Annotated in this window: 41 protein-coding genes and 2 pseudogenes (1 of these 43 running past the window's edge); 19 read left to right on the forward strand and 24 right to left on the reverse strand. The window is 31.0% G+C overall.

Features of this window, described 5'->3' with window-relative positions; genetic code table 11:
- Positions 1–293 precede the first annotated feature (293 nt).
- Both AC2D6T_RS10005 and AC2D6T_RS10010 read left to right on the forward strand, forming a co-directional pair.
- Complete coding sequence (locus AC2D6T_RS10005; RefSeq protein WP_484681395.1) at positions 294–854, forward strand: DNA-3-methyladenine glycosylase I; 561 nt, start codon at positions 294–296, stop codon at positions 852–854.
- A 99-nt stretch (positions 855–953) separates the two neighbouring features.
- The gene (locus AC2D6T_RS10010) at positions 954–1310 is read left to right on the forward strand and encodes a hypothetical protein (RefSeq protein ID WP_484681396.1); all 357 of its coding nucleotides are present in this window, start codon (positions 954–956) and stop codon (positions 1308–1310) included.
- 141 nt (positions 1311–1451) lie between these two features.
- On the opposite strand, the gene AC2D6T_RS10015 is transcribed toward AC2D6T_RS10010, so the two are convergent.
- A complete protein-coding gene (locus AC2D6T_RS10015; RefSeq protein WP_484681397.1) occupies positions 1452–1616 on the reverse strand; it encodes a hypothetical protein in 165 nt (54 codons plus the stop codon).
- A gap of 189 nt (positions 1617–1805) precedes the next feature.
- Between AC2D6T_RS10015 and AC2D6T_RS10020 the strand changes: the two genes are divergently transcribed.
- Entirely contained in the window at positions 1806–2192 is a 387-nt protein-coding gene (locus tag AC2D6T_RS10020) for a pyrophosphohydrolase domain-containing protein (protein ID WP_438989560.1), read from the forward strand.
- 3 nt (positions 2193–2195) lie between these two features.
- On the opposite strand, the gene AC2D6T_RS10025 is transcribed toward AC2D6T_RS10020, so the two are convergent.
- The 3 genes and pseudogenes from AC2D6T_RS10025 to AC2D6T_RS10035 all read right to left on the reverse strand — a co-directional run bounded on the left by AC2D6T_RS10025 (position 2196) and on the right by AC2D6T_RS10035 (position 4986).
- Entirely contained in the window at positions 2196–2657 is a 462-nt protein-coding gene (locus AC2D6T_RS10025; protein WP_484681398.1) for a DMP19 family protein, read from the reverse strand.
- Positions 2654–2800: pseudogene (locus AC2D6T_RS10030) on the reverse strand (DUF4174 domain-containing protein); the annotation flags it as partial. The gene AC2D6T_RS10025 and the pseudogene AC2D6T_RS10030, both read right to left, overlap by 4 nt.
- 269 nt (positions 2801–3069) lie before the next feature.
- The gene (locus AC2D6T_RS10035) at positions 3070–4986 is read right to left on the reverse strand and encodes a CocE/NonD family hydrolase (RefSeq protein WP_484681399.1); all 1917 of its coding nucleotides are present in this window, start codon (positions 4984–4986) and stop codon (positions 3070–3072) included.
- A 160-nt stretch (positions 4987–5146) separates the two neighbouring features.
- Here AC2D6T_RS10035 and AC2D6T_RS10040 point away from each other — a divergent pair, with 160 nt between their 5' ends.
- The gene (locus AC2D6T_RS10040) at positions 5147–7111 is read left to right on the forward strand and encodes a YgiQ family radical SAM protein (RefSeq protein WP_484681400.1); all 1965 of its coding nucleotides are present in this window, start codon (positions 5147–5149) and stop codon (positions 7109–7111) included.
- Positions 7112–7311: 200 nt separating this feature from the next.
- Here the strand turns inward: AC2D6T_RS10040 and AC2D6T_RS10045 are convergent, their stop codons facing one another.
- Positions 7312–10827 carry a methylmalonyl-CoA mutase family protein gene (locus tag AC2D6T_RS10045; RefSeq protein WP_484681401.1) on the reverse strand — a complete coding sequence of 1172 codons (3516 nt, stop codon included), beginning with the start codon at positions 10825–10827 and terminating at the stop codon, positions 7312–7314.
- Positions 10828–10984: 157 nt separating this feature from the next.
- Between AC2D6T_RS10045 and AC2D6T_RS10050 the strand changes: the two genes are divergently transcribed.
- Both AC2D6T_RS10050 and AC2D6T_RS10055 read left to right on the forward strand, forming a co-directional pair.
- Positions 10985–11527: a DUF4136 domain-containing protein gene (locus tag AC2D6T_RS10050; protein WP_484681402.1), complete on the forward strand. Its 543-nt coding sequence runs from the start codon at positions 10985–10987 to the stop codon at positions 11525–11527.
- 61 nt (positions 11528–11588) lie between these two features.
- A complete protein-coding gene (locus AC2D6T_RS10055; protein WP_484681403.1) occupies positions 11589–11753 on the forward strand; it encodes a C1orf53 family protein in 165 nt (54 codons plus the stop codon).
- 81 nt (positions 11754–11834) lie between these two features.
- Here AC2D6T_RS10055 and pyrF read toward each other — a convergent pair whose 3' ends face one another.
- A complete protein-coding gene (gene pyrF / locus AC2D6T_RS10060) occupies positions 11835–12644 on the reverse strand; it encodes an orotidine-5'-phosphate decarboxylase (RefSeq protein WP_484681404.1) in 810 nt (269 codons plus the stop codon).
- A gap of 84 nt (positions 12645–12728) precedes the next feature.
- On the opposite strand from pyrF, the gene AC2D6T_RS10065 reads away from it, so the two are divergent.
- The 13 genes and pseudogenes from AC2D6T_RS10065 to AC2D6T_RS10125 all read left to right on the forward strand — a co-directional run bounded on the left by AC2D6T_RS10065 (position 12729) and on the right by AC2D6T_RS10125 (position 24459).
- Positions 12729–13223 carry a TlpA family protein disulfide reductase gene (locus tag AC2D6T_RS10065; protein ID WP_484681405.1) on the forward strand — a complete coding sequence of 165 codons (495 nt, stop codon included), beginning with the start codon at positions 12729–12731 and terminating at the stop codon, positions 13221–13223.
- Between the two features lie 113 nt (positions 13224–13336).
- Positions 13337–14095 carry a triose-phosphate isomerase gene (tpiA, locus tag AC2D6T_RS10070; RefSeq protein ID WP_438989552.1) on the forward strand — a complete coding sequence of 253 codons (759 nt, stop codon included), beginning with the start codon at positions 13337–13339 and terminating at the stop codon, positions 14093–14095.
- Positions 14096–14170: 75 nt separating this feature from the next.
- Positions 14171–15004 carry a 50S ribosomal protein L11 methyltransferase gene (prmA, locus tag AC2D6T_RS10075; RefSeq protein ID WP_484681406.1) on the forward strand — a complete coding sequence of 278 codons (834 nt, stop codon included), beginning with the start codon at positions 14171–14173 and terminating at the stop codon, positions 15002–15004.
- A gap of 23 nt (positions 15005–15027) precedes the next feature.
- Entirely contained in the window at positions 15028–15306 is a 279-nt protein-coding gene (locus AC2D6T_RS10080) for an ATP-dependent Clp protease adaptor ClpS (RefSeq protein ID WP_298947071.1), read from the forward strand.
- A 3-nt stretch (positions 15307–15309) separates the two neighbouring features.
- The gene (locus AC2D6T_RS10085) at positions 15310–15582 is read left to right on the forward strand and encodes a hypothetical protein (protein WP_298947072.1); all 273 of its coding nucleotides are present in this window, start codon (positions 15310–15312) and stop codon (positions 15580–15582) included.
- Between the two features lie 427 nt (positions 15583–16009).
- A pseudogene (locus AC2D6T_RS10090) lies at positions 16010–17060 on the forward strand (type I restriction-modification system subunit M); the annotation flags it as partial.
- A gap of 477 nt (positions 17061–17537) precedes the next feature.
- Positions 17538–17753 (forward strand): hypothetical protein, encoded by a 216-nt coding sequence (locus AC2D6T_RS10095; protein WP_484681407.1) that lies wholly within the window; start codon positions 17538–17540, stop codon positions 17751–17753.
- Positions 17754–17760: 7 nt separating this feature from the next.
- Positions 17761–18303, forward strand: a complete 543-nt coding sequence (locus AC2D6T_RS10100) for a YceI family protein (RefSeq protein ID WP_484681408.1) — start codon at positions 17761–17763, stop codon at positions 18301–18303.
- On the forward strand, positions 18281–18679 hold the full coding sequence (locus AC2D6T_RS10105) for a hypothetical protein (protein WP_484681409.1): 399 nt from the start codon (positions 18281–18283) through the stop codon (positions 18677–18679). The genes AC2D6T_RS10100 and AC2D6T_RS10105 overlap by 23 nt, the downstream gene beginning before the upstream one ends.
- Positions 18676–19527 carry a DUF5777 family beta-barrel protein gene (locus AC2D6T_RS10110; protein WP_347186588.1) on the forward strand — a complete coding sequence of 284 codons (852 nt, stop codon included), beginning with the start codon at positions 18676–18678 and terminating at the stop codon, positions 19525–19527. Before AC2D6T_RS10105 ends, AC2D6T_RS10110 begins: the two co-directional genes overlap by 4 nt.
- A 158-nt stretch (positions 19528–19685) precedes the next feature.
- Positions 19686–20348 carry an IS6 family transposase gene (locus AC2D6T_RS10115; protein WP_484681410.1) on the forward strand — a complete coding sequence of 221 codons (663 nt, stop codon included), beginning with the start codon at positions 19686–19688 and terminating at the stop codon, positions 20346–20348.
- A gap of 332 nt (positions 20349–20680) precedes the next feature.
- On the forward strand, positions 20681–23755 hold the full coding sequence (locus AC2D6T_RS10120; RefSeq protein ID WP_484681411.1) for a T9SS type A sorting domain-containing protein: 3075 nt from the start codon (positions 20681–20683) through the stop codon (positions 23753–23755).
- 2 nt (positions 23756–23757) lie between these two features.
- Positions 23758–24459, forward strand: coding sequence for a hypothetical protein (locus AC2D6T_RS10125; protein ID WP_484681412.1), 702 nt, complete (start codon positions 23758–23760; stop codon positions 24457–24459).
- Between the two features lie 82 nt (positions 24460–24541).
- Here AC2D6T_RS10125 and AC2D6T_RS10130 read toward each other — a convergent pair whose 3' ends face one another.
- The 18 genes from AC2D6T_RS10130 to AC2D6T_RS10215 all read right to left on the reverse strand — a co-directional run.
- A complete protein-coding gene (locus tag AC2D6T_RS10130) occupies positions 24542–25942 on the reverse strand; it encodes a sulfatase-like hydrolase/transferase (protein WP_347186847.1) in 1401 nt (466 codons plus the stop codon).
- 22 nt (positions 25943–25964) lie between these two features.
- A complete protein-coding gene (gene lacZ / locus AC2D6T_RS10135; RefSeq protein ID WP_484681413.1) occupies positions 25965–29168 on the reverse strand; it encodes a beta-galactosidase, LacZ type in 3204 nt (1067 codons plus the stop codon).
- A gap of 109 nt (positions 29169–29277) precedes the next feature.
- Positions 29278–30126 carry a T9SS type A sorting domain-containing protein gene (locus AC2D6T_RS10140; protein ID WP_484681414.1) on the reverse strand — a complete coding sequence of 283 codons (849 nt, stop codon included), beginning with the start codon at positions 30124–30126 and terminating at the stop codon, positions 29278–29280.
- 104 nt (positions 30127–30230) lie between these two features.
- Positions 30231–31115, reverse strand: a complete 885-nt coding sequence (locus AC2D6T_RS10145) for a glycoside hydrolase family 16 protein (RefSeq protein ID WP_484681415.1) — start codon at positions 31113–31115, stop codon at positions 30231–30233.
- A 26-nt stretch (positions 31116–31141) separates the two neighbouring features.
- Positions 31142–33931 (reverse strand): glycoside hydrolase family 2 protein, encoded by a 2790-nt coding sequence (locus AC2D6T_RS10150; protein ID WP_484681416.1) that lies wholly within the window; start codon positions 33929–33931, stop codon positions 31142–31144.
- 27 nt (positions 33932–33958) lie between these two features.
- Positions 33959–35842: a sulfatase family protein gene (locus AC2D6T_RS10155; RefSeq protein ID WP_347186292.1), complete on the reverse strand. Its 1884-nt coding sequence runs from the start codon at positions 35840–35842 to the stop codon at positions 33959–33961.
- 6 nt (positions 35843–35848) lie between these two features.
- On the reverse strand, positions 35849–37360 hold the full coding sequence (locus AC2D6T_RS10160; protein WP_484681417.1) for a sulfatase family protein: 1512 nt from the start codon (positions 37358–37360) through the stop codon (positions 35849–35851).
- Between the two features lie 14 nt (positions 37361–37374).
- Positions 37375–40674 carry a DUF5107 domain-containing protein gene (locus AC2D6T_RS10165; RefSeq protein WP_484681418.1) on the reverse strand — a complete coding sequence of 1100 codons (3300 nt, stop codon included), beginning with the start codon at positions 40672–40674 and terminating at the stop codon, positions 37375–37377.
- Between the two features lie 34 nt (positions 40675–40708).
- Positions 40709–43549 (reverse strand): sugar-binding domain-containing protein, encoded by a 2841-nt coding sequence (locus AC2D6T_RS10170; protein WP_484681419.1) that lies wholly within the window; start codon positions 43547–43549, stop codon positions 40709–40711.
- A gap of 24 nt (positions 43550–43573) precedes the next feature.
- The gene (locus tag AC2D6T_RS10175) at positions 43574–44314 is read right to left on the reverse strand and encodes an SGNH/GDSL hydrolase family protein (protein WP_484681420.1); all 741 of its coding nucleotides are present in this window, start codon (positions 44312–44314) and stop codon (positions 43574–43576) included.
- Positions 44314–45717: a sugar porter family MFS transporter gene (locus tag AC2D6T_RS10180; RefSeq protein WP_347186297.1), complete on the reverse strand. Its 1404-nt coding sequence runs from the start codon at positions 45715–45717 to the stop codon at positions 44314–44316. Before AC2D6T_RS10180 ends, AC2D6T_RS10175 begins: the two co-directional genes overlap by 1 nt.
- 46 nt (positions 45718–45763) lie before the next feature.
- The gene (locus tag AC2D6T_RS10185; protein ID WP_484681421.1) at positions 45764–47359 is read right to left on the reverse strand and encodes a sulfatase; all 1596 of its coding nucleotides are present in this window, start codon (positions 47357–47359) and stop codon (positions 45764–45766) included.
- Positions 47360–47375: 16 nt separating this feature from the next.
- Positions 47376–48935, reverse strand: a complete 1560-nt coding sequence (locus tag AC2D6T_RS10190; RefSeq protein ID WP_484681422.1) for a glycoside hydrolase — start codon at positions 48933–48935, stop codon at positions 47376–47378.
- Between the two features lie 124 nt (positions 48936–49059).
- Positions 49060–50496: a hypothetical protein gene (locus AC2D6T_RS10195; RefSeq protein WP_484681423.1), complete on the reverse strand. Its 1437-nt coding sequence runs from the start codon at positions 50494–50496 to the stop codon at positions 49060–49062.
- 41 nt (positions 50497–50537) lie between these two features.
- Positions 50538–52163, reverse strand: coding sequence for a glycoside hydrolase (locus AC2D6T_RS10200; protein WP_484681424.1), 1626 nt, complete (start codon positions 52161–52163; stop codon positions 50538–50540).
- A gap of 21 nt (positions 52164–52184) precedes the next feature.
- Positions 52185–53765, reverse strand: a complete 1581-nt coding sequence (locus AC2D6T_RS10205; RefSeq protein WP_484681425.1) for a RagB/SusD family nutrient uptake outer membrane protein — start codon at positions 53763–53765, stop codon at positions 52185–52187.
- 4 nt (positions 53766–53769) lie between these two features.
- Positions 53770–56796 (reverse strand): SusC/RagA family TonB-linked outer membrane protein, encoded by a 3027-nt coding sequence (locus AC2D6T_RS10210; protein ID WP_484681426.1) that lies wholly within the window; start codon positions 56794–56796, stop codon positions 53770–53772.
- A gap of 43 nt (positions 56797–56839) precedes the next feature.
- Positions 56840–57671, reverse strand: the 3' portion of a protein-coding gene (locus tag AC2D6T_RS10215) for a hypothetical protein (RefSeq protein ID WP_484681427.1). It continues 581 nt past the right edge of the window; the window shows 832 of its 1413 coding nt (coding positions 582–1413); its start codon lies beyond the right edge, outside the window; it ends in the stop codon at positions 56840–56842.

A 57671-nucleotide genomic window follows, 5' to 3' on the forward strand; every position in this document is an offset into this window, starting at 1 on the left:
CCAAAATTCTTTCGTAATTTGCATTTAAGTTGTTCATATTTAATGATTTGTGGTTAAATCAATTTACTGATTTTCAGTAATATGAGCAACTTTTTTATCTTAAATCATAATGCACAACGGGTTATTTAACATTATTTTTAAGTCTTTAAAATGAATAATTATGTACAAAAATCTCTTATTTCTATTAATGATAATACTTTGTTTATTGTAATAACAAAGAAGAAAACCATAACAATTCAGTTTTAGAAAATAGACTAATGCATGCCATCAATAAAGCAATAAAACCAAACGAAATGAAAAATAGATGTTTTTGGGTTACAGATAGTCAATTATACAAAGATTATCATGATAACGAATGGGGGCAACCTGTATTTGATGATGCAACTTTGTTTGAATTTATAATTTTAGAGACATTTCAAGCAGGTTTAAGTTGGATTACCATTTTAAACAAAAGAGAAAATTTTAGAAAAGCATTTGATAATTTCGATTATAAAAAAATTGCAAACTATCCAGCAGTTAAACACAACTCTTTATTGCAAGATACTGGTATAATTAGAAATAAACTAAAAATTAAAAGTGCCATTATTAATGCACAATTATTTATCGAAATTCAGAAAGAGTTTGGTTCTTTCTCTAAATTTATTTGGAGCTATGTAGATGGCAAGCCAATTGTAAATAAATTTCATACAAAAGAGGATGTACCTACTACTTCAGCATTGTCAGACAAAATATCTAACGACTTAAAAAAAAGAGGGTTTAAATTTGTAGGATCTACAGTTGTATATGCGTATTTGCAAGCAATTGGTATGGTAAATGATCATACAACAGACTGTTTTAAATATTCTGTTTTATGAAAATAACAAAAGTACCTTTAAAAGATTTAAAAGCTAGTTTTTCTATTTTTAATAGAAGAATTATTTGGATTAATTATCGCTCTTTTTGCAACAAGCTATTTGTTATTATTTAATGATGTTTTTGGTTTTGTAATGACAATTGGAGTGTTTTTATTATTATGGAAAAGACCCAAGGATAGATTGTATTTTTTTTTCTATGACCTGTTAGTGGCTATTTTAGAAATTGGTGGTACTGCTTTTGGATCTTGGAAATGGCCAAAAATAGGGTTTCAAGTATTTGAACTTTTGCCTAGTAATAACCCACCAAGTGGTATTAGCCTTTTTTATTTTTTATTAGATATGGGTTGTTTTTTTATATACATTAATAGACATAAAATAGCATGGTCACGTTTAAAGAATATCAGAAACATTAGAAAAAAACAATATGCCAAAAAAAGTAAAAGACCTAGATTTTGATTACAAGACAAAACAAAATATATAAAATAGTATTAAAGAGAATAATTCTAGCATTGTAATACACAAGGCTTTTTACAATTTTGATGACGAAGGGTTTACAATGTTAAATTGCGTAAAACTAAGAAAGGTAGAAAAGTTAGATTAATGTCCTGAAAAAAAACGGATAGCCATAAATATTATCACAATTAATCCACCATAAATTAATACTTTTTTACCTGCATTTTTATAATATCTTTCGTGGTTTTTTATGTCTTTTCTATAACTATAAACCATTAACGATATAAAAGCGATAATGAAAAAAATCATGAAAACAATTCTTCCTGTTGTAAAAAATGCACTTAAAAACATATGGTTTATTCTTAATAAGTTCTTTATTAAATCTTTGTAAAAGTTATTTTAATTTTACACACTTATACTATATTGTCTTTTAAAATCACATAAATAAAATAACGCAACAAAATTACAAATAAATAACCTTTAATAATTACTTTACAGATGAAAAATAAAATAAAAGCAGTACACGAATTTCATGAAGCTTTTGGAGCAGGCATAAAATACACACCCACTGCAAATATTGGCGAAGAAAGAAACTTGCTTCGTTTTAATTTAATGAAAGAAGAAAATGAAGAGTATTTAGAGGCTGCACAAAATAACGATTTGGTAGAAGTTGCAGATGCTTTGGGAGACATGTTATATATACTTTGTGGCACAATTATAGAACATGGTATGCAAGATAAAATAGAAGAGGTTTTTAACGAGATTCAAAGAAGTAATATGAGTAAATTGGGTGAAGATGGCAAACCGATTTACAGAGAAGATGGTAAAGTTTTAAAAGGACCAAATTACTTTAAACCTAATATTTCTAAAATTTTAGAAGAATAAATATCAATCAAAAAAGGCAATATTATCTCTTACATACTCTAAAGTAAGTGCAATAATATTGTCTTCATATTTATCAAATTCTCTATCTAAATCGTCCCATAAATCAATATTAGATTCTTGTTCCATTAAAATATTTCTACGAAGGTGCGTGTTTTTAGGTACTGGAACTTCTGGAAACAGAAAAATGGCTTTTGTTAATAGGTCTACTGTTTTTGTCGCTTTTATAGCTAAATATGCCTGAAAAACTTCGTGTGTAAATTGCCCAGAAGAATTAAAAAAGAACTGTACAAAACCACCTTCTGTAACATTATTCTCTAAAATATCTATATAAATAAAGTTTTTTTCGAATTCATTTAAATTTTTAAAATTATCTTTTTCAGGAATTTTTTTTCCAATAATTTCTCCAATTCTAGTAATTTTTTCTGCATCATTATTTAAAAGCAGTGCAATTTCTGTAGAAGTCATTGTTTTTGTATTTTAAGTTTTCTTTTTCTTATAGGCACACCCTCTATAATTGTAAATAATCTTTCTGTTGATAAATAGTGAGTTAGCTCTAGTTTTGTACCTCCATCTAAACCTATTAACAATACTTTAAAACTGGCTTTTTCATTTTTAAATTTTGTTGATGGTTTCTAATCAGCTTCAAAGTTATCTTAATAATTACTTTTGGTAAAGCAATACACCATCAATTTTCTTTCTAAAAGTTTTTTTTGGTGTTCTTATAAACGCAATAGTTGATTATTATAAACATCATTTTGTAAATTATTTGTAAAAACAAGAAGCACTCTTTGTTTATATTGATGGTTTTTAATGCTTTGTCCTAAAGAAATCAACCTAAAAAGTAAAATAAGATTACTGTATTTTTCATTATGTAGTATTACTTTAAAACAGAAAATTCAATAAAAGAATCTGTAAATACCGTATGCGTTTGGGTTTTAAAATCTTTTTTGTCTGCTTTGTAAATGTTGTCTACATAGGTTTGCGGATTTAAATCGATTAAAGGAAACCAAGTACTTTGCACCTGAATTTGTAATTTATGTCCTTTTTTAAATGTATGAAAAACATCCTGTAGTTTTATATTTACGTCTGTTTTTTTATTTGGAATAAAAGGCTCAGGTTTCTCAAAGCTATTTCTAAATCGTCCACGTAAAACTTCGCTTCTAACCATTAAATGGTAGTTACTCATTTTTAAATGATCTTGTAATTTATCATTTTCATTGTCATCACTTAGTTCAGCTGGATGCACATCGATTACTTTTACAATCCAATCTGCAGCAGTACCTGTAGTTGCTACTTTTAATTTTGCTAAAATATCTCCAGCCAATGTAAAGTTTTCTGTTAAAATCCCTGTTTCAAAAACTAAAACATCAGGTCTTCTTGCAGCAAAACGTTGGTCGTCTGTCATATATTTACGTGGTGTAAAAACCGTTTTTATGTCTTCTGAATAAGGTACAGGTCGTTTTACATCACTTATAAAATTAATTCCTTTTGTTGATTTTTGATTGGTAGTTAAATTTTGATCTTCAGATAAATACCAATTTTGAGTTTCTGTATTTTCTGGTGGCCATGTATTGTAAGATTTCCATTCTTTTTTACCCGAATCAAAAACATACGCTTCAGGCAAACCAGAGTTTTTATCAGCTTCTCCTTTTAAGAAATGATTAAAGAATTTTGTTTCAATTTCTGATTGAAATTTTAAGGAAATAGAATCTCCAAAATAATAGTTACCTACATAATTTTTTACAGTATTTCTAGACCATTTTCCATGATCCCAAGGACCAAAAACCATTGTGTTATAATTATTCTTACCCTGTTTTTCTATCGCTTTATAAGTTTCTAAAGGACCATATAAATCTTCTGCATCAAACCAGCCACCAACAATCATAGTTGCTACAGAAGAGGGAACTTTATCTAAATGTTGTATAATTCCTTTGCTTTGCCAAACAGAATCGTAATTTGGATGTTCTACAATTTCTTTCCAGAAAAAATCGTCTATTTTGTCTTTTTTAGCAGAATTGGTAACATCTAATTTATCATACTGAAAATATTCGTTCAAATTTTTTAAAGGACCTTTGTCTAAGAAAAATTGATATTGATCTTGAGATTTCATTTTAGGAAAAGAATACCAAGCAGAGTCTGTTGGTGTGTCTTTGTAAGTTCCAAATAAAGAAATAGCTCTAAAATAGCTTAATAAAAAAGCGCCATTATGATGAAAATCATCAAAGAAAAAATCGCCAATACAAGCTTGTGGAGAAGCAGCTTTTAAAGCAGGGTGCGCTTCTATAGTAGAAACTGTGGCATAATGGCCAGGGTAAGAAATTCCCCAAGTACCAACATTACCATTATTATTTGCTACGTTTTTTACGAGCCAATCAATAGTGTCATAGGTATCTGAAACTTCATCCGATTCGTTTTCTTTTTTATTGGGAATGTAAGCACGCATATTGTCATAAACACCTTCGCTCATCCAACGTCCTCTAACATCTTGATAAACCACAATGTTTCCCTCTTTCATTAAATGTATGTTAGGCCCAATTTTGGTTTTCATTTTTCCTTCTCCATAAGGTGCAGAACTGTAAGGAGTTCTTTGAATTAAAATAGGATATTTTTTAGAAGTATCTTTAGGAGAATAGATAGTCGTGTGCAGTTTTACACCATCTCTCATAATTATATCTACCTCTTTTTTGGTGTAATTATCTGCAACATAAGTGTTTTTTTTAGGTTCACTTTCTTTATTTTTACAAGCAGTAAAAGCTAAAAAACTAATAAGTGTAAAAAGGATTATTTTTTTCATAATGAAAATTGATTTGTAGCGTTAAATCTACGAAACTAAAAACAGTTGTTAAAAATTCTTTTGTTAAAATGATTTTTGTTTTAAAAAAGCTGGAAATAGCTTTTAAAAAATCACTCAAACTGGCAAAACTTCAAAAATTTTCTCCTTATTTTTGCAAACTATGCAAGAAACTAAAAAACATCAATTAACAGATTGGTTACCAACCACAAACAGAGAAGTTAAAATTCGTGGATGGGAAGAGTTGGATGTAATTTTATTTAGCGGAGACGCATATGTAGATCATCCTTCTTTTGGGCCTGCAGTAATTGGTAGAATTCTAGAGAGTTATGGTTTACGTGTGGCAATTGTGCCACAACCCAATGTAAATGATAATTTACAAGATTTTGAAAAATTAGGGAAACCACGTTTGTTTTTTGCAGCTACTGGGGGTTGTATGGACCCAATGGTCTCTAACTACACGGCTAGTAAAAAGAGAAGAGATAAAGATGCTTATACACCAAATGGTGATAAGGGTTTTAGACCCGATTATGCAACCTCTGTGTACAGTAAAATTTTAAAAGAAAAATTTCCTGATGTACCTGTTTTAATTGGTGGAATTGAAGCTTCATTAAGACGTGTAACACACTATGATTATTGGTCTGATAAATTAATGCCAACTATTTTAGAAACTTCTAAGGCAGATATGTTGGTGTATGGAATGGGAGAACAACCTTTGCGCGAAATTGTAGAATTATTGCAAAAAGGTGTGCCTTTTTCTAGCTTAAAAAATATAAAACAAACGGCTGTTTTAATTGATGAAAAACAGGAGAAAATACCAGTTATAAACGATTGGGAAGATGTAACAATTAATTCTCATGAAGCTTGTTTGGCAGATAAAAAAACGTTTGCTTCTAACTTTAAAACCATAGAACAAGAGTCTAATAAATTAAAAGCAAGAAGAATTTTTCAGAAAGTAGGAGAGCAATTATTAATGATTAACCCACCTTTTCCTACGATGACAGAAGCAGAGATTGATGGCTCTTTTGATTTGCCTTATACTCGTTTACCCCATCCAAAATACGACAAGCGTGGGCCAATTCCTGCGTTTGAAATGATTAAATTCTCGATAAACATTCACAGAGGGTGTTTTGGTGGCTGTAGTTTTTGTACTATTTCTGCACATCAAGGAAAATTTATAGCAAGTAGGAGTCAGGAATCTATTTTAAAAGAGGTAGATAAAGTGGCAAGTATGCCAGATTTTAAAGGTTATTTGTCTGATATTGGTGGTCCTTCTGCAAACATGTATCAAATGAAAGGTAAGGTGCAATCTATTTGCGACAAATGTGTAGCGCCTAGTTGTATTTCGCCAGTAGTATGTAGTAATTTAGATACATCTCATAAACCGTTAACAGAACTGTATCAAGCAGTTGATAAACATCCAAAAGTAAAAAAATCGTTTATTGGAAGTGGAATTAGACACGATATGTTGGTGCCAGAATTCAATAAAAATGCAGATGCTAAAGAGCTGGATGCGTATACAGAAGAGGTCATGACCAAACACGTATCAGGGCGTTTAAAAGTGGCTCCAGAACATACTTCTGATCCTGTTTTAAAATTGATGCGTAAACCGTCTTTTACTTATTTTCATAAATTTAAAGAGCGTTTTGATAGAATTAATATCAAGAAAAAGCTCAACTTACAATTGATACCATATTTCATTTCTAGTCACCCAGCAAGTGAGGTAGAAGATATGGCAAATTTAGCTGCAGAAACCAAAAACATGGGCTTTCAGCTAGAGCAAGTGCAAGGTTTTACACCTACGCCAATGACAGTTGCAACCGTTATTTATTATTCAGGATATCATCCTTATACCTTAAAACCTACTAAAACACCAAAAACAAAAAAGGAGAAAGAAGACCAGCACAAATTTTTCTTTTGGTACAAAAAAGAAAATAAAGCGTGGATTAGAAATACCTTAAATAAAGTTGGAAGACCTGATTTGTTAAAGGTATTATTGCCAGAAAATAATTCTTGGAAAAAGAACAAAAAAGCAAAAGAGGTAAAAAATACTTTTGACGATGCTGTTCCTTTTAACAGAAGAAAAAAGAAAGTGAGAAGAGCTACCTCTAAAAAAAGAAGGAGATAATTAGCTTTTTTTACCCTATAAACTTTTAGATTGTACAGTTGGATTTTAAGTCTATACTTTAATGAATTTTTATAAGTTTTTACAAGAGTAGACGAAGCGATTTATAAAGAACATCCATAGAAATTTTTGACATTAAAGGTATTTAGCCGTTAAGGCATAAGCGATTTGCAAAATAAAGCTTTTAACTTTTGTTACTCTGCTTACATATTTCTTCTATATTGGCCACCAACTTTAAATAATGCTTTTGTAATTTGCCCTAAAGAACATACTTTGGTAGCTTCCATTAATTTGTCAAATAAATTTTCATTCTGTATGGCAGCTTTTTGTAATATTCCAAGTTGTTCTTGTACTTTATGTGGGTTTGCCTTATTTAACAATTCTTTGGTTTCAATTTGAAATTGTTTCTCTTGTTCTGTGGCACGTATTACTTCTGCAGGTTGTACAGTTGGCGATCCTTTAGAACTTAAAAATGTATTTACCCCAATAATAGGGAAATCTCCATTGTGTTTTAAAGTTTCATAATACAAACTTTCTTCTTGTATTTTAGAACGCTGATACATGGTTTCCATAGCACCTAAAACACCACCTCTTTCTGTAATTCTGTCAAATTCTTCTAAAACAGCAGCTTCTACTAAATCTGTTAATTCTTCTATAATAAACGCCCCCTGAATTGGGTTTTCATTTTTAGTCAAGCCTAATTCTTTGTTGATAATTAACTGAATAGCCATGGCTCTTCTAACTGATTCTTCTGTAGGTGTAGTAATGGCCTCATCATAAGCATTTGTATGTAGAGAGTTACAGTTGTCGTAAATTGCGTATAAAGCTTGTAACGTGGTTCTTATATCGTTAAAGTCAATTTCTTGAGCGTGCAAAGAACGTCCAGAAGTTTGTATATGATACTTTAACATTTGCGCTCTTGGGTTGGCACCATATTTATTTTTCATGGCTTTTGCCCATATTTTTCTTGCAACTCTACCAATTACAGCATATTCTGGATCAATGCCGTTAGAAAAGAAAAAAGATAAGTTAGGGCCAAATTTATTAATGTCCATTCCACGACTTAAATAATACTCCACATACGTAAATCCGTTACTTAAAGTTAAAGCCAATTGTGTAATTGGATTGGCACCCGCTTCTGCAATATGATACCCAGAAATAGAAACCGAATAGAAATTACGAACCTGCTTTTCAATAAAATATTCTTGTACATCGCCCATTAAACGCAAAGCGAATTCCGTAGAAAAAATACAGGTATTTTGTGCTTGATCTTCCTTTAAAATATCTGCTTGTACAGTACCTCTAACTTGTGCTAAAGTGTCTTTTTTTATTTGTTGATAAACTTCTGATGGTAAAACTAAGTCTCCAGTTAAACCCAATAACATTAGACCTAAACCATTGTTTCCTTCAGGTAACTTTCCATGATATTTTGGTCTTTCTAAACCTTTAGAATCATATATTTCTTTGAATTTAGCTTCAACATTATCTTCTAAATTATTTTCTTTGATGTATTTCTCACAATTCTGATCTATAGCAGCATTCATAAAAAAGCCAAGTAACATAGGTGCTGGCCCATTAATAGTCATAGAAACAGAGGTCATGTGATGACTTAAATCGAAACCAGAATATAGTTTTTTAGCATCGTCTAAACAGCAAATAGAAACACCTGCATTTCCAATTTTCCCATAAATATCAGGTCTTTCTCCAGGATCATTGCCATATAAGGTAACAGAGTCAAAAGCTGTAGAAAGTCTCTTGGCATCCATACCCAAACTTACATAATGGAAACGTCTGTTTGTTCTTTCTGGGCCACCTTCTCCAGCAAACATTCTTGTTGGGTCTTCTCCTGTTCTTTTAAACGGATATAATCCTGCTGTGTAAGGAAATTCTCCAGGTACATTTTCTTGTAAATTCCAGCGTAATAAATCTCCCCAAGCTTTGTACTTAGGTAAGCTTATCTTAGGTATTTTTGTTTGTGATAAGGATTTGCTATGTGTTGCTATTTTTATTTCTTTGTCACGAACTTTAAAGGTGTAAATTGGGTCTTTGTATTTTTTTACTTTGCTTTCCCAATTCAAAATGATTTCCCAATTTAAAGGATTTAGGTTTAATTTTACTTTTTCGAATTGTGAGATTAGCAATTTAAAAAATTGCAAATCGTCATCCTGAATTTTTTTCAGAATTTCTTCATTATCGAGGCCTGTTTTTATCAAAAAAGAACTCTTTATTTCAGTAGAAATGATATCCGTTAAAGATAATATGGTTTGATAAATTCCATATAATTTTTGGGCAACTACAACTTGTTCATCAACATCTTTGTCATAAGCCCTATTGTTTTCTGCAATTTCAGATAAATAACGTACTCTTGCAGGAGGAATTACAAATATTTTTTTAGACATTTCTTTTGTGATTTTGATAGAGGAAGCTAAACCTAGATTGGTTTTTTCTACCAATTTATCCATAATACTTTTATACAAAGTATTCATTCCAGGATCGTTAAATTGCGATGCTATAGTTCCAAAAATTGGTAAATCTTCTTGAGGAATATCCCATAAATTATTATTGCGCATGTATTGTTTTTTTACATCGCGCAAAGCATCTAAAGCGCCTCTTTTATCAAATTTATTAATGGCCACAATATCTGCAAAATCGAGCATATCTATTTTTTCTAACTGAGTGGCTGCGCCAAATTCTGGCGTCATTACATATAAAGAAATATCAGAATGTTCTATAATTTCTGTATCAGATTGTCCAATTCCAGAAGTTTCTAATATTATGAAGTCGTACTCAGCAGCTTTTAAAACTTCTACAGCTTCATTAACGTGTTTAGAAAGGGCTAGGTTAGATTGACGTGTTGCTAAAGAACGCATATAAACACGAGAATTATTAATGGCATTCATACGAATTCTATCGCCTAAAAGTGCACCACCTGTTTTTCTTTTAGAAGGATCTACAGAAATTAATCCTACATTTTTTTCTGGAAAATCAATCAAAAATCTACGAACTAACTCATCTACTAAAGATGATTTTCCTGCACCACCAGTTCCAGTAATCCCAAGAACGGGTGCCCCTCCCAACCTCCCCAAAGGGGAGGAGCTCCAATCTTTGTTGAAAATTTTAGCGAAAGCTTCCTGATTATTTTCTGCTAATGAAATTAATCTTGCAATTGTATTTACGTCTTTATTTTTAAGTTTTTCTAAAACTTTCTCATCACCCAATTCCAACAACCAATCTCCATCTTCATTACAAACTTTCCCATTTGAGTGTTTCCCTCCTTTGGAGGGATTAAGGGAGGCTTTCACCAAATCATTAATCATCCCCTGTAAACCTAACTCACGACCATCATCTGGAGAATAAATTCTTGTAATTCCATACTCCATCAATGCTGTAATTTCTTCAGGAAGAATAACACCACCTCCACCACCAAATATTTTGATGTGTGTAGCACCATTTTCTTTTAGTAAATCGAACATGTATTTAAAATACTCATTATGTCCCCCTTGATAAGAAGTTATTGCAATTGCATTTGCATCTTCTTGAATGGCACAATTAACCACTTCTTCCACAGACCTATCATGTCCCAAATGAATTACTTCTACCCCTGTAGCTTGTATAATTCGTCTCATAATATTTATAGCTGCATCATGTCCATCAAAAAGAGATGCTGCAGTTACAATACGTACTTTGTGCTTGGGTTGATAAGGTTGTATTTGTTTCATTCGTAATAAATGTTGTTTTTTTGGCATGCAATTTAAGGAAATCTTAAAAATTAATATAAATCTTTAACTTTTTATTAATATTTATTTAATGATTTTTATTTCTTTATTGGCACAATTATTGTTATTTTATTAAAGTAATCACTAAAAAATAAGTACCATGAAATATATAAAAACCTTATTATTGGTTAGTATTGTAATACTGTCTTCTTGTAGTAGTGTAAAAGTTGCTACAGATTATGATGCCAAAGTAGATTTTAATAAGTATAAAACTTTTGCTTTCTATAAAAAAGGAATAGATCAAGCAGAAATTTCTGATTTAGATAAAAAAAGAATTTTAAGAGCTATAGAAGCAGAATTGGTAGCTAAAGGATTTTCTAAATCTGAAAATCCAGATATGTTAGTAAGTATTTTTACCAAGTCTAGAGAACGAGTAAATGTAAATCAAAGTAATTTTGGCTATGGTTTTGGTTGGGGTTGGAATCCTTGGATGTGGGGAGGAATGAACAATAATGTAAATGTTTCTCAATACACAGAAGGTACTTTATTTGTAGACTTTATTGATAAAGAAAAGAAAGAACTGGTTTGGCAAGGATTAGGCACAGGTGCTTTAAGAATTCAAAACAGAGAAAAAAAGGAAATTAGAATAAAACAATTTGTAAAAGAAATTGTTTCTAGATTTCCACCAGGAGAAGAAAAATAAATATTTAAAAAAGCGTTCTTTAGAACGCTTTTTTTGTGCATAAAAATAATATTTTTGCAGTATGTATCATAAAAGAATACTTTTAGAGGAAGGAGATTATTACCTAAACGAACAGGGTTATAAAGTTTTTACAGAAAAATATCATTTAAAAAGAGGTTATTGCTGTAAAAGTGGTTGTAAACATTGCCCTTATGGGTATGATAAAAAAACAGATAGTTTTGTTTAAAATTTACTTTTAGTAAAAATAGATTCTTTATATTTTATAGGTCATGTAAATATTTAAAATTAACATTTTTTAATTTGTAATTTATAGAAAAGTTGCCATTTCTTTTTGCAAAACTTCAGCTTCTAAGGCTGCTTTTGCTGCAAAATCTTTTTCATTCGAGGCATATATTATACCTCGAGAAGAGTTTACTAATAAACCAATAGTTGAAGATAAGCCATATTTACAAACATCTTGTAAACTCCCCCCCTGTGCACCTACACCTGGCACTAAAAGAAAAGAGTTGGGTACAATTTTTCGAATTTCTTTAAAATACTCAGCCTTTGTAGCGCCTACAACATACATTAAGTTTTCAGAGTTTTCCCAGGTTTTAGAAGTTTCTAAAACATGTTTATACAATTCTTTATCATCAATTTTTTTTGTTTGAAAATCAAAAGCGCCTTTGTTAGAAGTTAAAGCTAACATTATGGTATTTTTATTTTTAAAGGCTAAAAAGGGTTCTACAGAATCTTTACCCATATAAGGTGCTATGGTAACAGAATCAAATTTTAAATCTTCAAAAAACGCTTTTGCATACATCGTAGAGGTATTACCAATATCACCACGTTTTGCGTCTGCAATAGTAAAAATTTCAAGATAGTTTTTGTTTAAATAATTAATTGTTTTCTCTAAAGATAGCCAACCTTTTAAACCATAAGCCTCGTAAAAAGCAATATTGGGTTTGTAGGCTACACAAAGTTGATGTGTAGCGTCTATAATCGCTTTATTAAAAGCAAAAATAGGATCTTCTTCATCTAATAAATGTGGTGGAATTTTAGTTAAATCAACATCTAAACCAATACATAAAAAAGATTTTTTCTTTTTAATTTGCGCAACTAATTCTTGTGTAGTCATAATCATTTATAAAGTATAGCAAAAATACTTTATTTTGTAAGTTATGAAAACCAAAGAAGACAAAATTTTTAAATACTTTATTATATGAGATTAGCCATTTTATTTTTTGTTGTATTATTTTTAAGTTGTTCGATAGAAAAACCTACAAAATTTTCTGACTTAGCATTACAAGACACTGCATTTACGATACAAGATTCTGAAATTTCTATAGATAGTATATTAAAAATCTATAAAGGCAAAAAAGTGTTCATAGATGTTTGGGCTTCTTGGTGTGGAGATTGTATAAAAGGTTTACCAAGTGTAAAAAACTTACAAAAAAAGTACCCAGAGGTAGTTTTTTTATTTCTCTCTGTTGATACAAATAAAGCTGCTTGGAAAAATGGCATTCGCCGATTTAAAATACAAGGAGAACACTATATTTTACCCAAAGGGATGAAATCTGGTGATTTTGTAGATTTTTTAAATTTAGGATGGATACCTAGATATGTTGTAGTTGATGAAAATGGAAAAATTATACTTTTTAAAGCTACAAGAGTATCAGATTCTGCTATTAAAGATGTTTTAAATAAAAGCTTATAAATCGTTTTAGTAACTATTTCTAATTAGTCTATTAAAATAGTTTTCCATTTCTTAATTTTACGACATTAAAAAATGTTTAAAAATTAGCTTTAAAAAGCTTAAAATATATAATTATGAGAACCAAGATTGTAGCTGGAAACTGGAAATTAAATTACGATAAAAAAACAACCAATAAGTTTATTGAAAGCTTAAAGAAATCGGTTGATAAGTTGCCTTTAAAGAATACTAGAGTAATTATTGCACCTACATTTGTAAACTTATCTTCTGCTGTTGAAAAAGTAGAAAAATCGAATATAGAAGTAGTTGCACAAAATATGCATCAAGCAACTTCTGGTGCCTTTACTGGAGAAATTTCTGCAGATATGCTAAAAGCAGTTGGTGTAAATACAGTTATTTTAGGACACTCAGAAAGAAGAACTTATTTTAATGAAACAGACCAAGCTTTAGCTGAAAAAGTAAATACGATTTTAGAAAAAGGGATGGAAACTATTTTCTGTTTTGGTGAGTTGTTAGAAGATAGAAAATCTGATAACCATTTTGAGGTGGTAGAAAGCCAATTAAAAAATGCATTGTTTCACTTAGAAGCAAAAGACTGGAAAAGCATCATTTTAGCCTATGAACCAGTTTGGGCAATTGGTACAGGAGAAACTGCAAGCCCAGAACAAGCGCAAGAAATGCATGCTTTTATTAGAAGTATTATAGAAAAAAAATACAATAAAGAAGTAGCAGAAAAAGTATCTATTTTATATGGTGGTAGTGTAAAACCAGCAAATGCAGAGGAAATTTTTTCTAAACCAGATGTAGATGGTGGCTTAATTGGTGGTGCAGCTTTAAAAGTAGACGACTTTACAGCAATTATTGCAGCGATTTAAGTTAGCTAGAGTAGTAGAAAATTAAAAGAAAACCAATAAATTTGCATCAAGATTTATAATCTTGATGCATTTTTTATGGACAATATTTATATAGAGTACAATTTTACAGTTTCGCCCAAAGAACCAGCTTCAGAGATATTAATTGCAGAACTGGGTAATGTTGGGTTTGAAAGTTTTGTAGAAAACGAAATCGGCGTAACGGCTTACATTCAAAAAGAAGCTTATAAAGAGAATATTTTAGAGGATATTTATATTTTAAATTCAGAAGAATTTTCTATAAAATACACTAAAAATGAAGTGGCACAAACCAATTGGAATGCAGAATGGGAAAAAAACTTTACTCCTATTAAAGTTGATGATTTAGTTAGTATACGTGCTCCTTTTCATGAAAATCCCAATTTAAAATACGAGATTGTAATAGAACCAAAAATGAGTTTTGGTACAGGACACCATGAAACCACACACATGATGGTGCAGCATTTATTGCAATTAGATTTAGAAAACAAAAAAGTGCTAGATATGGGTTGTGGTACTGGTATTTTAGCCATTTTTGCTGAAATGAAAGGCGCAAAGCCAATAGATGCCATAGATATCGATAATTGGTGTTATGAAAACTCTATAGAAAATGTATCACGCAATAATTGTAAAAATATATCCGTTTATGAAGGAGACTCCTCTCTGTTAATCAACAAAAAATACGATGTAATTATTGCAAACATCAATAGAAATATCTTATTAATGGATATGAAGGTGTATATAAACTGTTTAAAAGAAAACGGAATCTTACTTTTAAGTGGGTTCTACCAAGAAGATATTCCAATTATAGATGCAGAAGTATCAAAATACAATTTAAATTTAGATACTTACATAGAAAGAAACAATTGGGTGGCATTAAAATACAATAACTAAAAATTATTTTTTATTTTTATAAAATGAGGTGTACAAAAGAAAAAATACAAGAAGAAGTAGATGTACTAGAGCAAGAAACGCATCAGCACGAAATTGTTTTGCATAACGATGAGGTAAATACATTCGATTTTGTAATAGATTCTTTAATGAATGTTTGCGATCATACTTTAGAGCAAGCAGAACAATGTACAGTTTTAGTGCATTACAAAGGGAAATGTACTGTAAAATCTGGCGAATATAAAGATTTAGAACCAAGATGTTCTAAACTATTACAGTTGGGGTTATCTGCAGAATTGGTTTAAAAGATGGAAAATATTTTAAAATATTATGAATTTTCAGATTTTTTTAAAGATAATTCTAACACTTTTTCTGGAAATACAATTTCTTATACCACTTTAAATGCAACTCATTTTTTAATTTTCGAAAAAGAAAATAATACGTATAATTTATATGTTTCTAAATACCAGTCAAAAAAAGACATTGGCTTAAAACCTCCTGAAATATTAGAAACAGTAGTTGTAGACTATAATAAAAGCATTCCAGAACATAGAATTGCACTAAGAAAATATTTAGACTAAACTTACAAAAAATGGTAAGTTTTTTTTGAAAATATTCTAAAAAATTATAGGACTTTTTTTAATATAATTCTAATAGGGTAGTGAAGAATAAATGAGCTTTTTTTGTAACTACTTCATTATCAATGAAAATAGAAGGCATAAAAAAAGGAGAATCGATTTCCGTGAATCAATTCTCCTATTTAGTGACCTCCACTGTTGACTCTTCTAACTTTATTGAAGATTTAAATTATATTTTATCCTTTGATTTTTGACTATTTAAAATCTAGCATAAAAAATTATTCCCAAGAATAAAAAAATATTCTTGGGAATAAAAAGTGACCTCCACTGTTGACTCTTCTAACTTTATTGAAGATTTAAATTATATTCTATCCTTAGATTTTTGACTATCTAAAATATAGTACAAAAAAATATTCCCAAAGAAACCAATGATAATGATGAAGCAAAACAATTCTTTATTATTGAAGATTTAGAGCGTATTCTTACCAATATAGAGCAAAGTACAATGGGAACAGAATCAGAAGACGATTTTGTAAAACTATTCGAAGATTTAGATTTAACTTCTGGTAAGTTAGGAAGAACTGTAAAAGCACAAAATGAAACCATTGCAAAAATCATAACCCATTTAGATGAAATTGATTTTAGATTAGAAGATAATGAAAGCGATTTATTGGGCGATGCGTATGAGTTTCTAATAGGGCAGTTTGCGGCAAGTGCAGGAAAAAAAGCAGGGGAATTTTACACGCCTCAAGAAGTATCTACCATATTAGCAAAAATTGTAACCACTCGTAAAAAGCGTTTAAAATCAGTATATGACCCTACTTGTGGTTCTGGCTCATTATTATTACGTGTAGCGAAAGAAGTAGACGATGTTGGTATGTTTTACGGTCAAGAATTAAATCGTACAACGTACAACTTAGCACGTATGAATATGATATTGCACGATGTAAATTATCGTGAGTTCGATATTAAACAAGAAGATACTTTAGAAGAACCACAACATATGACTATCGACTTAAAAGCCGAAGCTATTGTAGCAAATCCACCATTTTCTGCAAAGTGGAGTGCAAAATACAGATGATAGATTTAGTCAGTATGGCAAATTAGCACCTAAAACAAAAGCAGATTTTGCATTTGTACAACACATGATTCATCATTTAGATGAAAACGGAATAATGGCAACTGTGTTACCTCATGGAGTTTTATTTAGAGGGAGTTCAGAGGCTCATATTAGACGTTATTTAATAGAAGATAGAAACTATATAGATGCTGTAATTGGTTTACCTGCAAATATCTTTTTTGGTACAGGTATTCCAACCTATATTTTAGTCATAAAAAAATGTAGAGAAGTTAACGAAGATGTATTATTTATTGATGCTTCTAATCATTTTGAAAAACAAGGGAAAGACAATAAACTATTACCAGAGCATATAGAAGAAATTGTAAACACCTATGAAAACCGAGAGGTAAAAGATAAATACTTTGTTTGTATCATAAAAATCAAAAGCTTCTTTTGGACTTGTAAACTTTTGCTGCATTAAATGTTCAATTTGTGTAATAATTTGTGTTTTAGTAAAAGCCATAGACTATGTTTTAAATAACTTTTTAAAATTGCTTAAAATTAAAATAATTTAAAAGAGTGCTTTAATAGATTGTAAAAAATCCCATTGCTAATAAAACTTTCATTTTATTCATTATTTGTAAATTATCTACAATGTACCTTTGATATAAATTCATCAAAAAGAAAAGCAATAAAAAAGTAGAAAAAACTCGGATATAATCCGTATCTTAGGATGTAAAATTCACAGTCATACAAAATGAAAATTTCTACCTATAAAATCATTCTGCTTTGTACCTTAGTACTTTCACTATCCGATTGCACAACAACGGTTATTCCTTTAGAAGAAGTCACTCCTATTTTAGAATTGGTGACCTATGAGAAGGATGTTAAAACAATAATGGAATCTCATTGTACTAATTGTCATATTAACGGTGGACAAGCAAGTTTTTTACCTTTGGTAAACTATACTCAAGTTCGGAATTCTGCAGAATTTGGGAACCTTATTCAAAGAATGAACAGTACTACTAACCCTATGCCATCTTCTGGAAGATTATCTGCAGCTATTTTAGCACTTATTGATAAATGGGAGGCCGATGGTTTTCTAGAAAATTAAACTACTTATGAAAAAAATACTATTTTTATTACTTTTAATATATGGTACCTCTTGTTTTTCACAAAAATATTTTACGCGAACAGGTGCCACCGACTTTAAAGCCTCTGTAGATGTTTTTGAGCCTATCGAAGCAAAAAACAAGAGTACTTCAGTGCTCCTAAAAACAAGTACAGGTGAGATTGTTGCCCAACTTTTCATGACTGCTTTCCAATTTAAAATAGGACTTATGCAAGAGCATTTTAATGAAAATTATATGGAGTCTTATACCTATCCGAAAGCAACTTTTAAAGGAAAATTAGTAGATTTTAATTTATCTACAATTGAAGAAAAATCTAACTACACATTAAAAGGCATCCTTACAATAAAAGGTATTTCTAAAGAAATAACAACTACTGCCTCTTTAAAGAAAGAGAAGAAACAGTTAACTTTTAAAGCAAATTTTTCTGTTACTCCCCAAGATTTTGAAATTCAAATCCCTGCTATTGTAAGAAAAAAAATTGCTAAAAAAGTTGATATCTCTTTAGACTATGTCCTTGAAAAAAAAGCATAAAATTATAATTTTACTTCTTTTAATAAGTAGTATTACTTGCTATGTAGGTTTTACTTTTTTAACGAAAGCTCCAGAAAAAATTGAAACTAAAGCCGTTTTTTTTAGCTCTTCTGCCAAAGACCTATTGTTCAATGTTCAAAAAAATGATACTGTTTGGTCTTCTAAAATTGTACAATTAAAAGGGGTAATAACTGCAATTGGCTCCAAAGGGATTACTTTAGAAAACCAAATATATTGTCAGCTTAAAGAAGAACAAGACGTTGCCAATTTTAAATTAAATACATTAATTAGCTTAAAAGGTCGCATCATTGGTTATGATGATGTACTAGAGGAGTTAAAATTAGACCAATGCATAAAAATTATTCCAACATTATGAAACGTATCCTAGTATTTTTGAACCTTTTATTTGTGTGTTCATATCCGCTTTTAGCCCAAAATGATTTAATGGAAGAATTAAATGAAGAGACAAAAACGAATTTGACATTTGATCCTCCAGCATTCAAAGCAATGAAAATTGGCAATTTACAATCTACAAAAATTGGAGATAAAGGAGATTTATATCTTTATGTATCGCATCGTTTTGGTCCTCTAAAAAATGGATTCGACACTTTTTTTGGTTTAGACAATGCAATTACAAAAATACAACTTGCCTATAGTTTTTGGAATGGTGTTCAATTGAGTGTTAGTAGAGAATCTTACAATAGAACATTGGCAAGTGCCTTAAAATTTATGCTTGTAAAGCAATCAAATCGTTTTCCTTTAACAATAGTCGGATATAGCACCATAAATATAAATACATTATTGGACAAAAATAATTTTCCTGAGCTACAACCCTCTGATAGGTATAGTTATGCAAATCAACTATTAATTTCCAGACGCTTTTCTAACAACTTTTCTCTTGAATTGGCCCCTAGTTATGTAAGACAAAACCTCCAAGATTTAAATATAGTTGCTAAGGCGCAGCACAATCAATTTGCTATGGGGTTTGGTGGGCGATTAAAGATGAGTAAAAGAATGAGTTTAAATGCCGAATATATTCACAACTTTAGTAGACCAAGTAACTCTCCTTTTTCTGATGCTTTTGCTTTTGGAGTAGACATAGAAACTGGTGGTCATGTTTTTCAGTTATTATTTACCAATGCTCAATCTACGAACGAGCCTGCTTTTATATCTTATGCTGAAGGTGATTTAGTCTTCGGATTTAATATTGTAAGGGTTTTTTAGTAGATGGACCGAAAGCTAAAACCTATACAACAAAAAATTCATTTAATTATATCTATTTGTATTGTAATCCCTGTTTCTTTTGTTTATGGTTTTAATCCTGGGTTCTGTCGCATCTAATGTAAGGAAAAATCAAATTTTTTATATTTACAACAAAAAAGATGTTCAAAGGTCACTGTTTTCCTAAAACAATCATATTACAAGCTGTTTACTTCAAATTAAGGTTTAGTCTTAGCTATAGAGATGTAGAAGAACTTTTATCTATCCGAGGAGTCAAAGTGGATCATGCTACGATTCAACGCTGGGTATTCAAATTCACATCTCTTGTAGAACAACAATTCAGAAAGAGAAAAAAATTAGTTGGGAAAAGGTGGAGACTAGATGAAACCTATATTAAGGTAAAGGGTGATTGGAAATATTTATACAGAGCAGTTGATAAAGAAGGGAATACTGTAGACTTTTTGTTAACTAAAAGAAGACAACGTATATCTGCACAGAAATTTTTAATCAAAGCCATAGAGAATAATGTTAATCCAGAACTTATAAATATCGATAAGAGTGGGGCCAATAAAGCTGCGATAAAACTATACAATCGAAGAAACTATTCAAACATAAAAATAAGGCAATGCAAATACCTCAATAATATTGTAGAACAAGACCATCGAATGATAAAGTGGCGTATTATGCTAGGTCTAGGTTTTAAAGAATTTGAATCAGCAAAGAGAACCATATCAGGAATAGAAGTAGTTAGAATGATAAAGAAAAATCAACTGAAGAACCCTGAAAGTTCAACCTACAAATCATTTATATCATTAGCTTCTTAAAAAATTAAATTAGTTTAAAACTTGATGCTTAATTTTAGCAGATGCGACAGAACCGACAGAACCAACTTTAATGTTCTCATAAAACCTTATTAAGGCTCTAAGTCTTTACATTATAAAGATGATTTAGATTTTAAGAAGTACAAGGTAAAAGCTTAAGACGAATTCAAAAAAAATAAATTCACCTTATTAACAACAGCTATATCTTTTGGTTTGGTAATTAGTAAAAGGAATATAAGTTTTACTCTGCACTAATATCCATAAAAAAAGTAATTTTCTTAATATTTACAGATATATTTTATGATAAGTTTACTTTTTGAAATAAATTCTAATGTATGAAAAAAAATACTTTTAAGATTCTAAGCTTTATTTCTATTTCAACTTTCTTAATACTAATTCTTATAAACAAGAACATATTAGGTTTAAATAAAACCCATAAGGCTGATGAATATTATGAAGAATATGGTGAAGACTACGAAGAAACTGAGGAAGAAATTGCTTTTGAAATGGCAATGGAAAAAGATGGTCACCCAGAAGTTTTTGATCCTTCTAAACTTCAAGGTAAAGAATTAGAAGACTATAATAAACGGTTTACGAAACTAAATGCTTCAGGTTTTAAGTTTAATAGTGAACAGGATTTTGCCGCTTATAGAAAAAAAGCTGCAAAAAATATGCAAACATCTTCTTTAGCTACAGAAGATTCTTATGCTAACAATACCTTATCTGGTTTTTGGGATCAAAAAGAATTTACCTTATTTGATAAGAGTGGTTTTAGAGCAGATGGTTCTGTTTATGACCCCGTAAATAAAGATTTTTATATTGTTTCATTTGCTGGTCATCTCTATAAAATAGATGAAGACGCCGAAAATCAGTGGCTTTTAAGAAATGATCAAAAAAGTTTTTCAAATAATAATTTTAGACTTTCAGGTTTACATTTTAATGGCGTTAATTTACCAGATGGTTCGTTTAGATTACTACATCAACAGAAAAACGGTGGTATGGAGTTTTCTGATGATGAGGGAAGAACATGGATAACTGCAAATGGAGCATTTTTCACAAATGGTAATAACTACAAAACTCTAGTAACAGAAACAGCAACTGGCAAAAAAATTGTTGCTTTTGGAAATCAAAAAAACACAACAGGTTGGAAAGATGTAGTATATATATCTAATGATTATGGGTTAAATTATCGTGAATCTAATGTTGTTGTATACTCTCCTGCTTACGATACTAACATACTTAAACCTTATGGTAGTAACACCATATATTATTTCGCCCTAAGGACTAGTGATAAAAGGTTATCAATTTATAAAATGGAAGAAAATGATTCAGATTTTACTTTATTAAGCGAAACATACCCTAATATAGACGGTGTAACCTCTTTAAAAGGTACTACTGTTAATGGTACAACAACTATTTATGTTAGTTATAATAATAACACAATTTACTATTCTAAAGATGAAGGTAGTTCTTGGGCAAAAACCGGAAGTACCCCACAAGATAGAGACATTACAGATATACACCCCACTAAGCCAAACATTTGTTTTTCTGGTTTTACTAGGTTAAATATTTCATTTGACTATGGTAATACTTGGGTTAATAACGGAAATAAACTCCCACCAATAGATCATGTTTGGGATCTACAACACATGAGGTCTTACCAAAAAGAAGATGGAACTTTCCTTACATTTGGTGGATTTGATTTTGGTTCTTTTTACTCTTCGACTCCAGAACAATGGGATTCATGGATTCCAATTAACAAAGGGACACCTGCAATGATGAGTTATGATTCAGCAACTAGTGAAAAACACAATAGAATATATAGTGGAAATCAAGATAGAGGCTCTCAAAGTATATTAGGAGATGACAAAGGAGAAGAAGGTTTTGTTTCACCAGCATTAAGAGAAGCAAATACTGATGTTTTAAGAGTAGCTACAGCAAAGGGTGGAGAATCTGCATGGTATTGGTATTATTATGGTTCAATTGGAAGAAGTCCTGTAGTTGGTGGTGGTAACTTTGGCGCTGTAACAAAAAAAGATTTTTATGGAAATTGGCAAGCAACCATGATGGTTGCCTCTCCAAACATTTCGGAGGATGCTGTCTATATTCCCTGGAGCAATGAATTACAAAAAATATCTTATAACGGGAGTGAAATTAGTAGAACTATACATTCCTATACTTTTCCAGAAACAGTACTCAGCTTTTCATATTCTAAAATAAACACAAATAGATGGTATGTAGGATTAGCGTCTGGTAAAGTTATGTATTCAATCGATGGTGGAAACTCATTCTCACCATCCAATTACCCTGGTACTTGGCCAAAAGGTAGTGTCAGCACTTCTAGAAAAAGATCACCTGCAATTGCAACAAGCCCTATAGATGAAGCAACAGTATACTATGCAGGAGCAGGTAATAATTTTTTAATTTCTACTGATGGTGGAAAAACATTTACAAATCACAATAATGGATTAGACGTAGATAGAATAGTTGGTTTAGCTGCCTCACCAAATGGCCAATTTATTTTTGCAGCCTGTGTTTTTGATGGTGCTTGGGTCTTTTCTGTACAACAAGACAAATGGTTTAAAATGGAAAGCAACAAACTTCCAAAAGAAATTAGATACTCTGCAGTACAGTTTATAGAGGATGAAAATTTAGTAAGGTATGGAACCTATGGAAGTGGTATTTTAGATTTTAGAATTAATGAAGATTTTTCTACTATTTATTTAGCTCCAGATAATTTTAAAATTGAAGTTGTAGATGAAACCTGTGCAGGTAAAAACGGGAAATTAAAAATTGAAACAAAATTTAGACATAATTATAATGTAACCATTTCTGGTGTAAAATATGATTTTGACAACACTTTAAATGTACCAAACTTAGAACCTGGATCTTACAACATTTGCATTGGTATAGATAATACAACATATAATTATTGTGCTACTTTAGAAATTAAAGAATCTGAACTTTTATCAGGTAAAACCTCTGTGAAATCTAATAAAATTAATATTGATCTAAAATCTGGAACTGCACCATATACAGTGTATATAAACACAATTAAAGTATTAGAAACGCATAGTACATCTTTTAGTTTACCTGTAAAAGAAGGCGATTTTGTTCAAGTAGCATCAAAAGCATCTTGCGAAGGAAAAATCACAAAAACAATAGGAGAAACGATTAAACTAAAGGCATTTCCAAACCCTACTGACAACTTTTTTGAAGTTCGAATTCCTGCAAATGATAAGCAAATAACTATAGAGTTATATTCTCTAGAATCTGGTCTAATATCCAAAAAACAATATCCAGTAATTAATAATAAAGTAAGGGTTGACGTTAAAAACATAGCTTCTGGAGTTTATTTTGCAAGATTAAATTTAGAAAAGCCGAAAACAATTAAAATTATAAAAAAATAAATATGAGAAAACTATTATATATTTTTATTTGTAGCATTATATATTCATCATGTTCTAAAAGTGACGACGGTGGTTTAAGTCAAAGTACAGATAGTATTCCTTCTGCTCCTTCTTTAGTATATCCTGCTCAAAATCAATTGTGTATAGATAATACTCTTGAGTTTAAATGGAATACATCAACAAATGATGATGGAAGTTCTGTAGTGTATATCTTTGAAATCGCAACAGACAATCAATTCTCTACTATAATTACATCTGAAATACAAACTTCTTTGTCAAAAATTGTAACACTCGAGAAAGGAGTTGCTTATTACTGGAGAGTAAAAGCAAAAAGTAGTAAAGGTATAGAAAGTGATTATTCTCCTACTTCTCAATTCTACACAGAAGAAATCCCCAACAGTAACAACTTACCTTTTTCTCCTGATAATGCTACTCCTTTTGTTGGACAAAATTTTGACGGAGTAAATACTATAGATCTGCAATGGACAGCTTCTGATGTAGATAAAGATCCTTTAAAATATGATATGTATTTTGGTAAAGATAAAAATGCTCTTACCTTAATGCTAGAGGATACAGAACAAACAACTTTACAAGTAACTGCTGATACTCCTCAAACCACTTATTACTGGCAAGTAACCGTTAAAGATGATAAAGGTGCGGAGACCAATGGACCTATATGGAATTTTAAAGTAAATAGTTTTTAGATTTTTATTATTTGGATTTTTTGTTAACTAAACATCCTTACTTGTCATTTCAGACTGAAGTAAGGGTGTTTTTCATGTTGAATTATTTATATTTTTTTTTCTTAAAAGCAGGACTCCAAATATCTTTGTATTCTGGAATCTTATTTTGCATAAGCTTTTGATGAATATGATAAGTAACATTCATCCAATCTTTTCCTTCTATCCAAAGTGGAGTTTTCATTTCTTGTTGCCAAATATGATAAGAAAGAAACATACTATCTAACTGAGATTTATTTTGTTTAGAAATATCATTTATTTCACCTAAATCTTTGTTTAAATTATACATTACAACTCCATAGTTCTGTAAATTAATCATTTTAAAATTACCCTTTCTAACAGCAGATTCTTCCAATTTTCTCCAAAACAATGTTTCATGTGGATTGCCTTTTTTTTCGCCTTTTACATAAGGCAACAAATTTTTGCCATCTAATTGTAATATTTTGGGTTTATTAATTTTAGTAGCACTTAAAGAGGTAGTAAAAATATCTAATGAAGATGATAATCCTTCAAATTTTTGATTTCCATTAACCATTTTTGGCCAACTGATTACAAATGGAACTCTATGACCACCTTCAAATTTATTTCCTTTCCACCCTTTTAGAACTCCTGTAGAAGATTGATTATTATGAGCCCCTCCATTATCACTTAAAAAATAAATTAATGTGTTTTCTCTTTTACCTAGTTCTTCAAGTTTTTCTAAAAGTTTACCTATGTTCTTATCTAAATTCCAAGTCATGGCTGCTAACTTTTGTCTTGGATGATTTATAAATTTTTCTAAATCTTCTTTTTTAGCATGCATTGGAGTGTGAACCGCATTGTAAGACAAGTACATGAAAAATGGTTTCTCTTTTGAATCTGCAACAAATTGAACAGACTGGTCTCCTAAAACATCAGTCATATAGCCATCAAAAACTACACGTTTTCCATTGTGTTGTAGCATTTTTTCTTTTGATGGATTTTCTAATGAGAAATAAGAACGACTTCCCGCTAGAAATCCATAAAACTCATCGAACCCTCTTTGGTTTGGATGATCGGAAGTTTCTTCTCCTAAATGCCATTTTCCTAAAGCATAGGTATTGTAACCATTGTTTTGGAATACATCTGCAATGGTGGTTACGTCATCACTTAAACCAATTCCTCCTGTTCCATTGGCTTCAAAACCAAAACGCTGTTGATATTTTCCTGTGATTAAACCTGCTCTTGAAGGTGCACAAACAGTAGCACTAACATGCGCATCAGTAAAAATTACACCACTTTTAGCTAAGTCATCAATATGAGGCGTTTGTAAATCTTTACTTCCCATAAAACCAAAATCTACATAACCAGCATCATCAACTAAAATAATGATTACGTTAGGTAACTTGTCTTTTGGAGTCTCTAATTTTGATTTACATCCAAAGCTAACAATGAGTGAGAAAAGAAATAATGAGAAAAAACGATTCATTTATAAAAATAATTAGCCATAACTATTGAATGGGAATGATACTGTAAGAAAACGATTGATTTTTTGCTTTAATTTGGTATTGCTCTAAAGGCCTTGTCCACCAACTTGTGTCTCCTCCAACACCCATTTGTTCATTATCTATATTAATATTTACAAAGTCTCTTTTTTTAATATCTATAGTATGGCGTTGTTGTTTGGTTTCGCCAGCATCAAAATCTGAATTGTATTGATGATGCGCACTAAAACCAATATTTTCTGGACCTAACACTTTAATACCTTGTCCTAATCTATTTGTAAATGTTACCCAACGCACATCAGTTCTATAGCCATTTTCTTGAGGCCTGATATATGGAAAATACAATTCTGAAACAGAAGCTTTATAATTACCAACAAATTGCGATGTTTTTCTATCTTGATAATTTTCTAAAGGTCCTCTACCATACCAATTTACTTGATTTAAGTCTTTATTTACAATAAAGTTAGTTCCAAAACGAGGTAAATTAGGCAACGCTTTTTTTAGGTTTTGTAAAGCGCTTTTAATTGTTATTTGCCCAGATGCATCAATTACATACTCCATCTTTATTGCTGCAATGTCTTCAGGCAGTTTATAAGTCATTTCTAGATGTACAGTATTTCCATTAAAACTAATTTTATCTGCGAATAATAAATCAAGTGTCGATTTCTCATCATTTAAAAGCATAGAGGTTAACTCTTGCTTTTCAGTAGCTTTTTTCCAAACACAAAAATGTTTAAGCATGTTGAATCCGTAATCGTTATCTGTGGTTGCTCTCCAAAAATTAGTAGATATTCCTTTTTGGATAATATTTCCGTTTCCGTAATCTAACTTTGATAGTGCTCCTGTTTTCTTATTAAAACTAGCTGTAAAATTTTCTGATTTTAAAACAACTTCGTTTTCAGTGGAAGAAAGCATTAAATGCTCTGTAGAATTTTCTTTGAAATTAGGTATAAAAGTACCTGTTACAAATTGCGCTTTTGCTAGATGAAATCCCTTAGAAAGTAATGGTAAATTTTTATGGGTAGTTGCTAAAAAATTAAGTTGGTATTCATGCTTTTTATCTTCTAATTCAGGTAAATTTAATTGTACTATTTTTGATTTTTGAGGAGCTATATCTAAAACTCCTAAACTTCCAGAGGTTACTTTTTCGCCTTCTTTAAAAAGCTCCCAATCTATTTTAAAGTTAATTAAATTGGTAAAGAAATATTCATTAAAAATTTTTACCTGACCCGTCTTAAAGTTAACATCCGAAAATTGAATGTTTTGATATACTTTTTTCAATTCTTCTAAACCAGGGTGTGGTGTTCTGTCTGGATTTACAATTCCGTTTAAACAAAAATTAGCATCATGTTGCAAGTGAGCAGCTTTAAAATCACCTCCATAACCCCAATATTTTTGTCCGTCTTCTGTTTCAGTTAAAAGACCTTGGTCTACCCAATCCCAAATAAAACCTCCTTGTAACACATCATATTTTCGAATAACGTCCCAATAATCTTTAAAATTCCCCAAACTATTTCCCATAGCATGAGAATATTCACATAAAATTAGAGGTCGTTTTGGGTTGTTTTCTGCGTATTTAATCAATTGAGGAATACGATCGTACATTGGTGCTTGAATGTCTGTATTCTCATATTTAGTTGCGCCTTCGTATTGAGTAGGACGTGTTGCATCATTTTCTTTCAACCAATGATAAGTTGCAAAAAAGTTATCTCCATTTCCTGCCTCATTACCTAAAGACCAAGTAACAATTGAAGGATGATTTTTATCACGCTCAAACATACGAATTGTTCTATCTAAATGAGCGGCTTTCCAATCTTCTCTATAAGCTGGATGTATTTTTTTTATCTCAGGTTTTTTGTCTAAACCTTGGTTAGTTGTCCCCATTCCATGGGTTTCTATATTGGCTTCATCAATTATATAAAAACCATATATATCACACAAGTCGTAAAAAAATGCGTTTTTAGGATAGTGGCTACAGCGAATGGCATTTACATTATTCTGTTTCATTAACCTAAGATCCTTAATGGTTAATGCTTCATCTACCACATGCCCTGTAGTTTCGTCATGATCGTGAAGGTTAACTCCCTTGATTAAAACAGGTTTTCCGTTTACTAAAAATTGGCTATTCTTAATTTTTATATTTCTAAAACCTACTTTTACTGAAGTAGTTTGTAAAAGCACCCCATCAAGATTACTTAATGACAAAACTGCTGTATATAAGTTGGGAGTCTCTCCTGTCCAAGGTTTTACATTTTTGATATTTTCTTTAAAGGTTATGTTTGATTTAGTTTTTGAAATATTAACTGTTTTAGTTTTAGAAAAAATCTGGTTTTTATCATCGTCTAGAAGTGTAACCTCTAATTTTCTTTTTTCAATAGACTGTTTTGTGTTTTTAAGTTCTATATCTATACTAAATACACCATCTTTATAATTGTTTACCAAATCACTACCTACTTTAAAATCATTAATTGCTATTGGGTGGTCTGCTCTTAAATACACATCTCTTTCTATACCACTTAATCTCCAAAAATCTTGATCTTCTATATAACTCGCGTCAGACCAACGTAAAACCTGTACTGCAATCTGATTTTTTCCTGACTTAATATATTTACTAATATTAAACTCAGCTGGGGTTTTACTGCCTTCTGAGTAACCTACTTTTTTTCCATTTATATATACGTACATGGCTCCACTTACACCAGCAAAATGCAAATAAATATCTTTATTTTTCCACTTCGTGGGGATTTCAAAATCACGTTTATAACTTCCTACATTATTTATATTATGAGGAATAAATGGTGGGTTTTTGGGAAAAACATAAACAACATTTGTATAAATAGGCAATCCAAACCCTTTCATCTCCCAGTTAGAAGGTACTGAAATGGTATCCCAACCATCTAAATTGAAATCTTCTTTGTAAAAATTTTCTGGTCTGCCTTGAACACTATCTGAGTAATAAAAATTCCAAGTGCCGTTTAATAACTTATAATTTGAAGATGATTTCCAGTCTTTACCAAGAATTGCATTATCTAAATTGTCGTAATTATGAAAAGTAGCTTTTGGAGATTCTCTATTTATTTGAAATATTTCTGGATTTTCCCATTCTGGATTCTCCCACAATTTCGCGGTATATTTAGGCCTTAATTTTATTTGTTGTTTACAAGAGATCATTAAAAAGGCGAACAAGAATATTCTTAAGAAAAACTTCATGACATGAACATTATAATCGTGAATTAAAAAATAAAAAAACAGACATATAAATACGTCTGTTTTTCTAGTTAAACTTTATCTAATAAAATAGATAGTTAGTAAACAATATTTATTTTACAAATAGTTTTTTAGAAGCTATACTCCCTTTACTATCTTTAATTTTTACCATATACATTCCTGTAGATAAAGAAGAAATATCAAACTGATTTACACCAATGTTAAGAGCATTTACTTTTTTACCTAAAATATTATAAATAGAAATCTCTTTTATAATAGTATTGTTAAAAGTATTTATTTTAAAAATGTTGCTTGCAGGATTAGGAGATAAAGAGATATTATTATTCAACTCAAAGTTTGATATACTTAATGGATTACTATCTAAAATTTGCATTTGATCTATATACAAAAAAGAGTCTGAATCATTTAGTATCTGACCTCCTTCAACGATAGTTCCATCAGCTATATCTGGGTGAAATACTAATTTAAAAAGTGTACTACCTGTAAAACTTGTAGCTGTTTGACTATCGACAATTGGAATTACAATTTGTTCCCATTGAGCTTCTCCAGAATGTAAAGTTGCAGGTCTTATAATACCTCCATTAGTTCCGTTATTATCATCAGCTGTGGCATTAAATCGCATTGCTAAATCAGTTTTTGGTCCATAAACCATAAAACTCAAAAACTTTGTTTCTGCATCTGAAATAGCAATATCTCCAACATCGATACCTGCAAAAATCCACCACTGTGTATCGTTTCTACCAATTTTTAAAACTTTTGCTGTGGTATTATCTCCACTAGCATTGGGGTTATCTACAATTTCGGCGGTAATACCACCACCAACATTTGTTAGTGCATCCTCTGTTGTTCCACTTTCAAAGTCATTAATCATAGTCTGCCCAAACATTAAGTTTGTTGAACCAATTAATAAAATGAATAAATAAGTAATTTTTAGTTTCATAATAAAGTATTTAGTTAAAATTATTTGTATAAAACTAGTCGATTTTATTAAAACTTAAATGGATTAATATCTTCAAAACATAGACAAAAACACTTTCATTGCTTTTAATTCATTTTCCAAACTCTAATATAATCTACTTTAGCTTCTGTAAACTCTCCTATATTTCTTTCTGAAAAATTAGTATTTGCAGCGCCTCCAAAACTTGCACCTGTAGATAACCATAAGAATTCTTCAACTTGCGGAACCCATATACCTTGATAGCGTGTTTTAAATTGCCCATCATAATAAACCTCTAACTTATCTTCGTTCCAAAGTAACCCAAAAGTATGGTAACCAGAGTGAAGACCAGGAGTTTCATAACGTCTTGTATTTGCTTTATGGCTTTGTCCATAGCCATCTATATGCACTACACTTTTTGTGTAATCACCAATCCAAGCAGATTCAAAAACATCTATTTCTGCGCCGTCATTACCTGTACCATCTATATTCCCCATATTATCTCCTTGCAACCAAAGAGCGGTATGAGTGCCAAAAAAAGTTTCTGCAATTTTTATTTTAGCTTCTATATAACCGTATTTAAATTCGAATAAATTATTTGTAAAAACACCTCCACAATGCAGTACATCATTAGCTACTTTTTCGCTTTTAAGAACTAAGTTTCCCTCTTTATAACTTACATTTTCTGGTTTCCAAAACCATTGATTGATACCAACTCCTGGACGAGCTGCTCTACTTTTTGCAGAGTTATTTTTGGTCCATTTAGTAGGTTCGAATTTATCAAAATTATCTTCGAACATTAAAATCCAATTGCTTGTATTTTCTGAATTAAGCAATGGTTTTGCGGCTGCAACTGTATCATCATCTAAATCATTAAATTGTTCGTCATCAGGTGATGTAGAATTACCCTCTGAACAGGAAACAAACACAAATGCGAATAAAATAAGACTAAATAAAAACTGACTGCTTTGAATATTAAATTTGATGTACATTTTTAATTTTTTTAGGTGATATATTATTATTGATAAATATCTTTTGCAGAGAAATTAGATTGTTTCCCCCTTAATTTTAAAGACTTTATATCTTCTATATTTATTGAGTTTGAAGGATTAAAAGAGCTGCTTTTCATGTAATTGACAACACTATGTTTTAACTGTCTAGCAACAGGTCTTTTATTTAAATTTGAAGTTAAGTCTATAGATGAAAACACCAATTGACCTTTACCAACTTTAGCTTCGAATAAATTGGTTAAGTGGTGATTGGTTACAAAATTATCGATTACTCTAACCAATGGTTTTGTGTTAATTGAATCTACTATTAAAGATTTTGAGTTGATACATAAATCCCACCATTGCCAGTTACTATAAGAATCTGTTGGGAATTTATTAAATGCTGGATGTTTTTCATCTAACAATACTCCCATTGTTGCTGGTTGATTTGGAAAGTGAACAGGACTCCAAAATACAGGAACAAAACGACCTGTAATTCCTTTTAATGATTTTGGGTTTGGGTTTAAAAATACCTTTTTCCCTTTTTGCAATGCTTTTTCGGCTACTGCTATAGATGCTGTAAAAACTATATCATCATCTGTAGTAGAAATATTTTTAGGATACACCCAAATATTCCAACTATTCTTATATTTCGTATTGTTTACACTAAGTGTTATGGTTAATTTTTTAGCCTGATTAATTTTAATAGTATGGACAATTTTACCTAAATCGGTATTGTTGCCTATCATTAAGTTTACATCTGTTAAAGATCCTTTTTTTACTACATTTTTTGCTTCATCAGTAATAACCCAATCTATAGTTTTATTTTTTAACTCTTTATAAAAATTAGCAATTTCTATAGAAGCTTCAAATGTTTCTCCATTTTCATAAACTGCTTTTTCAAATCGAATTAGCGGAACTAACTCACTATTAAATTGACTAAATTCTTCTGCAGAAATTACACCTTTAGATTCCCAAAATGCATTTAACAAACCAACTAAAGCTGTACCTTGACCTGGAAAATCTTGCAATTGTAATAATTGAAAACCATCAAAACTTGGTGTTTTTAATGCGCGTTCTATTTCTTCTTTGTATAATAATGCTGCTAATTTTCCTGAAGCATACGTAAAATCAGGAGCTAAATCGATAAGTCCTTTTTTCTCTAAATCATTTTTTACAGCAATAAAATTTAACGGTTTTAATACCCCTGTATATTTTTCGATTTCACTCATATCAGGGTATACAGAATATTGTCCTATTTCATGGGATACTAAAGGTACATTTATATGACCTGCTCCTGATGTGTAATCTGCATTAAAGTGAGGTGCTTTTGCATTAAAAATACCTTGACCTCTAATCCATCCTTTATCTGTCCATTGTGCAATAAAAAACTCATCTTCTTTTTCTGGTCTTGTACCAGTTGGTTGTTGAAATGAAAATGCAGTAGTTGCATACAAATGTCTATTATCTTTAGGTTTTAAATCCGCAACCATATCATTTAAAACACTGATGTCTCCTTGTAACTCATTACCTAAAGCCATAAAAATAAACGATGGATGATTTCCGTAATCTTTAATTATTTTATCTGCTTCTTGTTTTAAAAACTTGGTTGTTTTTTTGTCTTCACCAACTTTTAAACTCCAATGAGGCAATTCTACTTGCACATAAAACCCTGCTTCATCTGCAGCTTCAAATGCAGTTTTTGGTGGACACCATGAATGAAAACGTAAGTGATTTAATCCATAATCTTTAGCTTGCTTTATCAATGTAGCCCATTCTTCTTTTTTTGTTGGGGGATGTCCTGTTAATGGAAAAATTACACATTCTAAATTTCCTCTTAAGAAAATTCGCTTATCATTTAATAACAAATCTCCACCCTTACTGCTCACATACTTATAACCAAATCTAGCACTAGTTGTACCTGTATTGGTAACTACCTCAACATCATATAATTTAGGATTAAATTCGTCCCATAACTCTAAATCGTTAGGTTTATTTATTTCTAATACAAACTCATTTCCTTCAGTTTTAGAGGTCTTCACTTTATTGTTATACACCTCAACACCATCAGTAGATTTTATTATTAGGCTTACAGACTCTCCAACTTGACTAGGTTGCGTAAATGTTAATTTCAATTTATTAAGCGCTGCATTTGGGTAGATTTGAATGTTTTCTGGTTCGTCTTTATCGTGAGCAACTAACTCCATATCGCCTAAAATACCATTCCATTTTATTTGCGTATGATTAGTGTAAGCATGAGCCATATCTTGATTAACCTTAACTGGATACATTGTTCCTGCAACATTAATCAGTGGAAACTTATTAGAATTGTCTATACAAATTGTAAGCAAATGTTTTCCTGGAGTTAGGTTATTGGTTAGGTTATAATTGTGACTACTAACAAGACTATTTGCGCTTCCTATCAATTTACCATCTATATAAACTGATGATTCCCAAATGATACGTTCTAAACCTAATTGAATATTTTTATCTTTCCAAGAAGTTGGAATTTCTATTTCTTTTTGATACCATGCTTTACCAATATATTGATACTTTCTGGTTAAATTAGACATTACATAATTGTTAATAGCAGGCTTTAGCGTATCTGGTGTTCCAATTTCTGCACCATCTAAAGTGTTTGGTAAGTTTATAGAAGTTCCTTTAAATTTATTGTTGGCCCAACCTTGTGAATTACCAATATTTGTTGAATCTAGCTTTACTTGCCATTGACCAGAAATATCTATCTTATGAATCTTGGAAGTACAAGAACTTAAAATTAAAAGCGCTATTATAATTGTAATGTGGAGTATTTTTCTCATATGTTTTTCAGTTTTTTTATGTACTGCTTAAATCGTGTTTTTTATTTTTTGACTATTGATAAAATCATGGCACGAACTCTTAACATGCCCTTTAAGATTAGGTCTTTCTAATAGCTCTAAAACTGCTATTTCAAATGGTTTTCTATCTTTAAAATAAAGCATATAATTTATACTCATTAAGGATAACTGCCAATCTTGATTGCTACTCTTACAATATTTGTTTAAAACTTGTATTGCTTTATTATTTTTATCAAATTTTTGATATAATAAAGCAGAAATCGTTATAGAAACTGGAGGGTAATTATCTAAAAGCGATTTATTTAATTGCTTTTGATAAGATTGTAAAGAAGCTTTGTCTTGAGACATTAATCCAATGCTTGCCCAATAACGTACCATAGCATTTTTATGTTTTAAGTAGGCTATTTGAGCTTTAGTAATATCTTTTCCTTTTTTACCAGACAAAGATGCTACTTTGTAAATCTCATCAAAATTATATTCGGATGTTTTTAAACGGTATTCGTAAGGTGTTTGTTTTTCTGAAATTTTAGCCATTTCATATTCTGGCATAAACATGATGTCTTTCGCCTTTAAAAGCTCAGCATCCATAAATTGCCTCATATTATCAACAATAGACTTATACTTTGGATTACCAGCTAAATTATTGGTTTCCCAAATATCATTTTCAATATCATATAATACTTCGTATGGCCGTTCATTAAAAATACCAGACTGTAATGCATTAAGTTTACCGTCTTTTAAGTCTTTTCGCATGTGTTTGGTTATATCTGCTATTTCTAAATAATTGATATAACGCACTTCTGGTATAAATGGCATATAGTTTCTTGAATAAATATACTTGCCATCTGTTACACTTCTTACTAAATCTAAGCCATTATCTACTCGATCTGTAGAAAGCAATAACAACTCATTCTTTAATTTTGAATTAACTTTAAAAAAAGATTTACCCTTCATATATTCTGGAGGTTCTCCTCCTAATAAATCTATCATACTTGGTCCTAAATCTTCAAAACTAAAAAGTTCTTCAGAAATTCCTCCTGTTTTCCAAGGTGATAAATGCTTGTATTTTTCTGGAAACCAAACTATAAATGGTACTCTATATCCTAAATTTATTCCATTAGTTTTTCCTCTTGGAATTCCTTCTCCATGATCTCCATAAAAGAAAATAATAGTATCATCTTTTAAGCCATCATCCTTTAGCTTTTGTAGTAATTCACCAATTCTATTATCAGTTAATTTAATAGAATTATAAACTCTTGCAAATTGCTTACGCATTTCTGGAGTGTCATTATAAAAAGGAGGCATTTCAAAAGCATTATCGGCTATTCTATCTTCTTCTGGTAGATAATTCCAAACATGCTTTACATATTGCTTAAAAGACCAAGACATGGTTCTTGATTGATGTGACTCAGCAAAATTAAATACTGAAAAAAAAGGTTGCCCTTCTTGTCTATCTTTCCAAGTTGCCTTATTAGAACTTTCGTCCCAAGCTTCTTTTATGAATTCTCTTTCGTTAGCAATATTATAATCTGTTTTTGAATTATTAGTAGTATAATATCCTAGTTGTTTTAAATAATAAGAAAATCCTTTTATATAATTTGGAATTGGATATTGACTTCTTTGGTGCCCTGTACCTGTTCTAAAAGTTCTAGCTCCTGTAATTATGGTAGATCTACTTGCTGAACATACTGTACCTGTTGAAAATGCATTGGTGAAACGAACACCTTCTTTTGCCAATTTATCGATTACAGGTGTACTAGCATTTTCATTGCCATAACAACCCATAAATTGTGGAGAGGTGTCCTCAATGGTTATCCATAGAACATTTGGTTTATCTTTAGATTTACAAGATAAAATTGTTAAACAGCATAATATGTAGAATAAGTATTTCATAACAGTTTATTCTCCTAAAATTTCACTTAATTTTGCCTTCATTTTAGCAACAACTTCTGGATAATTTAAAGCTATATTATTTTTTTCTGATGGATCTTCATGCAAATTAAATAATTGCACTTCATCTCTAAATCCAGGATCTACAAATTTTTGTACAATCCAATTAGGTACAGGTTTCTTTTTAGGTTGTATGTATTTCCACTTTCCCTTTCTTAAACCGTAAGTATATGCTTCTTCTAATAAAAATTTACGCCCTTTATTCGATTTTCCTAACCACGATTTTAAAAAATCTTGACTATCTGGTGCAGCACCTTTTTCAACATCTTGCTTTACTAAACAAGCCAGAGATTTATACAAATCTACTTGAGATAGCAACGCAGAACTTGTGCCTGGTTTTACTTCTTTTGGCCAATGCACTATTGTTGGCATTCTTGTTCCTGCCTCATAAACAGAATATTTACTACCTCTATAAACGCCTCCTGGTTTATGATTACCAACTAATTCTCTAGCGTAATCTACATATCCGTCATCTAAAATTGGTCCGTTATCACTTGTAAAAATGATTAACGTATTTTCTAAAAGGTTTTGTTTTTTTAGACTTTCTGTAATTTGACCTACACACCAATCCATTTGCGCAATAACGTCTCCACGAGGTCCCATAGTACTGCTTTCTACAAACTTAATATTAGCTATTCTTGGTTGATGAATATCGTGTAAAGAAAAATACAAAAAGAACGGATTTTCTTTATTATCTTCTATAAAACTATTAGCAGTTTCAGAAAGCACAAAAGGGATATCTTCATCAACCCAAAGCGCATCTTTTCCGCCTTTCATATAACCAATTCTACTAATTCCATTAATTACAGCTCCTTGATGATAAGGATCTGTATGTTGTTTTAATAATTCTGGATGTTTAAACCCCCAAGGGTAGCCTTCAATTCTTGTACCATAACTTACAGTTATTGGATCATTAATATCTAAACCAACAACTTCTTGATTTTCCAAAAATACAGTAGGAACTCTATCTCCAGTTGCAGGAATTAAAAAACTATAATCAAAACCAACTTCTTTTGGACCTAAAGGAATACGCTTGTTCCAGTCTATTTTTCCTTTACCCAAACCTAAGTGCCATTTACCAACTACGCCTGTTGTATATCCTGCTTTTTGTAACATTTTTGGTAACGTCTCCTTTTTAGTGTCAATTATTAAAGGAGCATCACCCTCTAAAATAGCCGCATTATTTCTAAATGCATAACTACCCGTTAATAATGAGTAACGAGATGGTGTACAAGTTGCAGCAGAACAGTGTGCGTCAGTATGGTTTAGTCCATTTTTTGCTAAAGTATCTATATAAGGTGTTTTTACCCCAATTGCACCATTTACTCCAATATCACCAAAACCTAAATCATCTACATAAATGATGACAATATTGGGTTTATCCTCTTGAGAAAAAACAGTACTATTTACTCCCGTAAGGAAGAAAATAATACTGTAATACATTACATATTTAAAGTTCATGAAGTTTAGTAATATTATGAAACACCAACCAATTGTGCATGAATATTTGCTGGTATATGAGATAAGTTCGTATGTTTTACTTTATCAAAAGCTTCAATAGCTTCAGCATCATTACCTTTTCCTAACTGACCAAGACCAATTAAGTAGTTACAATGAATTTTATTGATAATATTTAAATCTTCTTCCCATATTAATAAATCTGGTAGTGAAATAGCAAAGTAATCTAACTTTACATCATCATTCATGTGATTTATACCATAATTTAAAAGATTTTCAAATCTCTTTTTTGCTTTTTTAGATTTTCCTAATTTTTGTAATGCCAACCCTTGATAGAAAATCTTATCTGGTTGTTGATCATTATAAAATATTGCAGGACTTGGATCACTTAAGCCTTCTGATGCTAATTCAAAAAATTCCTTAGCTTTCTCAACATTCCCTAAACCTTCATATGCACAACCTAACCAATAGTCAATATCATTTTCAACTGTACCATGTAATTTACCTTCTCCTAAATTATGAGGATATGTTTTTGCTGCAGTTAACAACTCTATTGCATAATCAAAATTCTTAAGGTTGATGTTTTTCTTAGCTAGTTCTGTATAACAAGTTAAATATTGAAATGGCACTTTACCTTCTCCTCCTTCCCAAGGATGAAACTGGCGGTTTTCTATCAATTCTTTAGCTTTTTCGAAGTCACCTTTTAGGTTGTATAATGAAATTCGCTCTAAATATAAATCGTCTCTAGAATTGGTTAAATCTATATATTGTTCTAAAAGAGATAAACGCTTGTCTATAGAAATATTTATTTTCTTATACAGTTGATCCAACTCCATTAACAATCTAGCATCTGTATTATCTAGCTCAAAAGCGGTTTCTAAATGTTTTACTGCCAATTCTTTTTGATTGGTTTTATTGTAATACAATAATGCCAGATTACGATGAATAATAGCAAAGCGGTCATCTAACTTCACGGATGTTTCCCAACATTCTTGTGCTTCCTTATATTGTCTATTTGCATACCAAAAGTTACCTACATAATAAAATGCTTTGGCATCAGATGGGTTCGCTTTACAAGCAGCTTGTAACGCTAAAACTTCTTCTATTTTATTTGGGAAACAATATTTATCTGACATTTGAGGTGCTTTTTTGTAAGCTTCTAATGCATTTGTATGATCTCCTTTTTGATCGTAAAACCATCCCATAAAGTAGTATACCATAGGATAAACATTGAAATTTTCTCCTGTATGCACTTTTAATAAAGTAATAGCTTCATCAAACTGACCTGCCGAAGCATAATCTAGAGAAAACTCAATATAATTATGAGCATTATTTCTTAAAATATGTTTAAGAACTTCTAAATCTTCTTGTTTGTTTGATAAAATATAACGTTCGTATAAAACCCCAAAATTAAATTTATCTATAGCTAAAGATTCTTCTATTAATTTACTAGCAGCTTCTAGTTTACCTTGTTTTCTTAAAATAACAACTTTTAAATGTCTTGCTTTATGATTGTGCCAGTTTTTAATTAATGCTCTACCTACAAGGTCTAACGCTTTTTCTAAATCACCTTTAGAACAATCTATTTGAGCCAAATTAAAATAACCTGCATCTTGCCATTGTGCATTCCAACACGCTTTAAAGAAACTTGCGTAAGCTTCTTCTTTTTTTCCTAAGAAATTTAAAGCCAACCCTTTATTAAAGTAAGGCTCTCCATCATAAGGGTTTGGATTATGACTTGTTAACGTTTCAATAGCCGTATTAAAATATTTGATAGATTTTTCTAACTGCCCTTTGCGCATATACCAAAGCCCCATTGCATTATTACAACGCACATCTTTTGGTGCTCTTCTTAGTGCTTCTTCATAGTAATTTGTAGCATTAAATGTAGCGTGCCTGTACTGCTCTAAATGTAAACCTCTTAAATATAAACCTTCTACAGTATCTATATCTTTAGGGTCTTTTGCTGCTTTTGCAGGTTCAGGAATTTCTTCTGATAAATCTTTATCTGGTTCCCATGAAACCAATACTTTTCCAGCAGCATCATTTACTGAAATTTGTAAATCATCAAAAGTATGACTTCCAATTTCTATATATTGCTCAAAACCTAGCTCTGGAGAAAGGTTTAAAACTTCTTCATGTAATACTTTTTCATTAGCTTTTAAAGTAATGACACTATTACTATAGGTAGACGTAACATGAACTTTTACTAAAGCTTTACCATCAACCATTTCTAGGTTTACTAAAGCCTCTTTGGTTGCATTTTTTACTACACCAACATTATAATAAGGCATAAAATACTGCTTAAAGCTTTTCTCTTCGTAAGGATGCATCCAAGAGAAATCTGGCTGATTGTCTGTGTACACACCACACATTAATTCAATATATGGTCCATCTGCATCTGTTAAATTTCGATCCCATGCTTTTCCAAATTCTCCATTACCCCAAGTCCACTGTTTTTTACCTGGTGAAACATTATTGTCTGCTACGTGTAATAATCCTCCTTTTGAATCATTTTCGTAACCACCTACAAAATCATATTTTGAGGTAATTGCCATATAACTTGTTGGCACAGGAATATTCTTATATCTAGAAATATCTGTTCCTGGTGCGTAATCTACTTTGTAGTATTCTCCTTTTGCAATTGGGAATTCAGAAACATCACGTTTTCCATGATCAAAAACGGCATTTACATCTGGTGGAAATACAGATTGATAGTGATCGTTAACTGCTACAGCAGGATTTGCCCACCATAAAAAAGTTTGCGGATGTGGCGTTCTATTATACAAATGTGCTTTAATTTCTATGAAAGCTTTGTCTGGGTGCAATGTAAAACCTGCCATACCTTTAGTACGAAACATACGTTCTAATTCACTTACCCAAATAGTTTTACTTCCATCCTCATTTTCTTCTATATAAAAATCTGTTGGGTCGTAAGTACTTGGTCTATGATGTTGTGGCCAGTTAAATTCTATTCCTCCAGAAATCCAAGGACCAGTTAAACCCACAAGTGCTGGTTTTATAACATGATTGTAATACACAAAATCACGTTTACGAACCTTATCATAAGCCCTTTGAATTCTTCCTCCTAAAGCAGGTAAAATCATTAATTTTATATAATCATTTTCTATAAAAATAGCATCCCATTCTTTATCTACTTTAGTGTCACTAATTTTTTCGATTACAGGATGTGGATAAACTGCTCCACTACTCGCTTGATATACACGTTTTTCTAAAAAAACAGGATATTTTTCTGGTGTTCCAACTTCATAAGTAGGAATGATAACTTTTTCTTCCCAGGCTTTTACAGTTTTCATATTTCGATGTTTTTAAATACTAATAAAATGAGTATTAATTTTTTAATATTCTTTTTAGTTGGTTGTTTGTAATATTTACTTTTGGGTTAAAAGCATCACTAACCATATAGTTTTCTAAACTATACAATAATTGTTGTGCTTCTAATCGTTCTTTTAAATTTGTATGTAAATCTATACCAGAAAACAATAGCCTACCTTTACCCACTTTTGCTTCTAAAAGAAGTGCTGTTTTTCTGTTTTTAAACCAATCGTCTATAACTCTAACAATTGGATTTAATTCTGGAATTTCGTTAAAAATAATTACGTTTGAATGGCTCACAGCATCCCACCATTGCCAGTTTGAATGGTATTCTGTTGGGAAATGTGCTAACGCTGGATGCTCAGGATTACATAAAATACCTAGTGTATGTGGTTTTTGGTCGTTAGTCCATGAAGTATTCCAAAAAATACTTGAAAACCCGATTCCTATATCTCCTCCATATTCTGGAGTAATGTCTCCTTTGGTTATGTTCAATAAAACATTTCCACCGTTATTTAAATAAGCTAATGTTTTGTTATCTAACTTACTGGTTACTATATAATTTTTTGTAGTTTTTATTGATGGTTTTTCATTAGGATACACCCAAACATCCCAACTATTTTTAAACTCATTAACAGAGATACTTAACGTTAATTTTTGAGCTTTATTAATTTTTTTAAAAGATTGATTTACTAGACCTAATTGAATTCCATTTCCTAACGGAATGTTAGTTGTTTTTAATTCTCCCTCAGAAAAAATACTCCCATCAGTATTTGTGAATGTCCATTTTGGAGTTACATTCTGCAATGTTTTTTCTCCGAAATGAGCAATTTCGATTGTTGCAGATAGCGTTTCTGTATTTTTAAAAGTTCTTTTTTCTAAACGCGCTAACGGAACTGTAGTACCACTAAATTGTTTAAATTCTTCTGGCGTTACATATCCTTTTTCATCCCAAAAAGCATCTAAAACCCCTACCAAAGCTGTTCCTTGACCAGGAAAATCGTGTAAATCTAGTAATTGAAAACCAGCCATTCCTTTAGTTCTTAAAGCTGCTTCTATATCTGCTTTATAACACAGCGTTTGTAATTTACCTGATGCTTTTAAATATTCATCTGCCAAATGCAGCATACCATTTTCTTCTAAAGTTTCTTTAAAAATTTCAAAGTTTTTAGGTTTTAATACACCTGTATACTTATCCATTTCTTTAAAATTTGGATATACACACCATTGACCCATTTCATGACTTACATAAGGCATTGGTGTTTTATCTATAAACTTGCTCCAATCAAACTCTGTTTGAGGGAGTTTGGCGTTAATTATACTTTTTAAGTTTTCGTTCCAACCTTGAATTCTAGGGCCTCTATGATTATAATAATCCATATTATCTAGATACGGATAACCAGTACCACTTGTGTATAAACGTCTGTTATCAAAATTCTTAAAGTGATTTACGTATTTTGTTAAATATTCTTTGTGATGCTTGCCACTTGGTTCGTTCCCATAGGTCATCATAACAAACGACGGATGATTACCGTAAGCATTTATGATAGCTTCTCCTTCTTTATACAACCATGTATCAACCGGGTTTCCATCTCCTAAATTTGCTAACCATGCAGAGGCTTCTGCTTGAATATAAACGCCCATTTCATCTGCTGCATCAAAAGCAGCTTCTGGAGGACACCAAGAATGAAAACGCATGTGGTTTAAACCGTGTGCTTGTATAATCTTAAAAATACGTTTCCAAGATTCTATATCTGTAGGTGGATATCCTGTTTTAGGAAAAATAGCACATTCTAAAGTTCCTCTTAAATAAATTGGACGTTCATTAATTTTGAAAATGGTTCCATCTGCTTTAAACTCTCGCATTCCAAAATTAATACGCTTTTTATCAATACCTTCTTTAAATTTTAAAGTGAGTTGCATTTCATAAAGATTCGGATTAAATTCATCCCATAGCTTAGGATTCATACCCATGCTAAAATTTACAACAACCTCATTATTTGAACCTAACTGAATATCACTTACAACCTCTTCTAAAATATTTTCTTTATTTCCTTTTTCTTGTACTTTAATACTTAATTCTGGTTTAACATCACCAACATAATTTTCTATTTTAGCAACAATCTTTACAGTTTTATTAGAAATATTTGGATATAATTTAACCAGACCTAGTGCTACTTTTGTAGAAGCTTTTAGCTGGATATTTCCAACAATACCATTCCAATTTGTTTGGGTGTTATCAGAAATACTATGCGCATCTTTACCAACATCAATATCTTTTATCCTGTTATCAACACGAATAGAGATAGTATGTTCTCCAGGGCTTAAAGTATCTCCTAAATTATAATCATGTGAAGTAGCCAAGGTATTCTGCATACCTACTTTTTTGTTATCTACCCAAACTGTAGACTCCCAATGTACACGTTCTAAATGAAGGTTAATTTTTTTATTTTTCCAATTCTCTGGAATAGTTATTGTTTTTTGATACCAAGCAGCCCCTTTATAATCTTTAACTGGCGTTAACCAAAAAGGCACTTTTACATTCCCTTCTTTTCGGTATTTTGCCATTTTAGGATCTTTATACCACAAACTGTCATTCCACATATTACCTGTCCAATTTGTGTTAACAGTAATATCATTTCCTTTACCGTTTTCTGCCATTGAACCTGGCAATTGAATAACTTCATCCAATTGTTTTGTAAACCAATATTCAGTTTCACCCACATCTGTAGAATCTATCTTAAAACTCCATTTACCTGATAAATCTATTTCTTTTTGCTGATGGTCTACACAAGCTGTTAATGCTAATATTGACAAGCAAATAGTTAAAATATATTTATGTTTAGGAAACTTCATTTATTTAGATTTCTTGATTTACTTTTATAATTTAAAATATTCAAAAATAGCATCAGCCACAAACTGATGACCCTTTTGATTGATATGGTTGTTTTGAGACATATACCCTTTTAAAGGCTGAATTTCTGATAAAGCTTTAAATAGTGCATAGCTATCTACTAAACCAACATTGTACTTTTTAGCTAATGCTCTAATTTGTTGGCTATGTTTTGCCAAAGGCGTGTCTTCTTTAGCAATGTCTTCTTTTAAATCTGGTGTTGGAGTTATTAAAATAACTTTTGTACCATAAGCTAATGCCTCTTTTATCATTTGCTCCCAAGCTTTTTTTGCTCTTTCTAAACCAATACTTCTATCGTTTAATCCATAATCGATAAAGAGTACATCTGGTCTATGATTTAAAACCTCATCTTTAAAACGTTTTGCACCTTGTTCTGCATGCTCTCCACCTATTGAAGTTGTAATGGTATTTACAACAGAGTACGGATAAAAATCATTTACTTTTTTTAAAGTTCTATATGGATAAGAATTTGAGCGATCTAAAACACCTCTAGTAGTGTATCCAGTAGGAACAGAATGCCCATGAAAGACTAAATTAATAGTTCTATTTTTTGGCCATTTTACTTTTAATTCTTGTTTAAGTGAAGCTAAGTAAGAAGTTGTAATACCTTTTTTTGAAGTAAAATGATGTTGTTGAGCACAAGCAATATTGAAACTTATTAAAAAGATACAACTCAGAATTATGTGTTTTTTTAATATTTCACTCATTATTCTTTGTCTTTAGTAAGTTCTAATTCAATTTCTTCTAAACTTTTTCCTTTTGTTTCTGGTAATTTATTTTTTATGAATAAAAACCCTGCAATACAGATAAATCCATAAACCCAAAACGTTCCTGAGGCTCCTAAAGCATCATTTAAAATTGGAAAAGTAAAGGTTAATATAAATGACGCTACCCAAAGAGAGAATGTTGCGATAGACATTGCTACACCTCGTATTTTATTTGGGAAAATTTCTGATAATACTACCCAGGTAATTGGTGCTAGAGACATCGAATAAATAGCGATAGCAGTAATCACTAAAAGTAATACAGGCAATCCTGTAAACTCCATATAGTAAGCCCCCCCTAAAATAATATAAACAACACCTAATCCAATAGAGCCTAATAACATTAACTTTCTTCGCCCCCAACTATCTACAGTTCGCATTGCAACTAACGTAAATATTAAGTTTACACTACCCGTAATTACAATATTAAAAAGCATATCTCCTACGCTGTAACCTGCTGCTGTAAAGATTTCTTCTGCATAATTAAATATGATATTGATACCACACCATTGTTGGAATATTGCCAAAACAACACCTATAACTAGAATCGGTTTAATCTTTGGACTTTTAAAATCAGAAAAACTAATTTTTGAAGTACTTCCTTCTTGAAGTGTTTGCTTAATATTAGCTAACTCTTCTTCTGCATAACTAGTTCCACCTATTTTAGATAAAACCAATTTGGCAGTATCATTATTGTTTATTTTTACTAAAAATCTTGGGCTTTTAGGTACAATAAACAACAAACCAAAAAATAAAACTGCAGGAATCAATTCTGCCCAAAACATCCAACGCCATCCGGTTTGACCGTTCCACGAACCTAAAATCATTTCAGGCGAAAAACCATCTGGTATAGCTTCTGCAATAAAAAGGTTAGCAACCTGAGCAGCTAAAATTCCTATTACTAGTGTTAATTGATTAATTGCTACAAATTGCCCTCTATATTTTGCTGGTGCTATTTCTGCAATATACATTGGCGATAAAGTAGACGCTAAGCCAATACCTAAACCGCCTATAAGACGATAAATTATAAAGGGAGTAAATTCATTTACATAACCTGTACCAAATGCAGATAAAGTAAACAAAGCTGCAGCTAAAATTAAAGGTTGTTTTCTACCAAATTTATCTGCTACAAAACCAGAGATTACAGCTCCGAAAATACAGCCTATTAAAGCACTACTCATTGCCCAACCCTGTAATGTTGGTTGAGAACCGATGTTAAAAAAGAGTTCATAAAATGGTTTTGCACCACCTATAACTACCCAATCGTATCCGAAGAGAAAACCACCCATAGCAGATACTAGTGCTAAAAAAAGTAGGTAGGTAAAATTAAATTTTGTGTTAGACATAATTTTAGTTTGATTGTTTATTGTTTTTTATCCTTTATCAAAAAAGTTAATCTTTTGTATTTAAGCTACTGTCATACCAGTTATTCTTAGGATCAAAATCTTTACTCAAAAAGTTCTTACGCTGTTTTTCTAAGCGTTGTAACATTTTCGTTCTTCTTTCCTCTTGTTTTTTAGCTGCTTTAGTTGCATCATAATCGGCATAAACTTCAGGTATTTTAGCATTCATATTTTTTAAATATGTATCTAATTCTACTCTTAAACTTTTAGCAATTACTTCTTCTTTTTTAGAAATATCATTTTTCTCTCCTGAATCATTTGATAAATTATATAACTCATCATGCCCATCTTCCCAATAATGAATCAATTTATACTCTTTTTTTCTAATGATACTTACAGGGTCTCCTCCTTGGTTACCATAGTGAGGATAATGCCAAAATAGAGGTCTTGTATCTAAAGGTTTCCCTTTTAATAATGGCACTAAACTTACTCCATCTATAATCTGATTAGGATCTTTCTTTGCACCAACTAAGTCTAAAAGTGTTGGATAAAAATCGATACCTGAAACAGGATAATCTACAGACTTAGGTGTATTTTTTAACATTGGTGCTTTAATCAAATAAGGCTCTCTAATACCACCCTCCCATTGATATCCTTTCCCTCCTCTTAATGGGAAATTAGTCGTAGAAAATGCATCTCCACTAGCAACTCCTCCATTATCAGAAGTAAAGACTATTATTGTATTATCATCAATTCCTAATTCTTTTAATCTTTTTAAAACAACACCTACAGCATCATCCATAGATTCTACTAAACCTGCGTAAATAGGATTATCTTGTACATTTCTGATAGGTAATCTTGCCTCCATTTCAAAACCAGACTCAGGTATACCTTGAGCTTCTGCTTTATTTCTATATTTACTCCATTTTTCTTGGGTCGTTTGAATAGGACCATGAACAGCGTAAAAGGACAAGAAAGCAAAAAATGGTTCATCTTTATTAGTTGAAATAAAATCTGCAGTTTCTAAAGCCAATCGCTTAGTTAAATTCTCTCCTTCGTATTTATAATCTAATTTTGGGTTTCTCCAAGGAGCATAATATCCTCCTTTTGGCCCACCAACTTCCCATCCACCAATATTAATATCAAATCCATTATTCTCTGGTGAATAAGGTTCATCACCTATATGCCATTTTCCTGCAAAAAAAGTTTTATATCCGTTTTGTTTTAAAGCTTCCGCAATTGTAATACTCTCTTCTGGTAATGCATGAGCGTATTCAGGTGGCATTACTTTAGTATTGTAATAATCTCCCCATTTTTTTCCAGTTGCTGCACCAATCCAGTCTGTTACTCCATGACGAGCCGTATATTGTCCTAACAAAAGACTAGCTCTAGAAGGACTACAAACTTGACAAGCGGCATAACCTTGAGTAAACTGTACACCATCATTTGCAATAGCATCAATATTTGGAGTTTCATAATAATTACTACCTGAATAACTTAAATCATGAGCTCCTAAATCATCAGCAAGAATAAAGACAATATTTGGTTTTTTCTTTACAACATCTTTGTCTTTGCAGCTACTTATACATATGACTGCAAAACAAAGACTAAAAACTAATTCAAAATAATTACTATTACGTTTCATATATTACTTTGTTTATTTAGTTAGATATACTGCCAATAAGAGTATTAACTGTACGTCCTTTTAATGTTATTATTTGGTTTGTTACTTTATGGTATTCTAAATTTTTATCTTTAGACGTTTGATACTTAGCATTTATTTTATAGTCTGAAAAATCAATAGTTTTATTTGTTTTACCATAATTAATGGCTACAATTACCAACTTTGAAGTTTCTTGATCTATATAAGCAGAAATCATAAAATCTTTATATTTTTCTTTGAGTGTTTTATGTTCATTTAAATCAATTTTTACTCTTTTCATTTTTGGCCTTACAAACCTAGAAAAGTTACCAAAAGCCCATAATAGTTTTGAGTCATGAAAATCTCCATCAGATTTCATTTTATTTAAATTGAATAAATCTTTATTATCTCCAGTATCTAAATAAATTAAACCATCTTTATAATCTGCATTGGTTAAAGCTGTCCACCATTGCCAAGAACTTGCATTTGCAATTGTTAAATCTGCATGTATTACACGAGCAACATATAGTGCCGTATTAATTCCTAAATCTCGCTTTGAACCTCCTCCAATATCATCTGTATTTTCTAATATACAAAATTCGCTTTGCCAATAACCTAAATTATGTTTTTGTAATTTATTATTTAGCTTTTTTCTTATTGAGAGTAAACTATCTACAGGCCATGTTGTAAAGTAACTGTGCCCTGAAATTGTTTTTTTTAAACTTTCAATTTTATTTTTGGTATTGAAAAAATATTTTATTTGGTTACCTCTTTCTGGCTTTCCAAAATCTGAATACAACCATCGCAAATCTGCTGATTCACCAATTACAATTTTGGTTTGTAAGCTATTTTCTTTAAACTTATCATTCAACAATTTTGAGATTTTTAAAATATTAGCGTTTGTTGCTGGTGTACCTTCTTGTGATTTTTTTTCCCAATCCCACTGAGGTTCATTAATTGGACTTAAATAATCAAAAGCAATTCCTTTAGATTTAAAGTGTTTTAAAAACTCAACCATAAACTGAGCGTAATCATCAAAATTCTCTGGTTTTAAATTTATCTCTCCATCTTTATTATCGCCATTAAAACCTTTTCCGTTTTTTGTCCATTGAACAAGAGCTGAAATAGAAAATGCTAAAAATTGATCTACTCCATATTTTTTAGCCGAATTTAAAAACCATTGTTGCCCTTTCTGTTTTGTCCAATCATAATTTCCTTTAGGATTTAAAAAAGATTCACTTCTTCTCCATTCATTTTCTATATGAGAACTATCTTTTTGTTCGGTTGTTCCTGCACCTATATAAAATCTCCAAATTGATAATCCAATTCCTTCTGGGTTTCCTTGTTTGTCAACTTCTTGACTAAAAAGTAACTTGGCTATTTTTTTTCTTTTTTGTTCAGGCCAATTTTTACCAACAAATTGACATCTCCATGCATCAGACGCACCAAAACCTTCAATTGTTTGATATATTTCTTTCGAATTAATATTTATTTTTGAAACTTGTTGTTGAGCTTTAGACTCACAATTTATTAGAAATATAAAAATTATAAAAACATATAAAATACTACTCTTATTCATTTATTGTAAAAAATTAACAAAAACCTAATTTACCACCCTATTTCATAAATAAAATTAACAAAAAATCAATTAAAAAAATAGACAGCTAGAGTATAAATATGGACAAAAACACTTGAATCAGGAATTAATTACCCTTTAAAATAATCTTATATATTTGATGTAACCCTTCTTTATTAATATCAAAAACTACTTCATTATTTGAAGATAATTTTGCAGAAGCTACTTCTGTTATATATGGCTCTGCTTTGGCTGTATCATTATAATCAAAAGGAACAAAACGATGAACACTTTCTATAGAAGTTATGGTAAATCCATCTACTTTGACTCCAACTTTTTTACTACTTTCTCTAGCTCCTGTAACATATAAAACCATAGTGCTTGCATCTTGTAAAGCTGCTGCAATATGAAATGTATTAGATGTTGTTTTTAATGCCTTACCTTTATATTCACTTGCCATTTCACCTAAAATTTGACCTGTTGGGAAAATTTTAGAAAAATTCCAATTAGTTAAACCTAAACCTGGAACAGGAGTATTTACTGGAGGCCAATAAGCTGCTGCTTCTGAACCTGACCTTGCGTAAATATGAATTATATCTGGAATAATATTAGCTACCTCCATATAAAGCGATCTTTCATTATAGTCTCTAGAAGGCATCCACTCTGACAAATACTTGAAATTTTTGTTAGAGTTGAAGTTATTAGCACAATCTATTATTCTTTTTTCTAAGTCTTTTATATTGTGTGTATTTGTTGTATAACCTGTATAAGTATGTAAAGCCACACCATCAATAACATCGTATGCTTTTGTAAATTTCTGCTTCATCGTTGTAAACTCATCAGGAAAAGTATAATCACCATTCACTAAAAGTTTAAAGGTGTGATTTGGGAATTTTTCATCTAAATTCTCTGCTATTTCCATAGCAATTTTTACATATTTATCTAACTTCTGAGCTCTAGAAACACCTCCTGCCCATTGTAACCACCACTCATTACCAATCTCTACAATACCATTATCAATACCTGATGCTACAATTGCATTTTCTGCAACTTGTTCTAACTTTTGTATTGCATTGTTCCATTGAGAAGAACCAGGATTTGTATTCATAGCATCTACAGTAGGTATTACTATACTGTAGTTATTAAAGTTCTCTTTTAATGCAGATACAGATGCCCCAGGTTCTGCTGGAGCGTCTTTCCAATTTGGAGTTGTATTACTTGTCCAAGCATAAAATTCTGACTCCCAACCACCAGGAAATCTAAAAACTTTAGAATTTAACCCCATATCTTCAAGCGTATTTGTAAAAGTAGAAAAACCCGTATTCGGCACTCTTCTCCAATCATTATTTACTCCAAATATATCTGGATTTATATTTACACCATCAGTTGCATCAACTTTAAGTGTTATATCAAAAGCTATATCACCTGAAACACCACCTTCATCACCAATATCATCAAAAATAGGATCGTTGGGATCTGTACCTCCCTCACTTGAACAAGCGAAAACAAAAAGACCAAATATTATAACTAAAAAAAAAGATCTCAATTCGATATGCTTTTTCATGTTGTACTAATTTTATTTTAATTAATTTTTTTCAGCTAGACTTACTTTAAGACCGCTTTTAATGTTACTATAGATTTCTTTGGAATACTAACAGACTCTACAGAGGATGTAGATTTTCTAAGATTACTTGAATTTGAAGTTGTATATACCTCAAAAGCCTCTCCCTTAACTTCAAAATCTGTACTATAATTTTCTAATTTTAAATCTCTGTTTGTATCGGTGTTATTAACACATACCAAGACAATTTCTTTTGTGTTTTGATTTTTGTAACCTGAAATCATAAAGTTTTCAACCGATGTTTCATCATTATAATCTGCATCAATAACTTCAAACCTTTCCATTCCTGGTTTAACAAACCTGCTATAATTACCTAACGCCCAAAGAAGTTTGTTAGAAGTAAAAGTACCATCGGTATGTGTAGGGCTATTTGAATTTGGTTCATATAAAATTAAATTAAACCGAAAAGGATGATCTCCAAAAGTCGATTGATTTAAAGCCGTCCAAAAACTCCAACCTGTAGCATTTCCAAAAGCTAAATCAGTATGAATGATTCTAGCCATCCATAATGCATAATCAATTTCTGAAAAAGTTGAAACATCTAAACCTTGTTGATAACCAGTACCTAATAGACTATATTCTGTCTGCCAATAATCTAAGTTGTAATTTGCTAAAGTTGTTTTTAACGTTTTTCTTTGTCTTAAAGACTCTTGAGTATTACCGTTACTAAAATAACTGTGACCTGCAATGTATTTAGATAAGTTTTTTAAATTTCCAATATAATTTGAACTAGACTCACTAAAAAAATCATTTACCTGATTACTAGTGTTATTACCACCTTCAAACAAATATTTTAGTTGCGCTGCTTCTGGAAGCATAATTTTTGCTTTTACACCTTTTTGAGTAAATGCGTTATCGATAATTTTAGTTACTTGAGCTATTTCTGCATTTGTTGCCCTTGTTCCTGATTGCTGAGCAGAACCTGCAGCTGCATTCCATTGATATTGAGTTTCATTAAACGGACACACAGTTGTAATATTAAAACCTTGATCTTCATAATACTTAACTACAGTTGCTAAAAAATCTGCATATTTAGCATAATTTTCTGGCTTACAATTAAAATTACTCACATCTGAAGTACTAAAAACATAACCATTTTTAGACATAAAATAAGGAGGTGCTGTTGCCCATGTAGTAAATTTAGAAACTCCAAATTCTCTTGCTTTGTTCATAAACCACTGCTCTCCCTGCTGCTTTGACCAATTGTAATTTCCAGAAGCGTCTAAATAACACTCTGTTTCTCTAAACCAATTGGATGCAGAAAAACCACTATTAACTTGATCAGCTGCTCCATCACCTATAATTGTTCTCCATAAAGACAAACCAATTCCTTTAGGATTACCTTGCACATCAGTATCTGAACTAAAAAGCAATTCAGCCACTTTATTTTTGGATGCATCAGGCCATTTTCCGACCCATTGATCTTGAAAACCACCTGAAGCACCAAAATGATCTATAACTTGAAATGTGTTATTAATGTTAAGTATTATACCTTCTTCAGGAACATCAAATTTTGGGTCATTTGGATCTGTAGCCATATCTTGACTACAGCCCACAAAAACCAAACTAAAAACTACTCCAAAAAAATAATTAAAATACTTATTCAACATATTGTATTTATTAAAACCGAATTAATATCCAGGGTTCTGCACGATATTACCTCTAGACAATTGAATCTCTTCTGGTGGTATTGGCCATAATAAGTGAATATTAGGATCAAATAATACTCCACTATTTTGAGGTTCCAATAAATTAGTTGTCTCAAAAGGATCTGTACTTACCTCTGTATTGTACTTTACAAAAGAACCATTTGGCCCCAGTATTAAAGCAATTCTAGGAACTCCATTTATTTTTTGTCTTCTAAGATCATAAAGCCTATGCTGTTCTAAAGCCAACTCTAATCTTCTTTCTTTCCATATTGCATCTCTTAAAGCGTCTCCAGATAAATTATTTTTAGAAGGCAATTGAACTCGATCTCTAACCAATTGCAAAGAGCTTTTAGCAGCTGCCTCATCTCCATTAAAATAAGCAGCTTCTGCATGAATTAAAATAACATCTGCTAATCTTAAATGAATGTAATGTAATGGCAATTGACCTCTTTGATATGGATCTGGTCTTTCATCTGTTGGAATGTAATACTTTCTATTTGTACGACCAGATTTATTTTCACTTGGCTTTCCATCAAATGAAGTTACTGCAGGATCACCAAAAACAGGTTCCCCGTGTTTTATAATCGTAGATCTTAACCTAATATTATCACCTTCACTTAAAAAAGCATTTTCCAAGTCACTTGAAGGTGATGCCCATCCCCAACCACGATCTCCACGACTTCCATTAGTAATGGAAAACTGACCACCAACACCATTAAATGTTGGGTTATTAATATATTGAATTTCAAAAATAGTTTCAACACCATTTAAATTACCTACTTTATAAACATCAGCAAAATCTACCTCTAAACTATACTCACCTGAATCCATAACGGTTTTTGCCATAGCTTGAGCTTCTGCCCATTTTTCTTCAAAGAGATACACCTTTGCCAATAAAGATTGTACTGCACCTTTAGTTGCTCTTCCTGATTGCCCAAGAGTTTGCTGACTTCTTAATGGCAATGAATTCATGGCATCTTTTAAATCTAATTCAATAAACTCATAAACCTCAGCTACAGAAGACCTAACCTTATCATTAATTGTTGGTTCTAAAATTTCATTGTACGTAGTTACAATAGGTACGCCTCCAAAGTTTCTTACTAAATCAAAATAGAAGAACGCTCTTAAAAACTTTGCTTCTGCAATTAATCTAGCTTTTGTTTCATCATCAATTTCTACCTCAGGAACTCTATCTAGAGCTATATTAGCCCTTGTTATACCTATGTAATGATTTTCCCAAAATAAGTTAAAATAAGTAGAACCTGGAAACACATTATATTGTGCTATACCTGTAATATCTGGTCTTGGCTGTCTTGTATTTCCTGCCCAATTATCATCAGATGCCATTTCATTAATTTGACGCTGAAAATTTACTTGATTCCAATTTGTACCATTAACCATTTGATAAATACTATTAACAAATGCTTTTGCATTTTCTGATGATGAGAAAAAATCATCTAATTGCTGTCTACCTTGTAAAGGCTGATCTAATATTTTGTCTGCATCGCAACTTACGTTAAGAAAAGCAATACAAAATCCTAAAAATAAAATAAGTTTTTTCATAATTTTATAATGTTAAATTTAATCCTAATAAAAATGTTTTTGCCACAGGGTTACTTGAAGCATCAACTCCTAGACCGTTAATAATACCCCCACTACTTACTTCAGGGTCAAAACCAGAATATTTAGTAAATGTTAGTAAATTTTGCCCTGCTATGTATAATCTAAACTTATTAACACCTTTTAATTTAAAATTATAGCCTAACTGAATGTTACGTAATCTTAAATAAGAACCGTCTTCTATAAAAATGTCTGATGGATTTTGATAATTTCCATTTCTATCAAGTTCTGTTAATCTTGGGTATTGTGCACCTGTATTTGTTGGAGACCATACTAGGTTTTCTAAACCAGCTAATACATTTAGATTTTGAGTACCAGCACGTATATATTCTGTATTTATATTAAATACATCATTTCCAAAAGTTCCATACCACTGCATAGAAAAGTCAAAATTCTTATAACTCATATTAAGATTTAAACCACCATAAAAATCTGGAAATGGATTACCAATTGTTGTTAAATCATCATCATTTAAAACCCCATCTCCATTCTGATCTACAAATATCAAATCACCTACTTGAGCATTAGGCTGAATTATATTTCCGTCTTCTGAGGTATGAGAATTTAACTGAGTTTGATTTTGAAATATCCCTGCAGTTTGGTAACCCTGAAACAAACCTACAGTTTCCCCTAATTCGGTAATTTTCACAAATCTATTTCCTAATCGAGGTCTTCTTTGCCCCAAAATCACTTCGTTTCCAGGAGCTAATTCTATTGCTTTACTTTCATTGGTAGAGAATGTTAAATTTGCATTTAGTTTAAAATCATTCCAACTCTTATTATACCCTAAAGTTAGATCAAAACCTTTAGATTGAAAACTACCTACATTTTGAGCTATAGTACCTGGTATACCTGTATAATTTGGTGTTTCTACACTAAATAATAAATCTTCTGAAGTTTTCTCATAATACTCTGCTTCAATAGTAATTTCACTATTAAATAAACCCATTGAAATTCCAAAATTCTTATCTCTCACAGTTTCCCATCTTAAATTAGGGTTACCAAATTGCGACAAAAAGTTAGCTACAACACGATCACCTCCAAATACAAAATCGCCAGAACCAATTGAGAAAAACTGACCGTTACGACTTATATTTTGATTACCTACTTCACCAGCACCAACTTTAACTCTTAAGTTATTAATAGTCTCACTTTTGAAAAAATCTTCTGAATCTATATCCCAAGCAAAAGACACACTAGAGAAAACTCCTGTTCTTCCATTTTTTGGGAATCTTGAAGATTTATCAACTCTTACAGATCCATTGAAAAAGTATCTATTATCATAACTATAAATAGTTCTAAAAACACCAGACAAAATATTATCTGTAGCCTTATTAGCATTTGCTCTAATAGTCTCCCCTTCAGCTGCATCTAATTGCCACAGATTCATATTTGTATTGCTAGGAATACCATCACTATATCCTCTTAAATAATCCCAATTTTCTGAATCAAACACAATACCACCAGTGATATTTAAATAGTGCTTATCATTAAGGGTTTTATCAAAAGTTATTGTATTATTTAACACATAGTCAAAATTATTGGTAACTGTTTTGGTTAAATTATTAATTTCTAACTGTCGGTTTGGACCAATAAAATACTCAGGATTAAATGTTTGTGAGGTTTGTCTAGAAATATTTAAACCAAGTTGAGACCTAAATGTTAAACTTGGTGCTATTTTATAATCTAATTGTGTATTAGAGAAAAAACCAAAAAAATCATTTTCATTAAACTGTCTTGCCAATTGAGCCACGGGATTTGGTACCAAATTTTGAGATAAACCATAGATACTATATTGATTTCTACCCACTCGCTCACTTTGAGGAATAAATACCGGTGTTAAAGGATCAATTCTCATTGAATTGAATAACAAATTTGGTGTATTCTCCCATTTTTCAATTCTTGGACTAAGATCCTGCTTAAGAGTTACTTTATCAGAAATCTTATAGTCTACATTAAACCTTCCAGTAATCCTTTGATAAAATCCCTTAGAGTAATTTGCTTGCTGGTCAAAAACACTAACACTTCCAGAATATTTTAAATCTTCTGAACCTCCAGAAACCCTTACGTTAGCATTTAAAACTGGAGCAAAGTTCTGAACAACTTCATTCCACCAATCTGTACCTTCACCTTGAAAATTATTAGGATCAAACAATGGTGCATTACCATCATTTGTTCTTCTGGTATTCATTATTCTCATATACTCTTGCGCATCTGCACTTTCTATTTTTTGCCAATATTGCACACCATAACTTAAATCTACACCAACTACGGTTTTACCTGCCTTACCTCTTTTAGTTGTAATAAGAACAACACCATTTGATGCTCTTGAACCATAGATTGCAGATGCAGCTGCATCTTTTAAAATTTGAAAGCTATCTATATCTTGAGAGTTTACAGAATTTAAAGATGTTCCATCTGGTTGCAAAATACCATCAATTACAATAAGTGGATTTGTACTACCATTAGCTGTAGTAATACCACGTATCACAATTCTAGGAGATGCACCTGGAGAACCTCCAGAAGACAAAACCTGAACACCTGCTGCTTTACCTTGTAACGCTTCTGCAGGATTACTTGCAACTTGTTTTGAAATTTCTGATCCATCTACAGTTGCTATAGATGTAGCTATTTTGTCTTTTTTCACGGAACCGTACCCAATTACAACTATTTCATCTAATTGAGTTTCATCAGATATCATTTTAACCGTAATTTGAGACCTATCATTAACACTTACTTCTTGTGTTTTGAACCCCAAATAACTAAATACCAAGGTAGCATTTTCATCAACAGAGATGGTGAATTTACCATCAAAATCAGAGAAAGTACCCTTTGATGTGTTTTTTTCTAAAATATTAACACCTGGTATTGGCTCTCCCAATTCATCTGTAATTGTTCCTTTAACAGTTTTCTGAGCTGTAGCCGAAAAACTAAAACAAAGAACACTTATTATAATTATAATTAATTGCTTCATTTATATATTTTTTAATTGATATTATTTTTGTGTCAATATTTGATTATCTATTTTTAATTATCACCCTATTTAGATGAGTATCAAATATGAAGGTATAATCTTTATCTAAAGCACTATCTTCAAAGACATAATTACCACCACCACCAGGAACTGCAATAGAACGATCTTCGGTATTAGTTCTCCAAAAAGGAGCCCATCCATTTGGATTAGCATTTAATATAAATCCATTAGCACCATTATCATCTGGTTGATCTTTTACAGTAACATCTAATGACCACAAGTACTGATTATCAGAGTCTTGAACAAGAGGCTTACCAGAATTAAAATGCCAACATTGAGTAGAACCATCTGCGTTATTTGTACAAGTAGAAGTAGTTGCATCTACAAATATCCCTCTTCCCAAAACATATACTTGATTAAAAGTTGCATCTGTTGGTGTATAGGGTGTAACTGTATATGATAAATCTCTCACATCAATTGATATTTCATAATAACCAACACCAGGCACAACAATTGGATTAACGGTAGCATCGCTTCCTAATGTTAATTTACCTGCATTGTTCGCATTTGCACCAAATGCAAATGGCGAAAATGATTCTTTCTGAGGAATAAATCTCACCTCAGAATTTGCACTTTTAGAATAATATAGCGCTTTAAAAACATACCCATTCTCTCCTGTAGCTTGACTCGCTGTTGTACTAAAAGGAATACCAAATAAATCTTGATTTAACGCAGCATCACTTGTCTCATCTGTTAAATACATTGCAGGAAACTGCAAATCTGTAACAACATTTACAGTTACCGAAGCTTGTGTATCATTGCCTGAAACATCTTTAGCAGTAATATTAAAAGTATAACTACCAGGTGTTAATACA

The sequence above is a fragment of the Polaribacter sp. YIW18 genome (assembly GCF_057219325.1).

Coding starts and splice junctions, on each gene's coding strand:
- prmA (WP_484681406.1), top strand. CDS start 14,171: ATGGACAATATTTATATAGAGTACAATTTTACAGTTTCGCCCAAAGAA.
- AC2D6T_RS10140 (WP_484681414.1), bottom strand. CDS start 30,126: ATGAAACTAAAAATTACTTATTTATTCATTTTATTAATTGGTTCAACA.
- AC2D6T_RS10020 (WP_438989560.1), top strand. CDS start 1,806: ATGAAAAATAAAATAAAAGCAGTACACGAATTTCATGAAGCTTTTGGA.
- AC2D6T_RS10005 (WP_484681395.1), top strand. CDS start 294: ATGAAAAATAGATGTTTTTGGGTTACAGATAGTCAATTATACAAAGAT.
- AC2D6T_RS10180 (WP_347186297.1), bottom strand. CDS start 45,717: ATGTCTAACACAAAATTTAATTTTACCTACCTACTTTTTTTAGCACTA.
- AC2D6T_RS10125 (WP_484681412.1), top strand. CDS start 23,758: ATGAGAAAACTATTATATATTTTTATTTGTAGCATTATATATTCATCA.
- AC2D6T_RS10120 (WP_484681411.1), top strand. CDS start 20,681: ATGAAAAAAAATACTTTTAAGATTCTAAGCTTTATTTCTATTTCAACT.
- AC2D6T_RS10200 (WP_484681424.1), bottom strand. CDS start 52,163: ATGTTGAATAAGTATTTTAATTATTTTTTTGGAGTAGTTTTTAGTTTG.
- AC2D6T_RS10055 (WP_484681403.1), top strand. CDS start 11,589: ATGTATCATAAAAGAATACTTTTAGAGGAAGGAGATTATTACCTAAAC.
- AC2D6T_RS10185 (WP_484681421.1), bottom strand. CDS start 47,359: ATGAAACGTAATAGTAATTATTTTGAATTAGTTTTTAGTCTTTGTTTT.
- AC2D6T_RS10015 (WP_484681397.1), bottom strand. CDS start 1,616: ATGATTTTTTTCATTATCGCTTTTATATCGTTAATGGTTTATAGTTAT.
- AC2D6T_RS10025 (WP_484681398.1), bottom strand. CDS start 2,657: ATGACTTCTACAGAAATTGCACTGCTTTTAAATAATGATGCAGAAAAA.
- AC2D6T_RS10130 (WP_347186847.1), bottom strand. CDS start 25,942: ATGAATCGTTTTTTCTCATTATTTCTTTTCTCACTCATTGTTAGCTTT.
- AC2D6T_RS10190 (WP_484681422.1), bottom strand. CDS start 48,935: ATGAATAAGAGTAGTATTTTATATGTTTTTATAATTTTTATATTTCTA.
- AC2D6T_RS10150 (WP_484681416.1), bottom strand. CDS start 33,931: ATGAGAAAAATACTCCACATTACAATTATAATAGCGCTTTTAATTTTA.
- AC2D6T_RS10050 (WP_484681402.1), top strand. CDS start 10,985: ATGAAATATATAAAAACCTTATTATTGGTTAGTATTGTAATACTGTCT.
- AC2D6T_RS10035 (WP_484681399.1), bottom strand. CDS start 4,986: ATGAAAAAAATAATCCTTTTTACACTTATTAGTTTTTTAGCTTTTACT.
- AC2D6T_RS10115 (WP_484681410.1), top strand. CDS start 19,686: ATGTTCAAAGGTCACTGTTTTCCTAAAACAATCATATTACAAGCTGTT.
- AC2D6T_RS10145 (WP_484681415.1), bottom strand. CDS start 31,115: ATGTACATCAAATTTAATATTCAAAGCAGTCAGTTTTTATTTAGTCTT.
- AC2D6T_RS10195 (WP_484681423.1), bottom strand. CDS start 50,496: ATGAAAAAGCATATCGAATTGAGATCTTTTTTTTTAGTTATAATATTT.
- AC2D6T_RS10095 (WP_484681407.1), top strand. CDS start 17,538: ATGGAATCTCATTGTACTAATTGTCATATTAACGGTGGACAAGCAAGT.
- AC2D6T_RS10085 (WP_298947072.1), top strand. CDS start 15,310: ATGGAAAATATTTTAAAATATTATGAATTTTCAGATTTTTTTAAAGAT.
- AC2D6T_RS10045 (WP_484681401.1), bottom strand. CDS start 10,827: ATGAAACAAATACAACCTTATCAACCCAAGCACAAAGTACGTATTGTA.
- AC2D6T_RS10100 (WP_484681408.1), top strand. CDS start 17,761: ATGAAAAAAATACTATTTTTATTACTTTTAATATATGGTACCTCTTGT.
- AC2D6T_RS10040 (WP_484681400.1), top strand. CDS start 5,147: ATGCAAGAAACTAAAAAACATCAATTAACAGATTGGTTACCAACCACA.
- AC2D6T_RS10205 (WP_484681425.1), bottom strand. CDS start 53,765: ATGAAAAAACTTATTTTATTTTTAGGATTTTGTATTGCTTTTCTTAAC.
- AC2D6T_RS10165 (WP_484681418.1), bottom strand. CDS start 40,674: ATGAAAACTGTAAAAGCCTGGGAAGAAAAAGTTATCATTCCTACTTAT.
- pyrF (WP_484681404.1), bottom strand. CDS start 12,644: ATGACTACACAAGAATTAGTTGCGCAAATTAAAAAGAAAAAATCTTTT.
- AC2D6T_RS10065 (WP_484681405.1), top strand. CDS start 12,729: ATGAGATTAGCCATTTTATTTTTTGTTGTATTATTTTTAAGTTGTTCG.
- AC2D6T_RS10175 (WP_484681420.1), bottom strand. CDS start 44,314: ATGAGTGAAATATTAAAAAAACACATAATTCTGAGTTGTATCTTTTTA.
- AC2D6T_RS10110 (WP_347186588.1), top strand. CDS start 18,676: ATGAAACGTATCCTAGTATTTTTGAACCTTTTATTTGTGTGTTCATAT.
- lacZ (WP_484681413.1), bottom strand. CDS start 29,168: ATGAAGTTTTTCTTAAGAATATTCTTGTTCGCCTTTTTAATGATCTCT.
- tpiA (WP_438989552.1), top strand. CDS start 13,337: ATGAGAACCAAGATTGTAGCTGGAAACTGGAAATTAAATTACGATAAA.
- AC2D6T_RS10210 (WP_484681426.1), bottom strand. CDS start 56,796: ATGAAGCAATTAATTATAATTATAATAAGTGTTCTTTGTTTTAGTTTT.
- AC2D6T_RS10160 (WP_484681417.1), bottom strand. CDS start 37,360: ATGAACTTTAAATATGTAATGTATTACAGTATTATTTTCTTCCTTACG.
- AC2D6T_RS10170 (WP_484681419.1), bottom strand. CDS start 43,549: ATGAAGTTTCCTAAACATAAATATATTTTAACTATTTGCTTGTCAATA.
- AC2D6T_RS10155 (WP_347186292.1), bottom strand. CDS start 35,842: ATGAAATACTTATTCTACATATTATGCTGTTTAACAATTTTATCTTGT.
- AC2D6T_RS10105 (WP_484681409.1), top strand. CDS start 18,281: ATGTCCTTGAAAAAAAAGCATAAAATTATAATTTTACTTCTTTTAATA.
- AC2D6T_RS10080 (WP_298947071.1), top strand. CDS start 15,028: ATGAGGTGTACAAAAGAAAAAATACAAGAAGAAGTAGATGTACTAGAG.